The sequence below is a fragment of the Azospirillum canadense genome (assembly GCF_025961225.1).
Classification (GTDB): Bacteria; Pseudomonadota; Alphaproteobacteria; order Azospirillales; family Azospirillaceae; genus Azospirillum; species Azospirillum canadense.
The window spans coordinates 1,514,310-1,571,403 of the sequence record NZ_JAOQNG010000010.1 but is presented as its reverse complement, the minus strand read 5'-3'; the positions used below and the strand labels follow the sequence as shown (position 1 = coordinate 1,571,403).

At 68.1% G+C, this 57,094-nt stretch carries 46 protein-coding genes (2 of these 46 only partly in view); 17 read left to right on the top strand and 29 right to left on the bottom strand.

The genetic code is table 11. The features are described 5' to 3' along the window. The 10 genes from M2351_RS43035 to M2351_RS42990 form a co-directional block, all read right to left on the bottom strand. Positions 1-1,968, bottom strand: the 5' portion of a protein-coding gene (locus M2351_RS43035) for an FAD-dependent oxidoreductase (RefSeq protein ID WP_264662082.1). It extends 114 nt beyond the left edge of the window; 1,968 of the gene's 2,082 nt are visible here — the first part of the coding sequence; it begins with the start codon at positions 1,966-1,968; its stop codon lies off the left edge, out of view. Then, positions 1,961-2,980, bottom strand: a complete 1,020-nt coding sequence (locus M2351_RS43030) for a VOC family protein (protein WP_264662081.1) — start codon at positions 2,978-2,980, stop codon at positions 1,961-1,963. The genes M2351_RS43035 and M2351_RS43030 overlap by 8 nt, the downstream gene beginning before the upstream one ends. Continuing rightward, a complete protein-coding gene (locus tag M2351_RS43025; RefSeq protein ID WP_264662080.1) occupies positions 2,977-4,581 on the bottom strand; it encodes an FAD-dependent oxidoreductase in 1,605 nt (534 codons plus the stop codon). Before M2351_RS43025 ends, M2351_RS43030 begins: the two co-directional genes overlap by 4 nt. Continuing rightward, on the bottom strand, positions 4,547-5,395 hold the full coding sequence (locus M2351_RS43020) for an MIP/aquaporin family protein (RefSeq protein WP_264662079.1): 849 nt from the start codon (positions 5,393-5,395) through the stop codon (positions 4,547-4,549). Before M2351_RS43020 ends, M2351_RS43025 begins: the two co-directional genes overlap by 35 nt. 3 nt (positions 5,396-5,398) lie before the next feature. Then, on the bottom strand, positions 5,399-6,247 hold the full coding sequence (locus M2351_RS43015; protein ID WP_264662078.1) for an SDR family oxidoreductase: 849 nt from the start codon (positions 6,245-6,247) through the stop codon (positions 5,399-5,401). Between the two features lie 372 nt (positions 6,248-6,619). Continuing rightward, positions 6,620-7,969: a 3-carboxy-cis,cis-muconate cycloisomerase gene (pcaB, locus tag M2351_RS43010; RefSeq protein ID WP_264662077.1), complete on the bottom strand. Its 1,350-nt coding sequence runs from the start codon at positions 7,967-7,969 to the stop codon at positions 6,620-6,622. Positions 7,970-8,012: 43 nt separating this feature from the next. Then, positions 8,013-9,194 carry a CaiB/BaiF CoA transferase family protein gene (locus M2351_RS43005; protein ID WP_264662076.1) on the bottom strand — a complete coding sequence of 394 codons (1,182 nt, stop codon included), beginning with the start codon at positions 9,192-9,194 and terminating at the stop codon, positions 8,013-8,015. An 11-nt stretch (positions 9,195-9,205) separates the two neighbouring features. After that, a complete protein-coding gene (locus M2351_RS43000; RefSeq protein WP_264662075.1) occupies positions 9,206-10,069 on the bottom strand; it encodes an FAS1-like dehydratase domain-containing protein in 864 nt (287 codons plus the stop codon). A gap of 36 nt (positions 10,070-10,105) precedes the next feature. Further along, positions 10,106-11,485 carry a C4-dicarboxylate transporter DctA gene (dctA, locus tag M2351_RS42995; RefSeq protein ID WP_264662074.1) on the bottom strand — a complete coding sequence of 460 codons (1,380 nt, stop codon included), beginning with the start codon at positions 11,483-11,485 and terminating at the stop codon, positions 10,106-10,108. A gap of 29 nt (positions 11,486-11,514) precedes the next feature. Then, the gene (locus M2351_RS42990) at positions 11,515-12,633 is read right to left on the bottom strand and encodes a 4-oxalomesaconate tautomerase (protein ID WP_264662073.1); all 1,119 of its coding nucleotides are present in this window, start codon (positions 12,631-12,633) and stop codon (positions 11,515-11,517) included. A 146-nt stretch (positions 12,634-12,779) separates the two neighbouring features. Here M2351_RS42990 and M2351_RS42985 point away from each other — a divergent pair, with 146 nt between their 5' ends. From M2351_RS42985 to M2351_RS42970, 4 genes are all read left to right on the top strand, one after another. Then, positions 12,780-13,670: a LysR family transcriptional regulator gene (locus tag M2351_RS42985; RefSeq protein WP_264662072.1), complete on the top strand. Its 891-nt coding sequence runs from the start codon at positions 12,780-12,782 to the stop codon at positions 13,668-13,670. A 130-nt stretch (positions 13,671-13,800) separates the two neighbouring features. Continuing rightward, a complete protein-coding gene (locus tag M2351_RS42980; RefSeq protein ID WP_264662071.1) occupies positions 13,801-15,423 on the top strand; it encodes an ABC-F family ATP-binding cassette domain-containing protein in 1,623 nt (540 codons plus the stop codon). Positions 15,424-15,463: 40 nt separating this feature from the next. Continuing rightward, on the top strand, positions 15,464-16,138 hold the full coding sequence (locus M2351_RS42975; RefSeq protein WP_264662070.1) for a response regulator transcription factor: 675 nt from the start codon (positions 15,464-15,466) through the stop codon (positions 16,136-16,138). Beyond that, positions 16,128-18,620 (top strand): sensor histidine kinase, encoded by a 2,493-nt coding sequence (locus tag M2351_RS42970; RefSeq protein WP_264662069.1) that lies wholly within the window; start codon positions 16,128-16,130, stop codon positions 18,618-18,620. The genes M2351_RS42975 and M2351_RS42970 overlap by 11 nt, the downstream gene beginning before the upstream one ends. A 254-nt stretch (positions 18,621-18,874) precedes the next feature. Here the strand turns inward: M2351_RS42970 and M2351_RS42965 are convergent, their stop codons facing one another. From M2351_RS42965 to M2351_RS42955, 3 genes are read right to left on the bottom strand one after another with little or no spacing between them, the layout of a single operon-like run. Continuing rightward, positions 18,875-19,909, bottom strand: a complete 1,035-nt coding sequence (locus tag M2351_RS42965) for an ABC transporter substrate-binding protein (RefSeq protein ID WP_264662068.1) — start codon at positions 19,907-19,909, stop codon at positions 18,875-18,877. Between the two features lie 34 nt (positions 19,910-19,943). Next, positions 19,944-20,819, bottom strand: a complete 876-nt coding sequence (locus tag M2351_RS42960) for an ABC transporter permease (protein WP_264662067.1) — start codon at positions 20,817-20,819, stop codon at positions 19,944-19,946. A gap of 9 nt (positions 20,820-20,828) precedes the next feature. Next, positions 20,829-21,653: an ABC transporter ATP-binding protein gene (locus tag M2351_RS42955; RefSeq protein WP_264662066.1), complete on the bottom strand. Its 825-nt coding sequence runs from the start codon at positions 21,651-21,653 to the stop codon at positions 20,829-20,831. A 277-nt stretch (positions 21,654-21,930) separates the two neighbouring features. Here M2351_RS42955 and M2351_RS42950 point away from each other — a divergent pair, with 277 nt between their 5' ends. Further along, a complete protein-coding gene (locus M2351_RS42950) occupies positions 21,931-23,022 on the top strand; it encodes a ParA family protein (RefSeq protein ID WP_264662065.1) in 1,092 nt (363 codons plus the stop codon). Between the two features lie 33 nt (positions 23,023-23,055). On the opposite strand, the gene M2351_RS42945 is transcribed toward M2351_RS42950, so the two are convergent. Continuing rightward, positions 23,056-23,484: an Lrp/AsnC family transcriptional regulator gene (locus M2351_RS42945; RefSeq protein ID WP_264662064.1), complete on the bottom strand. Its 429-nt coding sequence runs from the start codon at positions 23,482-23,484 to the stop codon at positions 23,056-23,058. Between the two features lie 141 nt (positions 23,485-23,625). Between M2351_RS42945 and rocF the strand changes: the two genes are divergently transcribed. The 3 genes from rocF to M2351_RS42930 all read left to right on the top strand — a co-directional run bounded on the left by rocF (position 23,626) and on the right by M2351_RS42930 (position 27,070). Then, positions 23,626-24,606 carry an arginase gene (gene rocF, locus M2351_RS42940; RefSeq protein ID WP_264662063.1) on the top strand — a complete coding sequence of 327 codons (981 nt, stop codon included), beginning with the start codon at positions 23,626-23,628 and terminating at the stop codon, positions 24,604-24,606. 26 nt (positions 24,607-24,632) lie between these two features. Next, positions 24,633-25,847 carry an ornithine--oxo-acid transaminase gene (gene rocD / locus M2351_RS42935; protein ID WP_264662062.1) on the top strand — a complete coding sequence of 405 codons (1,215 nt, stop codon included), beginning with the start codon at positions 24,633-24,635 and terminating at the stop codon, positions 25,845-25,847. 107 nt (positions 25,848-25,954) lie between these two features. Then, positions 25,955-27,070, top strand: coding sequence for a succinylglutamate desuccinylase/aspartoacylase family protein (locus M2351_RS42930; protein ID WP_264662061.1), 1,116 nt, complete (start codon positions 25,955-25,957; stop codon positions 27,068-27,070). Between the two features lie 448 nt (positions 27,071-27,518). Here M2351_RS42930 and M2351_RS42925 read toward each other — a convergent pair whose 3' ends face one another. Beyond that, entirely contained in the window at positions 27,519-30,806 is a 3,288-nt protein-coding gene (locus M2351_RS42925; protein ID WP_264662060.1) for a TrlF family AAA-like ATPase, read from the bottom strand. 258 nt (positions 30,807-31,064) lie between these two features. Further along, on the bottom strand, positions 31,065-31,952 hold the full coding sequence (locus M2351_RS42920) for a LysR family transcriptional regulator (RefSeq protein WP_264662059.1): 888 nt from the start codon (positions 31,950-31,952) through the stop codon (positions 31,065-31,067). A 118-nt stretch (positions 31,953-32,070) separates the two neighbouring features. Between M2351_RS42920 and M2351_RS42915 the strand changes: the two genes are divergently transcribed. Further along, on the top strand, positions 32,071-33,318 hold the full coding sequence (locus tag M2351_RS42915; protein WP_264662058.1) for an MFS transporter: 1,248 nt from the start codon (positions 32,071-32,073) through the stop codon (positions 33,316-33,318). 82 nt (positions 33,319-33,400) lie between these two features. Here M2351_RS42915 and gabT read toward each other — a convergent pair whose 3' ends face one another. Continuing rightward, positions 33,401-34,687, bottom strand: coding sequence for a 4-aminobutyrate--2-oxoglutarate transaminase (gene gabT / locus M2351_RS42910; protein ID WP_264662057.1), 1,287 nt, complete (start codon positions 34,685-34,687; stop codon positions 33,401-33,403). A gap of 53 nt (positions 34,688-34,740) precedes the next feature. Beyond that, positions 34,741-36,201 carry an NAD-dependent succinate-semialdehyde dehydrogenase gene (locus tag M2351_RS42905; protein ID WP_264662056.1) on the bottom strand — a complete coding sequence of 487 codons (1,461 nt, stop codon included), beginning with the start codon at positions 36,199-36,201 and terminating at the stop codon, positions 34,741-34,743. Positions 36,202-36,353: 152 nt separating this feature from the next. On the opposite strand from M2351_RS42905, the gene M2351_RS42900 reads away from it, so the two are divergent. Next, positions 36,354-36,938: a cupin domain-containing protein gene (locus M2351_RS42900; protein ID WP_406567502.1), complete on the top strand. Its 585-nt coding sequence runs from the start codon at positions 36,354-36,356 to the stop codon at positions 36,936-36,938. 123 nt (positions 36,939-37,061) lie between these two features. Further along, on the top strand, positions 37,062-38,063 hold the full coding sequence (locus M2351_RS42895; RefSeq protein ID WP_264662055.1) for a TRAP transporter substrate-binding protein: 1,002 nt from the start codon (positions 37,062-37,064) through the stop codon (positions 38,061-38,063). A 126-nt stretch (positions 38,064-38,189) separates the two neighbouring features. Here M2351_RS42895 and M2351_RS42890 read toward each other — a convergent pair whose 3' ends face one another. From M2351_RS42890 to M2351_RS42870, 5 genes are all read right to left on the bottom strand, one after another. Then, positions 38,190-39,023, bottom strand: a complete 834-nt coding sequence (locus tag M2351_RS42890; RefSeq protein WP_264662054.1) for an ABC transporter permease — start codon at positions 39,021-39,023, stop codon at positions 38,190-38,192. Then, positions 39,020-40,282 (bottom strand): ABC transporter permease, encoded by a 1,263-nt coding sequence (locus M2351_RS42885; RefSeq protein ID WP_264662053.1) that lies wholly within the window; start codon positions 40,280-40,282, stop codon positions 39,020-39,022. Before M2351_RS42885 ends, M2351_RS42890 begins: the two co-directional genes overlap by 4 nt. Positions 40,283-40,445: 163 nt before the next feature. After that, positions 40,446-41,495, bottom strand: a complete 1,050-nt coding sequence (locus tag M2351_RS42880) for an ABC transporter substrate-binding protein (protein WP_264662052.1) — start codon at positions 41,493-41,495, stop codon at positions 40,446-40,448. Positions 41,496-41,580: 85 nt separating this feature from the next. After that, entirely contained in the window at positions 41,581-42,690 is a 1,110-nt protein-coding gene (locus M2351_RS42875) for an ABC transporter ATP-binding protein (protein ID WP_264662445.1), read from the bottom strand. 271 nt (positions 42,691-42,961) lie between these two features. Next, positions 42,962-43,867 carry a LysR substrate-binding domain-containing protein gene (locus M2351_RS42870; protein ID WP_264662051.1) on the bottom strand — a complete coding sequence of 302 codons (906 nt, stop codon included), beginning with the start codon at positions 43,865-43,867 and terminating at the stop codon, positions 42,962-42,964. 123 nt (positions 43,868-43,990) lie between these two features. On the opposite strand from M2351_RS42870, the gene M2351_RS42865 reads away from it, so the two are divergent. The 3 genes from M2351_RS42865 (at position 43,991) to M2351_RS42855 (ending at position 47,696) form a co-directional block, all read left to right on the top strand. Further along, complete coding sequence (locus M2351_RS42865; protein ID WP_264662050.1) at positions 43,991-45,196, top strand: acyl-CoA dehydrogenase; 1,206 nt, start codon at positions 43,991-43,993, stop codon at positions 45,194-45,196. A gap of 251 nt (positions 45,197-45,447) precedes the next feature. Continuing rightward, the gene (locus M2351_RS42860; protein WP_264662049.1) at positions 45,448-46,650 is read left to right on the top strand and encodes a CaiB/BaiF CoA transferase family protein; all 1,203 of its coding nucleotides are present in this window, start codon (positions 45,448-45,450) and stop codon (positions 46,648-46,650) included. A gap of 146 nt (positions 46,651-46,796) precedes the next feature. Beyond that, a complete protein-coding gene (locus tag M2351_RS42855) occupies positions 46,797-47,696 on the top strand; it encodes a DMT family transporter (protein WP_264662048.1) in 900 nt (299 codons plus the stop codon). Between the two features lie 6 nt (positions 47,697-47,702). Here the strand turns inward: M2351_RS42855 and M2351_RS42850 are convergent, their stop codons facing one another. The 4 genes from M2351_RS42850 to M2351_RS42835 form a co-directional block, all read right to left on the bottom strand. Further along, positions 47,703-48,179: a PRC-barrel domain-containing protein gene (locus tag M2351_RS42850; protein ID WP_264662047.1), complete on the bottom strand. Its 477-nt coding sequence runs from the start codon at positions 48,177-48,179 to the stop codon at positions 47,703-47,705. A gap of 82 nt (positions 48,180-48,261) precedes the next feature. Next, positions 48,262-48,630 (bottom strand): hypothetical protein, encoded by a 369-nt coding sequence (locus M2351_RS42845; RefSeq protein WP_264662046.1) that lies wholly within the window; start codon positions 48,628-48,630, stop codon positions 48,262-48,264. A gap of 207 nt (positions 48,631-48,837) precedes the next feature. Beyond that, entirely contained in the window at positions 48,838-50,151 is a 1,314-nt protein-coding gene (locus M2351_RS42840; RefSeq protein ID WP_264662045.1) for a hypothetical protein, read from the bottom strand. Positions 50,152-50,154: 3 nt separating this feature from the next. Continuing rightward, the gene (locus M2351_RS42835) at positions 50,155-51,258 is read right to left on the bottom strand and encodes a hypothetical protein (RefSeq protein ID WP_264662044.1); all 1,104 of its coding nucleotides are present in this window, start codon (positions 51,256-51,258) and stop codon (positions 50,155-50,157) included. Positions 51,259-51,456: 198 nt separating this feature from the next. On the opposite strand from M2351_RS42835, the gene M2351_RS42830 reads away from it, so the two are divergent. Together M2351_RS42830 and M2351_RS42825 are read left to right on the top strand one after the other, a co-directional pair. Continuing rightward, positions 51,457-53,463, top strand: a complete 2,007-nt coding sequence (locus M2351_RS42830; RefSeq protein ID WP_264662043.1) for an AsmA family protein — start codon at positions 51,457-51,459, stop codon at positions 53,461-53,463. Between the two features lie 76 nt (positions 53,464-53,539). Next, a complete protein-coding gene (locus tag M2351_RS42825; protein WP_264662042.1) occupies positions 53,540-55,318 on the top strand; it encodes an SLC13 family permease in 1,779 nt (592 codons plus the stop codon). Between the two features lie 155 nt (positions 55,319-55,473). Here M2351_RS42825 and M2351_RS42820 read toward each other — a convergent pair whose 3' ends face one another. Further along, positions 55,474-55,692 carry a DUF1127 domain-containing protein gene (locus tag M2351_RS42820; RefSeq protein WP_264662041.1) on the bottom strand — a complete coding sequence of 73 codons (219 nt, stop codon included), beginning with the start codon at positions 55,690-55,692 and terminating at the stop codon, positions 55,474-55,476. 145 nt (positions 55,693-55,837) lie between these two features. Here M2351_RS42820 and M2351_RS42815 point away from each other — a divergent pair, with 145 nt between their 5' ends. Next, positions 55,838-56,662: a TrmH family RNA methyltransferase gene (locus M2351_RS42815; RefSeq protein ID WP_264662040.1), complete on the top strand. Its 825-nt coding sequence runs from the start codon at positions 55,838-55,840 to the stop codon at positions 56,660-56,662. Here the strand turns inward: M2351_RS42815 and M2351_RS42810 are convergent. Continuing rightward, on the bottom strand, positions 56,654-57,094 hold the 3' portion of the coding sequence (locus tag M2351_RS42810) for a LysR substrate-binding domain-containing protein (protein ID WP_264662039.1). 474 nt of this gene lie beyond the right edge of the window; the window shows 441 of its 915 coding nt (coding positions 475-915); its start codon lies beyond the right edge, outside the window — the gene reads right to left on this strand; the stop codon is at positions 56,654-56,656. The genes M2351_RS42815 and M2351_RS42810 overlap by 9 nt on opposite strands.

The window sequence follows — 57,094 nt, the reverse complement described above, 5'->3', positions numbered from 1 at the left end:
CCACTCCACGGCCACGCCCAACCGATTGCGCATGCCCGACAGGAACAGGACGTGCACCACGCCCCACAGCCACCAGGCGGCGGCCCCGGTCAGGCGCAGCCGGCCGAAGTCCGCGACCGCCGCCTTGCGCCCGATGGTGGCGAGGCTGCCGGCGTGGCGGTAGCGGAAGGGCGCCGGGGCGGGCCGCCCCTCCAGCCGGGCGCGGATCACGCGGGCGACATGGGCGCCGCCCTGCTTGGCCGCCGGGGCGAGGCCGGGCACCGGTTGGCCGTCCCAGCCGCGGTTGAGCGCCGTGTCGCCGATGGCGAAAACGTTGTCCAAGCCTGGCACCGACAGGTCGGGACCGACCGGCACACGGCCGGCGCGGTCGGCCTCCACCCCCAGCCAACGCGCGGCGGGCGAGGCGACGACCCCGGCCGCCCAGAAGACGGTGCGCGCCGCGATGCGCGTTCCGGACACCGTCACGCCCGACTCGTCAACCGCCTCCACCGCGCTGCCGGTCAGGACGGTGACGCCCAGCGATTCCAGGGACGCGGCGGCTTGCGCCGACAGCGGTTCCGGGAAGGTGGGCAGGATGCGTGGGGCGGACTGCACCAGCAGGACGCGGGCCTCGGCCGGGTCGATGGCGCGGAACTCGCCCTCCAGCCCGTGGCGGGCCAGTTCGGCGATGGCGCCGGCCAGTTCCACGCCCGTAGGGCCGCCGCCGACCACCACGAAGGTCAGGAAGGCGCGGCGGAGCGACGGGTCGTCGCTGTTTTCCGCCTCCTCGAAGGCCAGCAACAGGCGGCGACGGATCTCCGTCGCGTCCTCGACCTTCTTCAGGCCGGGGGCGAAGGGTTCCCACTCCTCGCGGCCGAAATAGCCGTGCCGGGCGCCGGTGGCGAGCACGAGATGGTCGTAGGCGACCGCGCGCCCGTCCTCCAGCCGCACCGCGCGGGTGTCGCTGTCCACGCCGACCACGCGGCCCAGCAGGACGCGGGCGTTTCCCTGGTCGCGCAGCAGGCTGCGGATCGGCGTGGCGATGTCGGCGGGCGACAGGCTGGCGGTCGCCACCTGATAGAGCAGGGGTTGGAACAGGTGGTGGTTGCGCCGGTCGATCAGCGTCACGCGGCAAGGTGCCTGCGCCAGCCCCCGCACCGCCGCCAGCCCGCCGAAGCCACCGCCGACCACGACCACGTGCGGTGCGTCCTCCGGCAGCGGTGGCGTGGTGCCGGCCAGCCGCGGCCAGCGCCGGGCAATGGATTGACGGACGAGATGATCAAGCGACAGCGGCCCCGGCCCGAAGACCGCGACGACGCCGAGCAACAACGGCCAGGAGAGAGCCGCGGAGGCCGGTATCAGCCCGGCCAAGGCCAGCGCCACCAATCGAGAGCCCAAACCGAAGGCCAGCAAAAGGGCTCCGACGGATCCGACCGGGTCGCCGGAGCGCAGGACGATGCCCGCAACCAACAACCGCAACGCCAGTTGCACCGACGGTCCGCCGAGACGCGTGACGGCCTCCAGGACGCGCGCCGCCGGTTTGGCGAAGGGCAGCGCGCTGTCCGGCAGGCCCCGCGCCAGCCGCCGGTCGAGCGACAGCGGCCCCGCGCCCATGACCGCCAGCCACGCCAGCAGCGCCGCCTGCACGAGATGCGCGTCGAGCGGTCGGTAGGCGAACTGCGCGACCAGCACGAGCGCCAGCATGGGCAGCGCCGCAAAGCGCGTGGCAAGCCCCAGGACCAGCAGCGGCGGGCAGAGCAACTCGATGCCTGCGCCGATCCAGGCGGCGGGCAGCGGGTCCAGCCACGACACCGGGTATTCGTATTGGGCGAGGTAGAGCGCTTGGCTCCAGTCGTGCAGCTTGACGATGCCCGACACCCAGAAGGCCTGGGCCAGCCACAGGCGGATGGCGAGGTCCAGCGCCGGCCCGGCGGCCCGCTGCGCGACGTGCAGCGCATCGCGCACGGCGATGGCGAGGCGTTCACTCATGGTTCAACTCCGTTCGCAAGGGCTGCCCAAGGGCGTTGCCGAGGAGGTAGGCGTGCCCGTCCGGGTCGCGCGCCATCACCGCGCGGGCGAGGCCGAGGACCGGGTCCGGCAGGGCGACGGCGGCGGGGCCGGGATCGTCGTCGGTCAGCAGGGTCACCTGCTCGTGCCACAGGTCGTTGGCGCGGGTGTCGGCGGGGGCGGGGCGGCCGTCGCGTGGGGCGAGGTACTCCAGGAATTCGATGCCCGGCCCACTTAGGGCACGCAGCGTCGTGATGCGCAGCCGGGCGCCGAAGACGTTGTTCAGATGCTCTTGCTCCGTCCCATAATTCTCGCTGGTGCCCGCAATGCGCAAGCCGAGGCGGTCACGGTAGAGGGCGAGGCTGGCGTCGGTGTCGGCAACGACGATGGCGGTGTGGTCGATGCCCAGGAACAGGCGGCCCTTGGCTCTCTCATCGGCTTTCTGCCAGCGCGGATCGCCCTTGCCCGGCGGGAATTGCAGGATCTCCAGCGGGTTGCCGTCCGGGTCCTTGAAGTAGAAGGCCCGGATGCCGCCGGCGTTCGGGTTCCAGTCAGGCAGGGTCTGCGGCCCGGTGGAGGCGTGGCGCACCCTGGCCGCGCGCAGCCGGGCGTAGGCCGCGTCCATGTCGCCGGTGATGATGGCGATGTGCTGGAACCAACGGTCGTTGCTGCGGGAATCCGCGGGGATCGGCCGGCCCTCCGGCGCGATGTATTGGATCAGCTCGATGGCCTCCGCACCCAGCCGCAGGCGGACGATGTGGATGCGGGCGCCGAAGACGCCGGTCAGCCGCTCGTAGGCGTCGCCGGAGACCTCCATATCGGACACCGGCTCGAAGGTCAGGACGTCGCGGTAGAAGGCCAAGGCGCGGTCCATGTCGGACACGGTGATGCCCACGGCGTCCACCGCGCGCACCGTCTGCGCCCGGACCGCCGCGGCCGACAGCAGGACGACAAAACCGGCGAGGAAGAGGAGGGGCAGGGGCGAGCGTTTCATGCCGCACCTCCCCGCGCGCCCAGGCGCGCGGTGAGCTTTTGCGCGCCTAGGCGCTCGACCAAGTGGTCGCCGACGCGCAGCGCGTTGGCGATGATGGTCAGCGTCGGGTTCACCGCGGCACTGCTGGGGAAGAAGCTCGCGTCCACGACGTAGAGGTTGTCGAGGTCGTGGGCCTTGCAGTTGACGTCCAGCGCCGACGTCTCCGGGTCGTGGCCGAAGCGGATCGTGCCGTTCTGGTGGCCGGTACCGGCAATGGGGATGCGCTTGCCGAAATAGGCCTCGCGCGGGATCAGCGTGCGCTCACAGTCGATGTGACGCAGAAGCTGCTTCAGCTTCACGGTCAGCCGCTCGTGCGCCTCGACGTTGTTGGGGGTGTAACGCAGGGTGATGCGCCCGTCGCGGCCGACCTCCACGCGGTTGTCGGGGTCGGGCAGATCCTCCGACGTCAGCCAGAAGTCGAGCGCGTGGGAGGCGAAGCGCTCCGCCGCGCCGGTCGGCAGCAGGCCGTGGCTCTCCGCGGAAACCATCGCCGCGTCGGTCTTGCCCAGCATCTGGATGTGGCCGAGCGGGAAGTCCCAGTCGTCGGCGCCGAAGTAGAAATCGTTCAGCCCCAGCGTCTTCTGGAAGCGCGTCGGGTTGGGCCGCCGCGACACGGCGATCAGGGCGGAGTTCAGGTGGCACATGTAATGCCGCCCGACCACGCCCGACCGGTTGGCGAGCCCACCCGGATGCCGGTCGCTGGCGGAGCGCAGCAGCAGGGCCGCGGAGTTGATGGCCCCGCAGGACACCACGACGATGTCCGCCCGGTATGTTTCCTCCACGCCGTCGCGGCGGACGACCACGCCGGTGACCTCCCGCCCCGACGGGCTGGTCTCCAGCCGCTCGACGTAGGAACCGGTCAGCAGCGTGATGTTCGGGTGCTCCAGTGCCGGGGCGACGCAGGTGACGTGCGCGTCCGCCTTGGCCTGGACAAGGCAGGGGAAGCCGTCGCAGGTGGAACAGCGCACGCAGTCGCTGCGGTGCGGCCGGGTCTCGTCCAGGCGGATGCCGACGGGCAGGGCGAACGGGCGCTGGCCGGCGCGCTTCAGGTCGTCGAACAGCGCCTGTATGCGCGGCTCGTGGCTGACCGGCGGGTGTGGGTAGGGGTCGTCGCAGGGCGGCTCGGTCGGGTCGCTGCCGCGCTCCCCATGCACGGAATAGAGCCGTTCCGCCCGCGTGTAATAGGGCGCGAGGTCGGCGTAGGAAATGGGCCAGGGCGGGGAGATGCCGGATTTGTGGTGCAGGGGGCCGAAGTCCCGCTCCCGCAGGCGGAACAGCACGGCGCCGTAGAATTTTGTGTTGCCGCCCACGCAGTAATGGGTGCCGGGGTGGAAGGGGCGGCCGTCCTTGTCGTACCAGGTCTCCGGCGCCTTGTACTTGCCCTCCACCACCACGGCGCGGCTGTCCCAGTTGTCGCGCTCGCGGGGCAGATGCTCGCCGCGCTCCAGCAGCAGGATGCGCTTTCCGGTCGGGGCCAGATGGTAAGCCAGCGTGCCGCCGCCGGCGCCCGAGCCGATGATGATCACGTCATAGCGGCCCATGGACATGGGATCTTTGGACATGGACTCCTCCCTGTTCGACGCTGTGCAGAGGGCTGCGGGCGGGCGCGCCGCAGAAGATGCAGCGGCTGCGCGGGTCGTGGTTCAGCTTGGCGCAACGCACCGGCTGCCGGCCGGGCAGGCGCCTGTACAGTTCCACCGCCAGCAGCATCCCGAGCGGCGGAGCCACCGCGTAGATCCAGGCGCTGGTCCACAGGCCGCTGGGAATCGCGGAGGCCAGTGTGCGGGCCGGGTTGATGCTCATCCCCGACAGCGGGGCAGCCGCGGTGATGAACAGCGCGACCAGAAGGCCCGCGCCGAGGCCGGTGAAGCGCTCCCACCCCGCCCGGTTGGTGGTGACCAGCACCATGCCCATCAGCAGGAACGCCATGGTCAGCTCCGCCGCGAAGGCGGCGGCCGGGCCGGTCGGGCCAGGCACGGTGGCGATGGCGGCGATGGGCGGGGCCGTGAAGCGCTTCCCCAGCAGCGCCGTCACCACCAGCGCACCGGCCAGACCACCCAGGCATTGGAAGGCGACGTAGAAAGCGGCGTCCATGGGGCGGACCTTGCCCAGCCGCAGGAAGGTCAGCGTCACCGCCGGGTTGATGTGCGCGCCGGACCGTCGTCCCCAAGGGGAGTGGATGATAGCAACCGCCGTCAGCCCCATTGCCGCCCCCATCAGCGCCCGCCGCAGCAGGGGCGAGGGCAGGGCGGCGTGCAGGGGCAAGGCGGGATGCTCCAGCAGCGTGGCGCACAGCCCGGCGGACACCATGAACAGGCCGAGCCCGCCGGCTTCCATCAGGTACTCTGGCCAGTGATGGCGAAACAGGGTGGTCATGGCTCAGCCTCCGGCTTCGAACCCGGGGTAGAGCGTCATGCCACCGTCCACGAACAGCGTCGTGCCGGTGATGTAGTCGGCGGCGTCGCTGGCCAGCCAGACCACCGCGTGGGCGATGTCCTCCGGCTCCCCGATGCGCTTGGCGGGGATCAGCTTCAGCAGCTCCGCGTGAGCCTCCGGCGTTTCCCATGCCTCGCGGTTGATGGGGGTGCGGACGGCGCCCGGCGCTACGCCGACGACGCGGATGCGGTCGGCCGCCAACTCCTGCGCCAGCGTCTTCATCATCAGCATCACGCCGCCCTTGCTGGCCGCGTAATTGACGTGCCCGGCCCAGGGGATGACCTCGTGGACGGAGCTGACGCAGACGATCTTGCCGAGCGCCCGCGACACCTCCGGCCGGAAGCGCTGCCGCCTGAAGGCGCGGACGGCGGCGCGGGCGCAGAGGAACTGGCCGGTCAGGTTGACGCCGATCACCGTGTTCCACTGCTCCAGCGTCATCGCTTCCATGGGCGCGTCGCGCTGCAGGCCGGCGTTGTTGACCAGAATATCAAGGCCGCCGAAGGCCTCCACGGTGCGGGCGAACATCGCCTCCACCTGCTCCTCCCGCGACACGTCGGCCCTGACCGATAGGGCGCGCACACCGGTGCACCGGATGCCCTCTGCCACGGCCTCGGCGGCCTCGTCGCCCGACACGTAGTTGATGACGACATCCGCCCCGGCTTCACCCAGCGCCAACGCGATGGCGCGCCCGATGCCCGAATTGCCGCCGGTGACCAGTGCCCGCTGGCCAGTGAGCGGGCGCAGCTTTCCTGTCGCCGGCCCGCTCAGGGCCAGCCCGAAATCACCTTCCATGTCTCGCTCCCTCTTGGGATTAAGTGGCCGTCACAGCAGCCAGGTGGCCGGCGACACCAGCGCCACGAGGACGAAGACCACGGCGGCCTTTCGCTCCACCGTCGACCAGCGTGCCCAATCGCGGGCGAAACTGCGCAGGATGCTCATGACGCCCTCCCTCAGCGGCCCTGTCACCGTGCCGTCAGGGTAGGCCGGGAGCGGCGCTCCTGTGAAATTGCCTTGGTCGATTGGTTCGATGCAGGGCGGCTATGATTGTGCCCGGTGCATCCGGAAGCGCTCTTTGAAACCGTGATGCAGAAAAAGGTGAAGGCCCCCGTCTGTCCGCCGTCGGGCGCAGAGGGGGCCTTGCAGTCTTATGGTGCTCGGCGTCGATCAGCCTTTCAGGCGGGCCAGCACACGGTCGACCATGACGCCCGACTGGCCCAGGTAATTGGCCGGGTCGCACAGCTTGGCCAGTTCGGCGCGGCTGAGGCAGGCGCTGATTTCCGGCGTCTCGGCCAGGAGGTCGAGCAGCGGCCGGTTCTGCCGCACCGCCTCGCGGCAGAGGTCGTAGACGAGGTCGTGTGCGTACTCGCGGCCGATGTGGCGGCCGAGCCCCATCATCACCGCCTCGGACGCCACCAGCCCGTTGGTCATGTCCAGGTTGGCGCGCATCCGCGCGGCGTCCACCTCCAGCCCGCTCACCACGAAGCGCGCCTGCTTCAGGGCGCCGGCCAGCAGGCAGAACGCCTCCGGCAGGACGATCCACTCGATTTCCCACGGGCCCGTCGAGCGCTCGTGGTCGGCGACCATGGCGTCGAGCAGGGCGGCGGTGTGCTGGCGCACCACGGAGATCGCCGCGTGGATGTAGCAGCTGGAGATCGGGTTGCGCTTCTGCGGCATGGTGCTGCTCGACCCGCGGCCGTGCGCGTAGGGCTCGTAGACCTCGCCGACCTCGGTCTGCATCATCAGCTTGACGTCCATCGACAGCTTGCCGAGCGTGCCGCCGACCAGGCCCAGGAAGCAGCCGACCTCGGCGATGGTGTCGCGGATGGTGTGCCAGGCGATCGCCGGCTGGGCAAGGCCCAATTCCTCCATCAGCCCGGCCTGGGTTTCCATGGCGCCGTGCTCCAGCGAGGCCAGCGTGCCGGCCGCCCCGGCGAACTCACCCATCAGCACGCGCGGGCGGAGCTGCTCCAGCCGTTCCCGGTGGCGTTCGACCGCCGACAGCAGACCGGCCATCTTGTAGCCGAAGGTCACCGGCACCGCCTGCTGGAGGTTGCTGCGGCCGATCATCGGCGTGTCCCGGTGGCGCTTGGCCAGATCCGCCAGGGCCGCCGACAGGCCCGCCAGGTCCTCGTCCACGATGGCCAGCGCCTCGCGCATCTGCAGGACCGTCGCGGTGTCGGTGATGTCCTGCGTGGTGGCGCCCCAGTGGCAGAATTCGCCGAGCCGGTCGCGGCACAGCGCGTTGAGCTGCGAGACGACGCCCAGCACGGGGTAGCCGATGCGCTCCGTCTGCGCCTTCAGCTTTGCCATGTCGATCTTGTCGAGGGAGCAGTTGGCGACGATTTCGTCGGCCGCCTCCTGCGGGATGATGCCAAGCCGGCCCTGGACGCGGGCGAGTGCTGCCTCGATGTCCAGGTACTTGCGGGTGCGGTTCTCGTCCGACCAGACCGCGCGCATGGCCTGGGTGCTGAAGATGTCGCCGAAGATGGCGGAGTCGATGATCGTGGACGGCATGGTTCGTGTCCTCCCTAAGATGGCTTTCCGTTCGGGGCGCGGTTCAGATCGCTTTCGCGTCGCGCAGCCGGGCGATGTCGCCGGGCGCGTAGCCCAGTTCGGCCAGGATGCGATCCGTGTGCTGGCCGAGCGCCGGCACCGGGTCCATCCGCGCTTCCCCGTCGCTGGATAGGCCCGGCGGCAGCAGGGCCGGCACCGGCCCGTTCTGCGTCTCCACCGTGCGCCAGCGGTTGCGGGCCGCCAGTTGCGGGTGGTTCCAGACGTCCTGCATGCTGTTGGCCTGGGCGTTGGCGATGGACGCCTTCTCCAGCCGGGCGACCACCTTCTCGGCGGTCAGGTCGGCGAAAGCCGCCACGATGATGCCGCGCAGCTCGTCGCGCGCCGCATTGCGGCGGGAGTTGCTGGAAAACCGTTCCTCCCGCGCCAGCTCCGGACGTTTCAACACCGTGTCGCAGAAGGCCACCCATTCGCGCTCGTTCTGCAGGCCGAGCAGCACGGTCTTGCCGTCGCCGGCCGGGAACGGGCCGTAGGGGTAGATGGTGGCGTGGCTGGCGCCGGTGCGGGCCGGCGGCGCCGCGCCGTCGAAGGCGTAGTAGAGTGGGTAGCTCATCCACTCCACCAGCGATTCCAGCATGGAGACGTCGATGCGGCAGCCGCGTCCGGTTTGCCCGCGTTGCAGCAGGGCGGCGAGGATGTTGGTGTAGGCGTACATGCCGGCGGAGATGTCGGCGATGGACGGGCCGGCCTTGGAGGGCGTCTCCGGCGTGCCGGTCACCGACAGGAAGCCGGACTCGCCCTGGATCAGCAGATCGTAGGCCTTCTTGTCGCGGTACGGGCCGTCGCTGCCGTAGCCGGAGATGTCGCAGACGATGATGTCCGGCTTCTCGGCCGACAGCGCCTCGTAGGACAGGCCGAGGCGGGCGGCCGCACCGGGGGCCAGGTTCTGCACCACCACGTCGGCCTGCTCGCGGATCAGGCGCTTGAGGATCGCCTGCGCCTCCGGGTGCTTGACGTCGAGCGTCAGGCTTTCCTTGGAGCGGTTGGTCCACACGAAGTGCGAGGCGACGCCGCGCACCCGCTCGTCGTAGCCGCGGGCGAAGTCGCCGACGCCGGGCCGTTCCACCTTGATGACGCGAGCGCCGAGGTCAGCAAGCTGGCGCGTCGCGAAGGGGGCGGCGATGGCGTGTTCCAGGGTGACGACGGTGATGCCGTTCAGGGGTTTCATCGAACTTGTCCTCACTTCAGGACCGCGGTGGCGTCCATGGTCAGCCAGCCCTCATGGTCCTTGGCCCAGAGGTGGACGGTCTTGCCGTCCGCCAGCGGAGTCCCGCACACCGAGAAGGGGTTGATGTCGAAGGTCGGCCGCACCGCCTTGAAGCGGTAGGAGGCGACCTCGGCCTCCGGCCGCTGGTGGCGCAGCAGGTCGAGCAGCAGGGTGGCGATCAGCGGGCCGTGCACGATCAGCCCCGGATACCCCTCCACCCCCGTCACGTAGCGGCGGTCGTAGTGGATGCGGTGGCCGTTGAAGGTCAGGGCGGAGTAGCGGAACAGCAGCACGTCGTCGGGGACCCAGCGCGTCTCCCAGGCTGCGTCCGCCGGCGCCGGCCGGGGCTCCGGCTGTGCATCGTCGGGCGTGGGGGCCTCGCGGTAGACGATGTCGTGGAACTCGGTCAGCGCCACCTGGCTTTCGCCGGCGCGGCGGATTTCGTGGCGGACCTTGACGAAGACCAGCGGGCCGGTGCGCCCGGATTTCTCGGTCACGTCATGGATGGTCGAGGTCCGGATCAGCGTGTCGCCGACGCGCAGGGGGCTGTGGAACTCGAACTGGCTGCCGGCCCACATCCGGCGGGGCAGGGGCACCGGGGGCAGGAAGCCGCCGCGCTTGGCGTGGCCGTCCGGCCCGATTTCCGACTGGCGGTGCAGCGGCAGGAAGTACAGCCAGTGCCACAACGGCGGGAGCGGGGTGCCGACCGCGGGACGCTCGGCGGGCCGGTCCAGCGTGGCCGACAGCGCGGCGTAGGGGGTGGGGGTGACGGTGTCGGACACGGTCTCGGTCCGGCCGATCCAATCCTTAGTGTTCAGGGCGGGGGCATTCATCATAGTAAGTCCTCGATGCGCGGGAGCGTCTTTGGGCGATCAATGCGACGGCTGGGCGGGCGTCCGGGCGTTCAGCGGCAGGACCGCGATGTCGCCCTTTTCCTCCAGGCAGCGCTCGGTGCGGGCGTAGCTCTGGTTCAGTTCCCGCTGCAGGACCTCGCGGTCGCAGGCGTTCTCCCAGATCGAGACGACGATGCTGGCGACGCAGTTGCTGATGATGCTGGTCAGGGCGCGGGCCTCGGACATGAAGCGGTCGATGCCGACGAGCAGCGCGACGCCCGCCACGGGAAGGTCCGGCATCACCGTCAGCGTGGCGACCAGGGCGACGAAGCCGCTGCCGGTGACGCCCGCGGCACCCTTCGAGGTCAGCAGCATGACGCCGAGCATGGCGACGATCTGGCCGGCCGACAGGTGGATGTCGCAGGCCTGGGCGATGAACAGGGAGGCCAGCGTCAGGTAGATCGCCGTGCCGTCCAGGTTGAAGGAGTAGCCCATGGGCAGCACCAGGCCGGAGACGCCCTTCTTGCAGCCCAGCGCCTCCAGTTTCTGCAGCACGCGCGGCAGGACCGGTTCGGAGGAGGAGGTGCCGAGCACGATCAGCAGCTCCTCGCGGAAGTAGCGCAGCACCTTCCACAGGCTGAAGCCGTGCAGCCGCGCCAGCGTGCCGATGACGACCACCAGGAAGGCGCCGCAGGCCACGTAGAAGGTCAGGATCAGCAGGCCGAGTGAGCCGATGCTGTCGATGCCGTACTTGCCGACGGTGAAGGCCATCGCGCCGAAGGCGCCGATCGGGGCCAGCTTCATGATGAAGCCGAAGGCGGCGAACAGCACGTGGGAGAAGGACTCGATGCCCTGGACCACCGGCTCGCCGGCCTTGCCGACCCGCGTCAGGCCGAAGCCGACCAGGACGGAGATGAGCAGCACCGGCAGCACCTCGCCCTCGGCGAAGGCGCCGAAGAAGGAGTGCGGGATGATGTGCAGCAGGAAGTCGGAAAACCCGACCGGAGCCGCCTGCTTGGCGTAGCGCGCCGCCACCCCGGGATCGAGCGACGCTGGCGACACGTGCATGCCGACGCCGGGTTCGATGATCAGGACCGCCGCCAGCCCGATGAGGAGTGCCGCCGCCGTCAGCGCGTAGAACAGCGCCATCGACTTCACCAGCGTCTTGCCGATCTCGCGGGTGTCGTTGAGGCTGGTGATGCCGCTGACGATGGTGCAGAAGACCACCGGCGCGATCATCATCTTGACCAGCTTGACGAACCCGTCGCCCAGCGGCTTCAGGGAAGCCCCGAAGTCCGGCCAGAGATGGCCGGCCAGGATGCCCAGGGCCAGGCCGACGACGACCTGGAAATACAGGGCCTTGTAGAAGGCCTTGGGCTTGGTCGGCGCCGGGGTTTGGCTTCCCGTTTGTAGGCGCATGGCGTTTCCTCCTCTCTTGTGCTGTGGCGTCAGGCCGCCAAGGCGGCCCGCGGCGGGGGCAAGGCCCGTGCGAATGGCCGTGCGAACACGGTTCCCTCGAACAGGCGCCGCGCGGTGCGCAGGATGCTGGCGATGGGAGCGGCTTGGCCGGCCCCCGGTTCGAGATGGACGGTCAGGCGTCCGGCCGGATGCTCGAAGGTGACGTCGCCGGGCATGGACAACCGGCCGGCCAGGGCGGCGGCCACGGTTCCCGGGATGGTGCAGGCGGTCGCGGTGGCGACGGCGCCGGTGATGGCCATCGCGCGGTGGCAGTCGTGCGGCATGAAATAGCGCACGGCCAGGGTGCCGCCGCGCGTGGGCGGCGCCAGCAGGACGGGCTTGGGGATCACCATGCCCGCGGCGTTGGGGAAGCCCATGCGGCGGCCGGCCTCCACGCGCAACGCTTCCAGGCAGCCCAGGAACTCCCGGTCGTGCCGGTAGCTGTCCGTCGGCTCGTACCCCGTCTTGCCGAGGTCGGCGGCGCGGACCAGCATCACCGGGATGGCGGCGTCGATGCAGGACACCTCGATCCCGCCGATGCGGTCGATCGGCGCCCCGGTGGGCAGCAGCCGGCCGGTGTTGGCGCCCGCCGCGTCGAGGAAGGCCAGATGGATGGGCGCCGCGGTGCCGGGCACGCCGTCGATGGCATCATCGCCGTCGTAGGTCACCTGGCCGGCGGGGGTCTGGACGCGCGCCTCAATCAGCTTGCCGGTGTTGACGTTGTGGATGCGCACCACCGTCACGCCGTCCGCGGCCGGGACGAGCCCGGCCTCGATGGCGAAGGGGCCGACCGCGGCGAGCATGTTGCCGCAGTTGGGCGAGGTGTCGACCACCCCCTCCTGCACCCGCACCTGGGCGAACAGGTAATCCACATCGGCACCGGCCATGGTGGCGGGACCGACGATGGCGACCTTGCTGGTCAGCGGGTTGCCGCCGCCGATGCCGTCGATGCCCAGGTCGTTCCCCGCCCCCATGACGGAGAGCAGAAGGGCGTTACGCTCCGCCGGTTCGGCCGGAAGGTCGGACGCCAGGAAGAAGGGCCCGCGGGAGGTGCCGCCGCGCATCATCACGCAGGGAATGCCGATCTGGCGGCTGGTCAGGTGGTTCATGGCGCTTGGTGTCTCTTGGTTTCGCCGTGCCGGCGAAGAAAGCCGATGACCCAATATTCCGATCGCCAACGGTATTTGTGAAATGCAATGATTTGCGATATTATTCCGTTTCACGCATTAATGGGCGCCGTCGTGCGGAGCCGGGCATGAACTTTGAACTGGTCGATCTGAAGGCGTTCGTGGCGGTGGCCGAGCTGGGCAGTTTCAACCGTGCTGCCGAGCTGCTGAACCTGTCGCAGCCGGCGCTCAGCCGCCGCATCCAGAAGCTGGAGGACACGCTGGGCGTGGCGCTGTTCGAGCGCTCGACCCGCCATGTCGCCCTGACCATGGTGGGGCGCGATTTCATCCCGAAGGTCCGGCGCTTCCTGGACGAGTTCGAGACCTCGCTGCTGGGGATCAGCGACCTGGGGGCGCGGAGCGGCGGGCAAGTCACCATCGCGTCGGTCCCGACGGCGGTGTTCTATTTCCTGCCGAACGCCATCAGCCGCTTCAGCATCGCGTTCCCGCGCATCCGCATCCGCATCCTGGACCTCGGCGCCAACGAGGGGCTGGAGGCGGTGGCCCGCGGGGAGGCGGATTTCGGCATCAACTTCATCGGCACGTCACACCCGGACATCGAGTTCACGCCGCTGGCCGAGGACCCGTTCGTCGTCGCCTGCCGGCACGACCATCCGCTGGCCTCCCAAGGGGCCGTGACGTGGGAGGAGCTGACCGCCCACCGGGTCATCACCGTGGGCCGGACCAGCGGCAACCGGGCACTGATCGACAACGCCCTGGCGCAGCATGGCCTGAAGCTCAGCTGGTCCTACGAGATCACGCACCTCGCGAGTTCGCTGGGGCTGGTGGAGGCGGGGCTGGGCGTCGCGGTTCTTCCCAAGCTCGCCACCCCGGCCGCCGGCCACCCCATCATCCGGACGATCCCGCTGAGCCACCCGAAGATTTCCCGGACGATCGGCGTCGTCCGACGGCACGGCGCCATCCTCTCGCCGATGGCGGCGCGCTTCCTGGAGGTGCTGCTCGGCTCCTGGAAGGCCTGACGGTCTTGTGATGGCCCGTCCGGGGGCTTCGTCACGTGACGCGAATCCTTCGGCGCCTCGATCTGGACTCTGGCGCGCCGCGCCGGCTGTGGCATAAGGGGCCGACCAAGCCACGGGAACCCAGCCGGACATGATTCGCTTCGACAGCATCAGCAAGCAGAACAGCCACCGTATCCTTTTCCTGGAAGCCTCCGCAGCGCTGAACCGGGGCGAAAAGATCGGCCTCGTCGGCCCGAACGGGGCCGGCAAAACGACGCTGTTCCGGATGATCACGGGCGAGGAGCTGCCGGACACCGGGCAGGTGGCCATCGAGAAGCAGGTCTCCATCGGCTATTTCAACCAGGACGTCGGCGAGATGTCGGGCCGCAGCGCGGTCGCGGAGGTGATGGACGGGGCCGGGCCGGTCAGCGCCGTCGCGGCGGAGCTGGCGAGCCTCGAAGCGGCCATGGCCGATCCCGACCGCGCCGACGAGATGGACGCGATCATCGAGCGCTACGGCGAGGTGCAGGCGCGCTTCGACGAGCTGGGTGGCTATGAGCTGGAGGGGCGGGCGCGGGAAGTGCTGGCCGGGCTCAGCTTCAGCCAGGAGATGATGGACGGGGACGTCGGCGCCCTGTCAGGCGGCTGGAAGATGCGCGTGGCGCTTGCCCGCATCCTGCTGATGCGCCCCGACGCCATGCTCCTCGACGAGCCGAGCAACCACTTGGACATCGAAAGCCTGATCTGGCTGGAAGGCTTCCTGAAGGGTTACGAAGGCGCGCTTCTGATGACCTCGCACGACCGCGAGTTCATGAACCGCATCGTCACGAAGATCATCGAGATCGACGGCGGGTCGCTGAACAGCTACTCCGGCGACTACGGCTTCTACGAGCAGCAGCGGGCGCTGAACGAACGGCAGCAGCAGGCGCAGTTCGAACGGCAGCAGGCCATGCTGGCGAAGGAGCTGAAGTTCATCGAGCGCTTCAAAGCCCGCGCCTCCCACGCCAGCCAGGTGCAGAGCCGGGTGAAGAAGCTGGAGAAGATCGAGCGCTTCGAACCGCCCAAGCGCCGCCAGACCGTGGTGTTCGATTTCCCGCCGGCCCCGCGCTCGGGCGAGGACGTCGCGGTCCTGAAGAACGTGCACAAGGGCTATGGCAGCCGGACCATCTACGAGGGGCTGGACCTCACCATCCGCCGCAAGGAGCGCTGGTGCGTCATGGGCGTCAACGGCGCCGGCAAGTCGACGCTGCTGAAGCTGATCGCCGGCGTGACCGAGCCGGACACCGGGACCGTCACCGTCGGCGGCAGCGTGAAGATGGGCTATTTCTCCCAGCACGCCATGGAACTGCTCGACGGCGACCAGACGATCTTCGAGACTCTGGAAACCACCTTCCCGCAGGCGGGGCAGGGGGCGCTCCGCGCGCTGGCCGGCTGCTTCGGCTTCTCCGGCGACGACGTGGAGAAGAAGTGCCGCGTCCTGTCCGGCGGCGAGAAGGCCCGCCTCGTGATGGCGATCATGCTGTTCAATCCGCCGAATTTCCTGGTGCTCGACGAGCCGACGAACCATCTCGATCTGGACACCAAGCAGATGCTGGTCACGGCGCTGGCCAACTACGAGGGCACCATGCTGTTCGTGTCGCACGACCGGCATTTCCTGGCGCGGCTGTCCAACCGGGTGCTGGAGCTGACGCCGGAAGGCATCCACCAGTACGGCGGCGGCTACACGGAGTATGTGGCGAGCACCGGCCAGGAAGCGCCGGGGATTCACAGCTGATCCGGCGCCGGGCATCGGATCGGCCCGCGAGGGAACGTCGATGCGGATACTGGTGATCGAGGACGCCGAGGATCTGGCCGACGCCGTCATCGACAGCCTGCGCAGCCTTGGGCACGCCGTCGACTGGGCGCCCGACGGCCATCAGGCCGACGAGCTTCTGCGGACGGAGACGTACCAGCTCATCATCCTCGACGTGATGCTGCCGGGACCGGACGGCCAGACCCTGCTGCGCCAGCTGCGCCGCCGCGGGGACCGGACGCCGGTGCTGGTCACCACGGCGCGCTCGCAGATCGACACGAAGATCCACCTGCTCGACCTCGGCGCCGACGACTACATCGTGAAGCCATTCGACCTGCGCGAGCTGGAGGCGCGATGCCGCGCCTTGCTGCGCCGGTCGCACGGGATGGCCTCGTCGGAGGCGACCTTCGGGAACCTCGTGTTCGACGCGGCGGCGCGGACCGTCTCGGTCGGCGGCCAGCCGCTCGACCTCAGCGCGCGGGAGTTCCGGCTGCTGGAGCTGTTCCTGGGCAACCTGGGGCGCGTGCTGACCAAAAACGCGCTGATCGAGCAGCTGTTCGACCTGGAACAGGCGGTCACCCCGAACGCGGTGGAGATGTCCGTCTCCCGCCTAAGGCGCAAGCTGGAGGGCGCCTCGGTGGTGATCCGCACCGTGCACGGCGTCGGCTATGTCGGTGAAAAACAACATGCCGAATGAAGGTCAGGCCGGTGAAGGAGGCTCGCTGCGGCGGCGCCTGCTGAGCCGGATGTTCCTCGTGCTCGGCGTCGTGACCCTGATCCTGTTCCTGTTCGTCCGCTCGTACGCGCGCGACGCGGCCGACAGCGCCTACGACCAGCTTCTGTCGGCGTCCGCCCTGTCCATCGCGGACGCCATACGGGTGGAAAACGGCGCCATCACGGTGGACCTGCCCTATTCCTCGCTGAGCGTCCTGGGCACGGCCCGGCACGACCGGGTCTTCTACAAGGTGCTGGCGCCGGGCGGCCTCCTCGTCACCGGCTATGAGGATTTGCCCGGCGGCGCGGTGCACGACGACACGCCGGTGTTCCAGAACGCAGTCTACAGCGACGCACCGGTCCGGGTCGCGGTGACGGGACGCTTCATCAGCGGGGTGCCGCGGTCGGGATGGGCGACCGTGGTCGTCGCCCAGACGCGCGAGGCGCGCGACATGCTGGCATCACGGCTCGTCGCCAACGCCTTCGCGCCCATCGCCTTCGCGGTGGTGGTCGGGGCGCTGCTGCTCTGGCTCGGCGTCCGGCAGGCGCTCGCCCCGCTGGGCTTCCTGGAGGCGCTGATCCGGGCGCGGCGCCCGCAGGACTTCACCCCGATCGACGCGCCCGTGCCGACCGAAGTCGGGCAGCTGCTGGGCGCCATCAACCAGCTGATGGTCCGCTTCAAAGCGAACCTGGACTCCACCCAGTCCTTCCTGGCCGACGCCGCGCACCAGATCCGCACGCCGCTGGCCGCGTTGCGCTCGCAGGCCGAGCTGGCGCGCCGCGAGGCCGACGTCGAACGCCTGCGCAACCGGGTCGAGCGCATCCACCGCAACGCCGTGGAGGCGAGCGAGCTGACGACCCAGCTGCTGAACCACGCGACCGTGGTCCACCGCGCGGAAGCGGTGCAGCCGCAGGAGGTGGACCTCGACGCGCTGCTCGGCCAGATCGTCCAGCAGGCGGCCGGTCGGCCGGAGGCTCCGCCCATCCATCTGACGCGGGAGCCGGCCGGCGGGGGCGCGCTGCTGCACGGGGACCCCGTGACCCTGCGGGAAGCCCTGTCCAACCTGCTGGACAACGCGGTCAAGTACGGCGGCCCGGGCCCCATCGACGTGCGCGTGCGGTCGGGAAGCGGCGGCTATGGCCCCCTGGTGGAGATTGCCGACCGCGGCCCCGGCGTTCCGGACGAGGAAAAGCCGGCGGTGCTCGAACGCTTCGGCCGGGGGCAGTCGGCCAAGGGAACCGCCGGCAGCGGGCTCGGGCTCTCCATCGCCGTGGCGGTGGCGGAGGCGCACCAGGCCGTCCTCTCCCTGCTCGACCGTCCGGGCGGCGGCCTGATCGTCCGGCTGGAGTTTCCGGGGGAAGAGCGGTCGGGCAAGGAAGCCCCCGGCCCAATGCCGGGCGGGCGCGTGTTGCCCCTGCTGCTGCTCGGCCTGCTGCTGGCCGCCGCCCGGCCGGCCCTGGCCCTGGAGCCCGTCCTGTATCCCGCCCCAGGCGCGGGAATGGAACATCTGCGCATCGACGCGGCCACCGACCGGCCGGCGATCGAGCCGCTGATCCGCGATTTTCAGACGATGAACCCGACGGTCACCGTCGAGTACCGGGAGATGAACACCGGGGAGCTGTACGACTCCGTGGTCAAACGCGGGGCCGGCGACGTGCCGGACCTCGTCATCAGCTCCGCCGCCGGCTTGCAGGTGAAGCTGGTCAACGACGGGCACGCGCGCCGCCACAGCTCCCCGGCGACCGACGCGCTTCCGGACTGGGCCAAGTGGCGCAGCGCCGCCTTCGGCTTCACGCAGGAACCGGCGGTCATCGTCTTCAACCGCGACCTCGTCCCGGAGGACGAGGTGCCGCACTCCCGCGAAGAGCTGATCCACCTGCTGCGCGACCGGAAGGAACGCTACCGGGGCCGCGTGGTGACCTACAACGTCGAGGACAGCGGCATCGGCTATCTGTTCGCGACGCAGGATTCCGTCCTGACCAGCCAATTCTGGCAGCTTGCCGACGCGCTCGGCGAGAACCAGGCCCGGCAGCTGTGCTGCACGGCCGACATGGTGGCCGCCATCGAGCGGGGCGACAGCCTGATCGGCTACAACCTGCTGGGCTCCTACGCGCGGGAACGGCAGCTGCACGGCGCCCACATCGGGATCGTCCTGCCGTCCGACTACGCGCTGGTCATGACCCGCGTCGCCCTGATCCCCCGCCGGGCGAGCGCCCCGGAGCTGGCCGGGCGCTTCATCGACTACCTGCTGTCGGAGCGTGGGCAGGCGGTGATCGCCGCCAACACCGCCTTCTACTCCATCCTGCCGACCGTCGGCGGCCCGATGTCGGCGACGCACTTGCAGGAGGCGATGCGCGGTCCCACGCAGCGGATCGGTCTTGGCCCCGCGCTGCTGGTCTACATGGATCACCTGAAGCGCGACCGCTTCCTCCAGCAGTGGAAGGCCTTCCTGCACCAGCCCTAAAGCGAACTTCCGTTCGCTTTAGGGTCAAATGGCCTCACATGCCGGCTCGTAGCGGATGCCTGTGGCATCCGCTTGCCGCCAGCGGGAACGAAGTTCCCGCGAGAGGCCGGGCTTCGGCCGCCAATCTCTGAACAGAAAGCTGGCGGCCGAGCCCGCCGTCGCGGTCCAAAGCGGATCGCCATCCGCTTTAAAAGAAGATGGCCCGGGAATGACCCGGGCCAGTTCGTTGGGGACGTGCTGTTCGAAAAACGCGATCAGCTTCCAGGCAGGGAATGGACGTTGGCGATGAACAGGTCCTGCCACGTCGCCGGCTTGTTCTTGATCGTGCCGACACGGCCCATGAAGTTGGCGAACTGCATGACACCGTTGGGGGTGGTGGAGAACTTGGTGTCCGGGTCCTTGATCATCCGCTCCACCTCGTCCGGCGACAGCTTGGCCTTGGACGACTGGACGTAGATGGCGGCGGCGCGTCCCGGCTCTTCGGAAATCAGCTTGTCGGCCTCGTCGAGCGCCGCGACGAAGGCCGCGGTCAGCTTCGGGTTGGCGTCGATGAAGCGCTTGGGCGCGTAGACGAGGTCGAGCGAGATGTTGCCGAGCACGTCCACCGAGTTCATCACCCGGTGCACCTGCGGGTTTTCCAGCTCCATGAAGGAGTAGGGCGGGGAGCCGAGATGGCTGTTCACCTCCGTCTTGCCGGAGACGAGCGCCGTGTAGGCCTCCGGGTGCGGCAGGCCGACGGTCATCGGGTCGAGCTTGGCGTAGTTGTCGTCGCCGAACTCCTTGGCGACGGCCATCTGGAGAACGACGGCGGACAGCGAGGTCTTGATGCCCGGCAGGGCGATCTTGTCCTTTGCGCCGAAGTCCTTCAGCGACTTGATGGCCGGGTTGTTGGTGTTGAGGTACAGCGAGGTGGCGCTGAGCCCGGCCAGCGCCGAAACCTCCAGCTTCGCGTTGCCCTTCACCTTCGACCACAGCGTCAGGAAGCCGGGCACGCCGATGGCCGCGATGTCCAGGTTGCCGGAGATCATGGCGTCGTTGATAACATTGCCGCCGTCCAGCTCCAGCCAGCCGACCTTGACGTCGCCGAGGCCGGCCGCCTTGGCCTGCTTCTCCAGGAGCTTCTCGTGCTCCATGACGATCATCGGCAGGTACAGGATGCCGTAGCCCTTGGAGATGTGCACTTCGGCGGTTTCGGCACGCAGGGGGCCGGTCGCCAGAGCCCCGGAAACCAGAGCGACAAGCGCCGTCGCCAGCACGCCGACCCGGCGCAGGGTCGCGAAAGCGGTCATGATGGGTCCTCCCGTAAAGATTCTTATCGATGGATCAGTGCTGCATGCCCCAGCGGCGGATGGTGCGCCGCTCGATGGTGGCGAAGACGCCGTTCTCGACGACGAGGCCGATCAGGATCACCGTGAACAGGCCCGCGAAGACGTTCGCCGTCTCCAGCTGGTTCCGGTTCTCGAAGATGTACCAGCCGAGCCCGCCGGAGCCGGAGCTGACGCCGAACACCAGCTCCGCCGCGATCAGCGTGCGCCAAGCGAAGGCCCAGCCCACCTTCAGGCCGGTCAGGATCGACGGGAAGGCCGCGGGGATGAGGATGTGGCGGACGAGCCCCAGGCCGCTCAGCCCATAATTCCGGCCAACCATGCGCAGCGTGTTCGAGACGGAGCGGAAGCCGGCGTGCGTGTTCAGCGCAATCGCCCACAGCACGGAATGGACGAGCACGAAGATCACGCTGCCCGACCCGAGCCCGAACCAGATCAGCGCCAGCGGCAGCAGGGCGATGGCCGGCAGCGGGTTCAGCATGGAGGTCATCGTCTCCAGCAGGTCGGTGCCGATCTGCGAGCCGATGGCGATGGTGGTCAGCAGGGCCGCCAGGATGATGCCCATCGCATAGCCGATCACCAGCGTCTGGAGCGAGACGAGCGTGCGCGCCGGAATGATGCCGTTGCCGAGGTCGGTGGCGAAGGCGTCGAGCATCGCCGAGAAGGGCGGGAACAGCAGCGGGTTGTCGAGCCAGCGGCCGTACGCCTCCCAGATCACCGCCAGCACGAGCAGGATCAGCCCCTTGCGGAGCAACGGGACGCGGTACAGGCGTTCCCACACGCCGAGCGGCTTCTCGATCTCAGCGGTGACGGTGGAGTGGGACACGTCCCGGATGATTTCCGGGCGGTCGACGAGGACGGATTGCGCGGTCATGGCGGGGCCTCAGTGGACGAACAGCATGTCGTTGATGCGGGCTTCCAGCTCGGCTTGCGCGGCTGTGCCCAGCTGCTCCGGCGGGATGCTGTTGAGTTCGGCCTTCACCTGGCCCGGGTGCGGCGACAGCAGCAGGATGCGGGTGCCGACGCGGATCGCCTCTTCGATGGAGTGGGTCACGAACAGGACGGTGAACTTCGTGTCGTCCCACAGGCGCAGCAGTTCGTCCTGCATGCGGCGGCGCGTCAGGGCGTCGAGCGCGGCGTAGGGCTCGTCCATCAGCAGGACGTCCGGCTCCATCGCCATGCCGCGAGCGATGGCCACGCGCTGCTTCATGCCGCCTGACAGGGTGTGGGGGAAGCTGTGCGCGAACTTCGCCAGGCCGACCTTGTTGATGTAGTAGTCCGTGCGCTCGGCGGCCTCCGCCCCCTTGGCGCGGCCGCTGGTGGTCAGCGCGAACATCACGTTCTCGCGCACGCTCTTCCAGGGCAGAAGCTGGTCGAACTCCTGGAACACCATCATGCGGTCGGGGCCGGGCCGGGTCACCTCATGCCCGTTCAGGCGTATGGCGCCCTCCACCGGCTCCAGATAGCCGCCGATGGCCTTCAGCAGGGTGGATTTCCCGCAACCGGAGGGGCCGAGCAGGACGTAGCGGTCCGACTTGAAGACCTGGAAGTCGACCCGGTAGGTGGCCGTCACCAGATGATCCGCCGTCTTGTACTGCAAGGTGACGCCGGAGACCTCCAGCAGCGGGCTGGCCTGAACGGCGGCGGCCGTCGGATCGGGGGGCGCGCCCGCATACGCGGCGCGGACGTTGGGCGACGTCCTGTTCATCGATTCCTCCACGGAAACTTTTTGGTTGCGAGGGCTTATGGGTTGCTCAGACCGCGAATTGCGGGACTTGCGGACAGTATGCGTGGCAAGTCTGACAGTTTCCTGACGGCCGAATCCGGCACGGCCACCAGTCGCGTTTGTGGGCCCCGTTCGGAGGGGGGATGAACGTCTGGGGAGACTCGGGCCAAGCCGATGCTTATAGTGCGCGCTCGCTTCGGGGCCGGGAACCTTTGCCCCGGGGATGGGTATTGCCGCAGAACGACGAAGCGGAACGGATATGACCAGCCACGAAGACGTCTTCGACACGCCGGAGGCGCGGCAGCCGACCATCCTGTCGGTGTACAATCAGAAAGGCGGCGTCGGAAAGACGACCACCTCGGTGAACCTCGCGCTCGCGCTCGCCGCGCTGGGCAAGAGCGTCGTCCTGATCGATTTCGACCCGCAGAGCAGCGCCACCAGCAACTTCCTGCTGCGCGAGAGGGCGAAGGTCGGCATCAACGACCTGCTGAGCCAGGAGACCTTCGTCGAGGACGCCATCTCCCCGACCGCGTTCGACGGGCTGTCGATGATCGTCGGCGCCCGCAAGCTCTACTCATTGGAGCACGCGCTGGATTCCCGCGGCGGATCGCAGCGCGGTTTGCGCAAGGCGCTGCACTTCTCCCGCAACCCGCCGGACTATGTCGTGATCGACTGCCCGCCGGCGCTCGGCCACCTCGCGGCCGGTGCGCTGGCCGCGTCCGACCGGCTGGTGGTGCCGGTGTTCCCCGGCCGCTACGCGCTGGACGGGCTGAAGCGCACCCTGTCGGTGGTGGAGCACATCCAGAAGGGCATGAACCCGAACCTGTCGGTCGCCGGCATCCTGATGCTGTCGATCACCAACGACGAGGTCGGGCGGGAATCGCTGACCCTGCTGCGGTCCGAATTTCCGGATCTGATGTTCCGCACCGCAGTCCCCTACGACGTCGACGTGGTGAAGGCCACCTACCGCCGGATGCCGGCCTCCATCTTCAGCCCGGAGGGGCGGACGACCGCCCGCTTCGTGACGCTGGGCTGGGAGATCATCCACGGCCGCGGGACCACCCCGACGGATGAGGAGCTGAAGCCCGCGCTGGACCGCATCCGGTCCTGGCAGGAGGCCACCGACGCCTCCTACAGCGCCCGCCGGGCCGCCACCGCGTCGGACGAGGGGGAGGAGTCGTCCGGCGGCGGAAACGGCGCCCGCCCGGCGGACCGCGCCCGGCCGCGCTCCGGCCGGGCGCTCGTCGCGGCGCTGGTCGGGCTGGTCATTGGGCTGATCGCTGGCTTCGCGCTCGGCGCGGTGCTTGGGCAGCCGATCCTCGGCAAGGTGCTGACGAGCCTGGGTGGCTGATGCTGCCTTTCGTCAGTCGCAGAGTTTGAAACGCTACAGCACCGCCTTCCGCGCGGACAGCAGGATGCTGGTCTCCGTGGAGGCGATGCCGGCGATCTGGCGGATGCGGCGCAGCGTGTCGTCGAAGGCCTCCAGCGAGTCCGTTTCGACTTCGGCGACGACATCCCAGCGGCCATTGGTGGTGTAGACGGTCCGCACCTCTGGAAAGCCGTGCAGCCGCGCGATGACCGTCTCGGCGGCGCGGCCTTCCACCTCAATCATGGTGATGGCCCGCACGGTCGCGGGCCGCAGGTCCTTGCGCAGCAGCAGAGTGAAGCCGGCGATCACCCCGCTGTCGACCATCCGGTCGATGCGGGCGCGCACGGTGGCGCGCGACACGTCCAGCTCGGCGGCGAGGCTGGCGACGGGCCGGCGCGCGTCCGCGCGCAGCAGGGCCAGCAGGCGGTAATCCAGGTCGTCCATGCCACTTTGATAACCGGGACTGAGCAAACTGTCAAAACAGCCGCCGTTTGTTGCCACTTCTCCGTCTTTCTGCCGCCTGCGCCGATCCCGATACTGAAGGGAAAGCGCAAACGGCGCGGCTGAGGCAGGGAGAGACAGGGCATGACGTCGCAAGCGACGGCTCAAGACAATTCGGCTCAAGACCGAGGGCAGCGGTTCGTCGAGATTCTGGGGGTGCCGATTGAGGCGGGGGCCGGCCATCCCGGCGCCCTGATGGGGCCGGCGGCCCTGCGCACGGCGGGACTGGTGCGGGCTCTGCGGGACCTCGGGCATGAGGTGCGCGATCTGGGAGATATGACGCCGGCCGCCGGTGGCGAACCGGCGGATCGGCTGGCGGAGATCACCGCTTGGTCGCGGGCGCTGGCCGACCGGTCCTACGACATGATGCGGGCGGGCGGCGTGCCGGTGTTCCTGGGCGGTGACCACAGCCTGTCCATGGGCTCCGTCACCGGGGTGGCGCGCCATTGCCGGGAGACGGGCGTGCCGCTGTTCGTGCTGTGGCTGGACGCGCATGGCGACTTCAACACGCCGACCACCTCGCCGTCCGGGAACATGCACGGGATGCCAGTGGCGCTGCTGTGCGGGGAGGACGGCTTCGACGGCGTCTTCCCGCCGGAGCAGCGGGCGACGGTCGACCCGGCGCACGTCCACCTGTTCGGCATCCGCTCCCTCGATCCCGGCGAGCGGAGGCTTCTGCGCGCCCGCGGCGTGGACGTGGTGGACATGCGGCTGATCGACGAGCACGGGGTCGGGGTCCACATGCGCCGGATCATCGAGCGGGTGAAGGAGGCGGGCGGGCACCTGCACGTCAGCCTGGACGTGGACTTCCTCGACCCCTCCATCGCGCCGGCGGTGGGCACGGCGGTGCTGGGCGGGGCCACCTACCGCGAGGCGCACCTGATCATGGAGATGCTGCACGACGCGGGCGTCGTCGGCTCGCTGGACGTGGTGGAGCTGAACCCCTTCCTCGACGAGCGGGGCAAGAGCGCCCTGCTGCTGGTCGACCTGGTGGCGAGCCTGTTCGGCCGCCGCATCATCGACCCCGCGGTCACCCAATCGCAGATCGGCGGGCAAGCCGTCTGAACCCTTGATAAGGAGGAGACAAAGCCATGACGCAGCAGGCCGCCGACCTGATCGGAACCGAATCCCGCCTGGGCGCCCACAATTACAAGCCGCTGGACGTGGTCCTGGCGCGGGGCGAGGGGGTATATGTCTGGGATGTGGAGGGCAACCGGTACCTGGACTGCCTGTCCGCCTACTCCGCGGTCAACCAGGGGCACTGCCACCCGAAGATCCTGGAGGCGATGGTCGCCCAGGCCTCCAAGCTGACGCTGACCTCCCGCGCCTTCCGCAACGACCAGCTGGCGCCCTTCTACGAGGAACTGGCGGCGCTGACCGGGTCCCACAAGATCCTCCCCATGAACAGCGGGGCGGAGGCGGTGGAGTCGGCCATCAAGACCGTCCGCAAGTGGGGGTACGAGGTGCGCGGCGTGCCGGAGAACCAGGCGGAGATCATCGTCTGTTCCGACAACTTCCACGGCCGGACCATCAGCGTGGTCAGCTTCTCCACCGACCCGGACGCCCGCGGCGGCTTCGGCCCCTTCACGCCGGGCTTCCGCACGGTGCCCTTCGGCGACGCGGCGGCGATGGAGGCGGCCATCACCCCCAACACGGTGGCCGTCCTGCTGGAGCCGATCCAGGGCGAGGCCGGGGTGGTCATCCCGCCGCCGGGCTACCTGCGCCGGGTGCGGGAGCTGTGCACGGAGCGCGGCATCGTCATGATCCTGGACGAGATCCAGACCGGCCTGGGCCGCACCGGCAAGCTGCTCGCCGAGGAGCATGAGGGGGTGGAGGCCGACGTCACCCTGATCGGCAAGGCCCTGTCCGGCGGCTTCTACCCGGTGTCGGCGGTGCTGTCGAACTCGGAGGTGCTGGGCGTGCTGAAGCCCGGCCAGCACGGCAGCACCTTCGGCGGCAACCCGCTGGCCTGCGCCGTGGCCCGCGCCGCCATGCGCGTGCTGGTGGAGGAGGGCATGATCGACAACGCCGCCGCCCAGGGCGCGTATTTCCTGGAGCAGCTGGCCGGCATCCGCAGCAACCTGGTCCGCGAGGTCCGCGGCCGCGGCCTGATGCTGGCGGTGGAGCTGCACCCGGAGGCCGGCGGCGCCCGCCGGTACTGCGAGCAGCTGCGGGCGCGCGGCATCCTCGCCAAGGACACCCACGACCACACCATCCGCATCGCCCCGCCGCTGGTGATCACGCGGGAGCAGGTGGACTGGGCGCTGGAGCGCTTCGACGCCGTGCTGACCGGCGCGCAGGCATAACCGGTCGCACCAGCCCTTACCATCCGGCACTTGCGGCCCACCGGCGCCTCGGGCACGGTGGGCCGTTCGGTTTCCCCTTGCGTCAACGGCTCTGTCAACGGTCGATCATGAACAGCGACACCATCGCCCTCCCGCCCGCCACGCCCGGCACCCGGCGGACCCTGACGGTCCAGCGCTTCGGCACGCCCGGCGCGCGCCCGCAGGTCTATCTCCAGGCCTCCCTGCACGCCGACGAGATCCCGGCCCTGCTGGTCGCCGACAAGCTGCGCCGGATCCTCCAGGCGGAAGAGGCGGCGGGGCGCATCCGCGGCGAGGTCGTGCTGGTCCCGGTCGCCAACCCCATCGGGCTCGGCCAGTCGCTGATGGGCCACCATGTCGGCCGGTTCGACATGGAGGACGGGAAGAACTTCAACCGCGACTACCCCTACCTGACCGACGCGGCGGCGGAGCGCCTCGCCGGCCGGCTGACCGACGACGCCGACGCCAACAAGGCCGCCGTCCGCGCGGCTCTGGCCGAGGCGCTGGCGGAGCACAGCCCGCGCACCGAGGCTGAGCACCTGAAGCACCGGCTGCTCGCCCTGGCGATCCAGGCCGACTATGTGCTGGACCTGCATTGCGACCTGGAGGCCGTGATGCACCTCTACACCCTGACACCCTCGGCCGAGGCCTTCGCGCCGCTCCAGCGCCTGCTGGGCGCGCAGGCGGTGTTCCTGGCCGAGGAGTCCGGCGGCGACCCCTTCGACGAGGCGGTCAGCCGCCCCTGGAACGAGCTGGCCAAGCGCTGGCCCGACAGGCCGATCCCCATGGGGTGCCATTCCGTGACCGTGGAACTGCGCGGCCAGGCCGACGTGGAGCACGCCCAGGCCGACGCCGACGCCCACGCCATCGCCGGCTTCCTGACCCACGTCGGCGTCCTGTCCGGCGAGCCCCCGGCCCTGCCGGAGCCGCTGTGCGCCCCGACCCCCCTGGAATCCTCCGAACCGCTGGTCGCACCGGTGGGCGGAGTCGTGGTGTTCCACCACAAGCCCGGCGACCGCGTTGAGGCCGGCGCCGTCGTCGCCGACATCCTGGACCCGCTGGACGGCACTCTCACCCCGGTGCGCAGCAGCTCCGCTGGCGTCCTCTACGCCCACAACGCGACCCGCTTCACCCAGGCCGGCAAGCGAATCGCCAAGATCGCCGGCACCACCGTGCGCCGGACGGGACCGCTGCTGAGCGCCTGAGCGGGGCCGGCCCCAATGCGACGTTTGAAACGCTATGAAACATGAACTGCGGTGATGTTTCATAGCGTGGGGTTCCGGACAAGACAAAGGACTTTAATCCTATTGCGACGACACCGGCTTGGCAAGCGTCGTGACGTCGGATGGCTGCTCCCTCACTATCGGCGCCGAATCCCCTCTCCCGCCCCGGGAGAGGGTGGCCCGAAGGGCCGGGTGAGGGTAGGACCGAGAATAAGACCCTGATCCTCGTCGGTACCCTCACCCTTCCCACGCTTCGCGTGGGCCCCTTCCCTCTCCCGGGGCGGGAGAGGGGATGTTGCGCTATACTGGCGCGGGAAACAGAGCGACCGGCACGGCCATGGACATTCCGGGCCTGGGGGACATCACCTTCACGGCTCTGCCGCGATGCGCGGAGTCGCTGGACTACACATTCCAGGCCAAGCGCGCCCCATCACTGGTATTTTTGGCTTCGGTTTTCAAATGCCGGCTTGGTTCCTTCGAGAACGTTAATCACAGCGGTATTGATTTTTGCATCCTCGATTGATCCAGATAGATACTTGATGCTGCACAATGCCTTGCGGTCGAATTCCGCAAATATAATCTGCTCGGCATCACATACAACTGCCAGATTAGGATTGTGCGTGACCATTATAATTTGCCGATTGTCCTTAGCAGCGTTAAGGACCGGTACTAGAAGGCTGACGATGGTTTCGTTGTCGAGGTTCTCCTCTGGTTGATCTAGAATGATTGGATTGCGTTTTTTATCTACAAGCAGATAGAAAATGAGGAGCAATGCGCCGCGTTGACCCGGCGATAGCTGCTCAATCTGTGTGCCCTGGAAAAGCAGCGTATATTTCGGCTCGAGATACTCAAAGCCGTAAATCAGGTCATAGACCTCACTGGGCGTCCGATCTTTGCGCATCAACACGGCAAGATCTGCTTGGCCAGGCGACCGCTGGCGCGCAGAATCATGCAGCAGTTTGTGGAGATTATATGTAAAGGCCAGCGCTCCGACCTTGGTGTTCAGGTCGTGGTTCTCGATCCGTGCCTTGATCGCCGCCCGGCTTTCTTCCTCACCGCGAAGTTCACCAATGCTCTGCTTAATGAGTGAAAACAGCTTTTCTGAGACAGCATCATCATAAGCAGTAAGGCTAGTCTTAAATTGGAGACGATATTCGTCCCTAATTAATGCGTTTTCCTCGATAAGTTTCTGAAGCGGCCTAAATAGTGTCGATCTCTGGTTCCTCTGTACCACTAAGATATCAAATATACTGGCTGCTAGCTCATGGCGTTGCTTCCTCCGTTCCTTTAGGGTTGCAGGCAACTCGTCGAGCTGGGTTCGACGCGCCTCTAGGCCCCGCATGGTGTCAGGTAGATCGGCCGTGCCTTTGATGGCGTCTATGGCAGCCTGCCAATTCTTCAAAGCGCTGATATAGTTCTGGTATGCGCGCTGCGGACCGTCCAACGCTTCCGTAGCTGAAGAGATCTGTTCGGCATGGGTTTGCTTGAGAGCCTTTATTTCTTGAAGGCGTGAGGCGAACTTCGCGGATTCCTCATCGGCTTGCCTATCAATCTCTGCAAGCTTTTCTCGCTTGATTTCGAAAAGCAGCACATCAGCCGGCTCTAATCCCAAACTCTTCAAGTCTTCCGCGATTCCATTTGTTGCATCAGCGAATTGAGATTGAAGAAGCGTGATGCGTTCCCAAATGTTTTGGCTCGACTTTCGCTTCCTAGAGATGACGGCGAGTTCAACGCCAATGGACTTTTCCTCGATGCCCAGATTTTCATTGGTGGCGACAAGAGATTCCAATGTCGCCGCAGCGGCCTCTTGCTCAACGGTAAGCGTGTCAGTTGGTGCCGGTACGGCACTCGGCCTGCTGAGTTCTAATTCCGCGAGTTGAACCTCCTTCAGCCTTATCTGCTCCTCGATGTTCTTGCGAATATCTGGGTGGAGCTGATCTTCAATACCCGCAATAATGCGGTTAAGTGTAGACAGGTTTTTACGCGCTTCATCCAGCCGCGCGCGCAGCATACCCTCTTGGGCGTCGATCAACTGATCAAAATCGAGCGCCCTCAGCCTATCCTCAGATGGGATATGAGAGAAGATAACTGAGCGAAGTTCACGCTCAAAATTTTCCGAGCGACCGGTAACGTGCTCATTGCACAACACCTCGAACCGGCCTTGTGGCACATAGCGGACAAGTTCGACTCGATCAGCCGCCGGATTATCAGCAAGATTTGCGCGCATTGGACTTCCAGCCAACCAATGCAACTCGCCTTCGAAATGGCGAGCGGGCTCGCCGGCCTTTCCGCGGAAGCGATCAGCTCTCAGGAATGAGAAATGAGAGTGCTGCTGAGAATTGCCGAGTAGAGCGAGCACGTCCGCCAAGGCGCTTTTGCCGCTTCCCTTATTGCCGATAATTGCGACCAAGTCTGTGTTCAAAGGAATAGCGCATCCATCGAACCAAGAATCAGTTGCTTCACTCCCTTCGACCTTGGCGACGGAAACCGTATCAATGTAAAAAGTCTTATTCGCCAGTACCCGTTGGAGTTTAGGTGGAATCAGGCCTATGTGGCATCGCTTTTGAGGCTCTTTGATTGCTTGTTGGAGGCCACGCCAAGTTGGATCAGCTTTAATCCAAGTTATTTTCTGCGATGGGAAATCTCCATAGCCGCGGGAGTTATTGTCACCAGGTATCCCGCGAAACTGATGTGCGTCGCTCCCGGAGACCGGAAGCCGCGGGGTGTAGCGGATTGACTCCTGGAATGCATCAAAATACTTACTGTTCTCTGGCGTCTTTCGACCGACGAAGGCATTCCAAAATCCGTCGTTCCTGGTCTCAAAAATTGGTGAGTTGTCTAACAATCCGATAGCGTAGCCATAGTGTTCGAGATGTTTGACTGATTCGATGCCGTCATTGGTGTCAAATGCCATGAAGCCAGCCGCCATCCCATTTGGCGCTCCTCGCACTGCCGACTTGTAGCTTTCGACGGTGATTTCTGCGGTGACGTAGCCCGCATTGAGCGCTACTTGGTCGTCAGCCATGACCTGTAATTTATCAAATCCATGGCGCTTCAACTTGTCTGTATTTACGTCGCGTGCATAGTTGATCAATGCATGGTTCGAAACAGGCTCTCCGGTAATTTCAAGCTTAAGCGCGGATAAAAAGTTCAGAAGCAACTGGTCGGGGATTTGGTCGGAGAAGATGGCATGCGCATTCAGGCGGCCCTTCATCGGTGCCGCGATTCGGAGTTCGATTCCTGGGAAGACAGTCTTTTCGAGCACCGGCGCACCGGCTTCCGCAAGCCGTCGCTTGAGAGCGAACCAACCATCGAAATTCCAGTAATCTTGAATCGCATATACAGCGGGCTCAGCTTCATTCAGCGCACCGATCATCTCGTCGATCAGTTCTTTGTCTTTCGCGCTCGAGCCAGCATGGGTGAACCGGTCACCCTTCCAATGAAAAGAGGCTGGGCTGTGAATATGGAGATCCCATTGCCGCCATTCTGATCCGCGCGGATATCGCTTATGCACGTTGCTATTATCCCCTTTAGCTACTTTATCGTCGTAAATCTCAAGCGGACACGCCGGGCCAACGTGATGTTCCTGCATCAACTCGACGATCCGACCACTCACCCACTGCGTGGACGTAGTTGAATAGATGGTATCACAAAAGAAGCGCATTTCTAAGTGCAGCGTAGCCCGCAGATTGAAAAAATCCCAGCGCTGCGCTACCAACCACAGCTGTGGATGCGATGCCTTTGTTCGTGTTTGATTGCAGCTTTCGCTTCTGGGGTCACCTTTGGCGCAGTGCGACCGTATGCGACGGCCCGCATCGGGTCACTAAGGTGACTCAGTTCAGAATCAGAGTTAGAACGCGGATCAAAACCTTTTCCCGTCGCGCTGGTACCGTTGTGTCGCTTCAGCTCGGAATAGGCTTTGATCGGCGCTCTTAAACCACCTGCCCGCACTCCAGCCCACGCCGCCCCACTCCCCCTACCGCCCCACCTCCCGCGCCAACGCCAGGAACCCCGCAATGTAGTCCACCGCTTCCTCGCCGCGGCGGGTGCCGAGGTGGATGCTTTTGGGGAGGCCGGTGGGGCCGAGGCGGACGGGGTGGAGGGGGAGGTCGGCGCCGTCCTCCTGGACCAGCCAGTCGGGAAGGACGGTGACTCCGCGGCCCGCGGCGACGAGGTGCAGCATCAGGTCGGTCGTCTCGGCGGTGCGGTGGCGGCGGGGGCGGCAGTGGGCGGGGATGAGGAAGCGGGTGTAGATGTCCAGGCGCTCCAGGCTGACCGGGACGGTGATCAGCTCCTCGTCCAGAAGGTCCTGCGGCTGGGCCTCGCCACGGGCGGCCAGGGGGTGGGCAGTGGGGACCACCAGGACGAGGTCGTAGTCGAAGACCGGTGTGAACAGGATCTCGGGCGCGTCGACCGGGTCGGGGGTGATCAGCAGGTCGATCTCGTTGTCCAGAAGGGCGGCGACTCCGTCGAAGCGGAAGGCGGTGCGGACCTCGAACTCCACGTCCGGCCAGCGCGCGAGGTAGGCGCCGGTCAGCCGCATCAGCCAGCGCTGGCAGGGGTGGCATTCCATCCCCACCCGCAGGGCGCCGCGGCGGCCGGAGGCGAAGTCGGCCAGGACGCGCTCGGCGTGCTCGAACTGCGGCAGGACGCGCTGGGCCAGCGCCAGAAGATGCTCCCCGGCCTGGGTGAAGCGCAGGCTGCGGCCCTTCTTCATCCAGATCGCGACTCCGTGGCGCTCCTCGAACTTGCGGACGGTGTGGCTCAGCGCCGACTGGCTGAGGTTCAGGCGGGCGGCGGCGGCGGTGACGCTGCCCAGGCGGTCGACCTCGCGCAGGATCGCGAGAAGGGGGCGGTCAAGCATCGTGGGCCATCATTTATGACATCTGTTCATGCAATCATGAGAACAAACCATTTCCGTTCATAATGCGGGGGCGTTACTCCTGGATCAATCGCCTTTGCCGCACCGATCGGGACCCTTCATGCCGCACGCCGACGCCAGCACCGAGACCACACGCGCCGCCGCGACGCCCTATGCGCATGAGCTGGGCAACGTCCTGCGGCTGTCCGTCGCGCAGGCTCTGGCCGGGGCGAACTCGGTGGTCGTCTACGCCACGGGCGCCATTGTCGGCAACACGCTGGCGCCCAGCCCGGCGCTGGCGACGCTGCCGATCTCCATCTTCGTGGTGGGGATGGCGCTGTGCACCCTGCCGGCCGGCTCCATCGCGCGGCGGCACGGCCGGCGCGCCGCCTTCCTGGCGGGCACGGGCTGCGGCGTGCTGGTCGGGCTGCTGTGCGCCCTGGCGGTCGTGCTGGGGTCGTTCGGGCTGTTCTGCGCGGCGATGGTGCCGGGCGGGGCCTACGCCGCCGTGGTGCTGTCCTTCCGCTTCGCCGCCGCCGACTGCGCCCCGCCGGAACGGCGGGCGCGGGCCATGTCCGCGGTGATGGCGGGCGGGGTGTTCGCCGGGGTGATCGGGCCGCAGCTGGTCACCCACACCATGGACCTGTGGGCGCCGCACCTGTTCGCGGCGACCTACCTGGCGCAGGCGGCGGTGGCCGGGGTGTCGGCGCTCGTCCTGCTCGGCGTGCGGCTGCCCAAGCCGACTGCGGCTGAGAGGGCGGCGGAGATGGCCGGCGGGCGGCCGATCGGCGCCATCGCGGTGCAGCCGCGCTTCGTCACCGCGGTGGTCTGCGGGCTGGTGTCCTACCTGCTGATGAACTTCATCATGACCGCCGCGCCGCTGGCGATGCGGCTGTGCGGCCTGTCGCAGGAGGCGTCGAACCTGGGCCTGCAATGGCACGTGATCGCCATGTACGCCCCCAGCTTCGTCACCGGGCGGCTGATCGCGCGCTACGGCGCCCCGCGTCTGGTGATGGCCGGGCTGGCGCTGATCGGCGCCGCCGCCGCGGTCGGGCTGGCCGGGGTCGATGTGGGGCATTTCTGGGCGAGCCTGATCCTGCTCGGCCTCGGCTGGAACTTCGGCTTCCTGGGTGCCTCGGCGCTGGTGCTGGAATGCCACCGGCCGGAGGAGCGGACGCGGGTGCAGTCGCTGAACGACTTCATCGTGTTCGGGACGATGGCGCTGGGCTCCTTCGCGTCGGGCGGGCTGCTGACGGCCTATGGCTGGGACACGGTGCTGTGGGTGTCCTTCGTGCCGCTGGCGGTGGCGGTCGCGGCGCTGGGATACACGGCGTGGATGCGGGCCGCGGTGGGTAAGGCGGCGGCGTAGGGGCGGCGTAAGGGCGGGCAAAAGAAAGCCCTCCTTCCCCGTGGGGAAGGAGGGCTGTTCAAGTCTGGGGACGTGCTGTGCTTTAGGCGGAAACCAGCTCTTCCAGCGAGCGCTCGATGATGTCCAGGCCCTCGTCCACCAGCGCGTCGGACGCGGTCAGCGGGACCAGGATGCGGATCACGTTGCCGTAGGTGCCGCAGGACAGCAGGACGAGGCCCTTTTCCGCCGCCTTGGCGACCAGCGCCTTGGTCAGCTCCGGCGCCGGCTCCTTGGTGCCGCGGTCCTTCACCAGCTCCATGGCGATCATGGCGCCCAGGTTGCGCACGTCGCCGATCACCGACAGCGTGTTGCGCTGGGCCATCGTGCGGAAGCGGCCGGCGATGCGCTCGCCCAGCTGCTGGGACCGCTCGATCAGCTTCTCCTCCTCGATGACGTCCAGCACGGCGAGCGCCGCGGTGGTCGCCAGCGGGTTGCCGGCATAGGTGCCACCGATACCGCCGGGGATCGGGGCGTCCATGATCTCCGCCTTGCCGGTGACGGCCGACAGCGGGAAGCCGCCGGCGAGGCTCTTCGCCATGGTCATCAGGTCGGGCTCGACGCCGGAATGCTCGATGGCGAACATCTTGCCGGTGCGGGCGAAGCCGGTCTGGATCTCGTCGATGATCAGCAGGATGCCGTTCTGGTCGCAGATCGAGCGCAGCGCCTGCAGGAACTCCGGCGGGGCGATGTTGAAGCCGCCCTCACCCTGCACCGGCTCCACGATGATCGCGGCGACGCGGGTGGCGTCCACGTCCGACTTGAACAGCGTCTCCAGCGCCTTCAGGCTGTCCTGGACGCTGATGCCGCGGTAGGCGTTGGGGAAGGGCGCGTGGTAGACCTCGGCCGGGAAGGGGCCGAAGCCGACCTTGTAGGGAACGACCTTGCCGGTCAGCGCCATCGCCAGGAGCGTGCGGCCGTGGAAGGCGCCGGTGAAGGCGATCACGCCCGGACGGCCGGTGTGGGCGCGGGCGATCTTGACGGCGTTCTCAACCGCCTCGGCACCCGTGGTGAAGAAGGCGGTCTTCTTCGGCGTGGAGCCCGGGACCAGCGCGTTCAGACGCTCCGCCAGAGCCACGAAGGACTCGTACGGCGTGACCATCGCGCAGGTGTGGGTGAAGCGGTCGAGCTGCGCCTTCACGGCCTCGACGATCTTCGGGTGGCGGTGGCCGGTATTCAGAACGGCGATGCCGCCCGCGAAGTCGATGAAGCGGTTGCCCTCGACGTCCCACATCTCGGCGTTTTCGGCGCGGTCCACATAGACCGGCATGGCGTTGGCGAGGCCGCGCGGAACGGCGGCGTTGCGGCGATCCTGGAAGGACTGGTTGCTCATGTCTACTACCCCCGATTCTAACGTCTGCTTAGCGTCTGCTTCAGGCGATCGCGTCAGGCGCCCAGGCCGACGCACAGGTACTTGATCTCCAGGAAGTCATCCATGCCGTACTTGGAGCCTTCGCGGCCGATGCCCGACTGCTTGATGCCGCCGAACGGCGCCACCTCGGTCGACAGGATGCCCTCGTTGATGGCGACCATGCCATATTCCAGCTGCTCCGCCACGCGCCAGACGCGGCCGATGTCGCGGCTGTAGAAGTAGGCGGCAAGGCCGAATTCGGTGTCGTTCGCCATGCGGACGGCGTCGGCCTCCGTCTCGAACTTGAAAAGCGGGGCGACCGGGCCGAAGATCTCCTCGCGGGCCACGCGCATCTCGGTGGTGACGCCGGTCAGGATGGTCGGCTCGAAGAAGGTGCCGCCGAGCGCGTGGCGGTTGCCGCCCAGCGCCACCTTGGCCCCCTTGGCGACCGCGTCGCCCATCAGCTCCTCCACCTTGTCGACGGCCTGGGTGTTGATCATCGGGCCCTGGGCGACGCCGGCCTCCATGCCGTTGCCGACGCGGATCTGCTTCACCGCCTCGACCAGCTTGGCGGCGAAGGCGTCGTAGACGCCGGCCTGGACCAGCAGGCGGTTGGCGCAGACGCAGGTCTGGCCGGAGTTGCGGTACTTGGACGCCAGGGCACCCTTGACGGCCTCGTCCAGGTCGGCGTCGTCGAAGACGATGAAGGGCGCGTTGCCGCCGAGTTCGAGCGAGACCTTCTTCACCGTGTCGGCCGACTGGCGCATCAGGATGCGGCCGACCTCGGTGGAGCCGGTGAAGCTCAGCTTGCGGACGATCGGGCTGGCGGTCAGTTCGCCGCCGATGGCGACCGGGTCGGAGCCGGTGACGATATTAAACACACCGGCGGGGACGCCCGCACGCTCCGCGAGCACGGCCAGCGCCAGCGCCGACAGCGGGGTGTCCTCCGCCGGCTTCACCACGACCGTGCAGCCGGCGGCGAGCGCCGGGGCCACCTTGCGGGTGATCATGGCGTTGGGGAAGTTCCACGGCGTGATCGCCGCGACGACGCCGATCGGCTCCTTCAGCACGACGATGCGCTTGTTGCCGGCGAAGGTCGGGATGACGTCGCCGTAGACGCGCTTGCCTTCCTCGGCGAACCACTCGATGAAGTTGGCGCCGTAGACCACCTCGCCGCGCGCCTCGGCCAGCGGCTTGCCCTGTTCCGCCGTCATCAGGACGGCAAGATCCTCCTGCGCGGCCAGGATCAGCTCGTACCAGCGGCGCAGGATGACCGCGCGCTCCTTGGCGGTCTTGGCGCGCCAGGCGGGCAGAGCGGCGTCGGCGGCGTTGATCGCCTGCCGCGTCTCCTCCGCGCCGACGTCGGCGACTTGGGCCAGCTCCTCCCCCGTCGCCGGGTTGGTCACCGGAAAAGTCTTGCCGGAGAACGCGTTGCGCCACGTGCCGTTCACGTAGGCCTGGGTCTGGAGAAGGCTCTTGTCGGTCAGCGACAGCATAGGGGTCTGCCTCGGTTTGGCCCTGGGGTTGGACAATGAAAAGGAGCGTACCATGTTTAAAAAGTTAAACAACCCTATTCGGGTGTTGAGTTTTTGATGACGCACCCACGCGAATCCGGTATGCCTTTTGTTCAGGAAACAGGGACCGACCCATGGACGTGGACGCAGTGGATTTCGACGTCGGCGCGCGCCTGAAGCAGGTCCGCGAATCCAACGGCCTGTCCCAGCGCCAGCTCGCCCAGCGTGCCGGCGTGACCAACGGCACCATCTCGCTGATCGAGCAGAACCGTTGCAGCCCGTCGGTCTCCTCGCTGCGCAAGGTGCTCCAGGGCATTCCGATGTCGCTGGCGGAGTTCTTCTCCCCCGGCGACCTGCCGCCGCGCGAGCAGATCTTCTTCAGGAAGCGCGATCTGGTCGAGTTGACGGGGCTGGTCAAAAGCAAGGTCGGCACGATCTCCTACCGGCAGGTCGGCGACCTGCGCGGGCGCAACCTCCAGGTCCTGCACGAGAAATACGCGCCGGGCGCCGACACCGGCGGGCGCACCATGCTCCAGCACGAATCGGAGGAGGGCGGCATCGTCATCCGCGGCCGGATCGAGCTGACGGTCGGCGACCGCAAGGAGATCCTGGAGCCCGGCGACGCCTACCTGTTCGACAGCCGCATCCCGCACCGCTTCCGCAACGTCGGCGAAGAGGAATGCGAGATCATCAGCGCCTGCACGCCGCCGTATTTGTGATGTTCCCGCCCTGTTGGTGAGCAACCCGCGGGTGTTGGCCTTGCGAGGCGGCGCGCGATAGGGTTTTCTTTCCTCGACACGCGCGCACGCGAAGGTCGTGCCGCTCCGGTTCGAGGATACAGCATGCGAACAGCACTCCGCTTCACCGGCGCCCTCCTGGTCGCCTTCACCGCAGCCTTGCCGGCAACCCCCAGGACAGCCCTTGCCGATGCCCTGACGCTGCGCATGGGCAACGAGTACCCGGCCACCTCCATCACCGCGGAAGGCGACGCCTTCTTCGCGGAGAAGGTCAAGGAGCTGACCGGTGGGGCCGTGGTGATCGACCCCCAATTCGACGCCAAGCTCGGCAAGTCGGCGGACCTGTTCGCGGCGGTCGGCCGCGGCGAGGTCGATCTGGCCGATCCCCTCGCCGGCTCGCTCGACAAGGCGGACCCGCTGTTCCTGCTGTCCTCGCTGCCCTTCGTGGCGGTGACGCCGGCGCAGTCCAAGGTGCTGCTGGAGGCCGCGCGGCCGGAATACGAGCGGGCGCTGGCCGCCCACAACCAGAAGCTTCTCTACGTCACGCCCTGGCCGCCGTCGGGCATCTGGGCGAAGAAGCCGGTGGATTCGGCCGGCGCGCTGAAGGGCCTGCGCATCCGCACCTACGACAAGACCGGCGAGGACGTCTTTGCCCGCCTGGGCGCCGTGCCGGCCAGCATCAGCTTTGCCGACGCGCAGGCCAAGCTGGCGAGCGGCGAGATGGACGCGGCGCTGACCTCCGGTGACGGCGGGGCCGGGCGCAAGCTGTGGGATGTTCTGACGAATTTCACGGAGCTGAACTACGCCGCGCCGCTGAGCTTCGCGACGATCGGGACCGCGGCCTGGGAGAAGTTGACCGACAACCAGCGCAAAGCCCTGCTGGAGGCCGCGGCCGCGACGGAGCAGCGCCAGTGGGCGCTGGTGCAGGACCGGGTTGCCAAGAACTACGAGGCGATGCGGGGTCATGGCATGACCATCACGACGGGTTTGAGCGAAAGCTTTGTGGCGGCCCTGCGTGCGGCGGCGAAGCCGGCGGTGGAGGCCTGGGCCGCGCGGACCGGGGAGCGCGGCGGGCGGATTTTGGAGGCGTATGAGGGGCGGAAGTGATCGTTCGGCAACCGGTGCCCTCTCCCTAACCCTCCCCCTCTTCGAGGGAGAGGGGACTGCCGCTGCCCTTTTCCCAAGCCCCCTCCACCGCGAAGCGGGGGAGGGTTGGGGAGGGGCAGAGGTCGATCACCCCGGCAGGTTGCCCTTCAGACGTTCGTTGCGCCGGCGCAGGCCTTCCATGGTGGCGAGCAGGATGACCGACACGGTGGTCAGGATCACCGCCGCCGCTGTGATGGTCGGGCTGATGTTCTCGCGGATGCCGCTGAACATTTCACGCGGCAGGGTGCGCTGCTCCGGGCCGGCCATGAACAGGACGACCACCACCTCGTCGAAGCTGGTCGCAAAGGCGAACAGCGCGCCGGACGCCAGGCCCGGCAGGATCAGCGGCAGGATCACCCGGCGGAAGGCGACGAGCGGCGAGGCGCCGAGCGAGGCCGCGGCGCGGGCAAGGTTCATGTCGAAGCTTTGCAGCGTCGCGCTGACCGTGATCACCACGAAGGGGGTCGCCAGCGCGGTGTGCGCCAGGATCAGGCCGGCGTAGCTGCCGGTCAGCCCGATGGGGGCGAAGAAGAAGTACAGGCCGACCGCGGTGATGACGCCCGGCACGACGACCGGCGACAGCACGATCGCGAGCACCAGCGGCTTGAACTTGCTCTTCCACTGCGCCAGCCCCAGCGAGGCCATGGTGCCGAGCACCATGGACAGGATGGTCGAGGCAACGCCGATGATCATGCTGTTCTTCAGCGACAGCATCCAGCGTGGCGAGTTCAGGAAATCCTGGTACCAGCGCAGGCTGAAGCCCGGCAGCGGGTAGGTCAGGTAGGCGCCGGAGCTGAAGGACAGCGGCATGATCGCAAGGATCGGTGCCATCAGGAAGATGAAGATCAGCGTGGACGCGACGACGGTGGTGATCCATGCCGCGCGCTGGCTGGTCGTGCGGGGGGAGTGGTTCGCGCTCAATTCTTCATCCCTCCCGTGACCTGCTGGCCGTGGACCAGCTTTCCATAGACGACGGCGAGCAGCAGCGTGGCGAGCAGCAGGACCGCGCCCAACGCCGAGGCCAGACCCCAATTGACCGTTTCGGTGGTGTAGAAGGCGATGAAGTAGCTGATCATCTGGTCGGCCGCACCACCCACCAGGGCCGGCGTGATGTAGTAGCCGATGGCCAGGATGAAGACGAGCAGGCTGCCCGCACCCACGCCCGGCAGGGTCTGCGGCAGGTAGATGCGGCGGAAGGCGGTGACCGGCGAGGCGCCGAGCGAGGCGGCGGCGCGCATGTAGGCCGGGGAGATCGCCTTCATGGTGCTGTAGAGCGGCAGGATCATGAAGGGCAGCAGCACGTGGGTCATCGCCACATAGACGCCGAAGCGGTTGTAGATCAGCCGCAGTGGCTCGTCGATCACGCCCAGCCAGCGCAAGCCGTCGTTGACCACGCCTTCGCTCTGCAACAGCACGATCCAGGCGCAGGTGCGCACCAGAAGCGAGGTCCAGAAGGGCAGCAGCACGAAGATCATCAGCAGGTTCGACCGGCCGGCGGGCAGGTTCGCCAGCAGGTAGGCGACCGGGAAGCCGAGGATCAGGCAGAGCACGGTGACGCCGAAGCCGATGGTGAAGGTGCGGGCGAAGACGTCGCGGTAGATGGCCTGTTCCGCCGGGGCGGCGACGATGGCGCCGTCCAAATTGCGCGTCAGGTCCAGGGCGCCCAGCAGGTAGAAGCTGGTCAGCGGGCCGCTGGCGCCCTTGATCGCCGCCCAGGTGGCGCGGTCGCCCCAGGCCGGGTTGATGGCGATCAGCGTGTCCTTGGCCGTGCCGGGCTCCGGCACCGTCTTCAGGTTGCGTGCGGTGCTGGCGAGCGTGCTGCGGAAGCCGTTGACGACGTAGTTCAGCCGCTTCGACGGGATGGCGACGGTGCCGGCCGCGCGGGCGGCCTGGAGATCGCCGGCCAGCGCCGCGAAGGCCTTCTCGTCCGGCAGATCCTTGCCGTTCCAGTCGGACAGGGCCGCGACGGTGTGGGGCAGGGTCTTCGGAACCTCCCAGTCGTCCACCGAATGCCAGAGCATGCCGGCGATGGGGCCGAGGAAGGTGAAGAGCAGGAACAGGAGAAGCGGCAGGACCAGGGCCAGCGCCTTGAACTGGCGGGCCCGTTCCGCCCGCTTCAGGCGGCGCTTGAGCGGCACCTCGGTCGGCGCGTCGGCGCCGGCGACGAACGCGGCTGTCATGGGCGGCCTACAATAATAGAAGTGCAGAGAGTTTTTTTGGAGGTGCTGGCGCTGGGCCCCCACCCTAACCCTCCCCCACCTTCGGCGGGGGAGGGGATGTCTCCTCCCCCCGTCGAAGATGGGGGGAGGTTGGGTAGGGGCCCGGCTCAGGGACCTCAGAGGCTTACTTCGCCGCCCACTTGTTGAAGCGCTCGGTCAGGCGGTCGATGTTCTCAAGCCAGAAGGGGACGCTGATCTCGACCGCGTTCTTCATGTTCTCCGGCGCGGTCGGCAGGTCCTTCAGGACGGCCGGGGCGATCTTCGACGGGGCGTCCTTGTTCGACGTGCCGTAGGCGATGTTCTCCGACAGCTTGGCCTGGTTCTCCGGCTTGCCGACGAAGTCCAGGAACTTGTAGGCGACGTCCTTGTTCGGGCTGCCCTTCAGGATGACCCAGCTGTCGATGGTGAACAGCGCGCCGTTCCACACCATGCCGAAGTTCTTCTTCTCGGCCTTGTTGGCGGCGTCGATGCGACCGTTGTAGACCGAGGTCATCGCCACTTCGCCCGAGGCGAGCAGCTGCGGCGGCTGGGCGCCGGCCTTCCACCAGACGATGTCGTTCTTGATGGTGTCCAGCTTCTTGAAGGCGCGGTCGATGCCTTCCTCGGTGCCGAGCACCTTGTAGACGTCCTTCGGCGCGACGCCGTCGGCCATCAGGGCGATTTCCAGCGTGGTCTTGGCGCCCTGGCGCAGGCCGCGCTTGCCCGGGAACTTCTTGGTGTCGAAGAAGTCCGCCCAGCTCTTCGGCGCGTCCTTGATCTTGTCCTTGTCGTAGCCGAGCACGAAGTCGTACACGATCGCACCGACGCCGCACGGGTCGACCGTCGGCGGCAGGTAAGCGGCCTCGCCGCCGATCTTCGAGAAGTCGATGTGCTCGAACAGGCCTTCCTCGCAGCCGACGGCCAGCTCTTCGCTCTCGACCTGGACGACGTCCCAGGTGGCCGCACCGCCCTGCACCTTGGCGCGCAGGACGCCGATGCCGCCGTCCCACGACTCGTCGTTCATCGGCACGCCGGCGGCCTTCTTGAACGGCTCGAAATAGACCTTCTTCTGGGCGTCCTGGTACGCACCGCCCCACGACACGACGGTCAGGTCACGCGCCTGGGCGGCCGTGGCCAGCGCAATGCCGGCGGTCAGCGTCGCAACAAAACCCAAAGCCACCTTCATTTTCGACATCGTCCCCGTTCCTTCGTTTCTATGGTTGCGTCCTGGAGGTGATGCGTCCCGGCCCGAACCCGTGGGCGCCGCCGGACGGGCTCGATCACACGGGATCGAGCGCCCGGCAGTCTTCGGGGCGGAAGGCGATGGACACGGCCTGGCCGTGGCCGAGGCCCGCATGGGCGCCCGGCGGCAGCTTGACCATGAACTCCCCGTTTCCGGCGACCTTGAGCACGGCCAGCGCGTGGTCGCCGAGATAGATGGTGTCCTGCACCGTGGCGGGCAGGCGGTTGGCAAGGTCGGTCGAGGCGCCGTCGGGCACGATCACGATGCGCTCCGGCCGGACGGACAGCGCGGTGGCCGCCCCCGGCCCCTGCACGTTGACCGCCTGGGCCACGACCGAGCCGCCCGACGCCAGCGCCACGCGGCAGAAGCCCTGTTCAATATTCTCGACGGTGCCGGACAGCACGTTGTTCTCGCCGATGAAGTTGGCAACGAAGCTGTTCACCGGCTGCTCGTACAGCGCGTCGGGCTTGTCGATCTGCTGGACGATGCCGTCGTTGAACACCGCGATGCGGTCCGACATGGTCAGCGCCTCCCCCTGGTCGTGGGTGACGTAGACTACAGTGATGCCCATCTGCTCGTGCAACTGCTTGATTTCCAGCTGCATGTGCTCGCGCAGGCGCTTGTCAAGCGCGCCCAGCGGCTCGTCCATCAGAACCAGCTGCGGGTTGAAGACCAGGGCGCGGGCGAGCGCCACGCGCTGCTGCTGGCCGCCCGACAGCTGGCCGGGGCGGCGGTGCGCCAGGTTCTCCAGCTTGATCATGCGCAGCGCGTTGCGCACGCGCTCCGTCACCTCCGCCTTCGCGGTGCCGCGGACCGTCAGCGGGAAGGCGACGTTCTCCTCGATGGTAAGGTGCGGGAACAGGGCGTAGTTCTGAAAGACCATGCCGATGTCGCGCTTGTGCGGCGGCATGTTCTTGATCGGCCGGTCGGCGATGAAGATCTCGCCGTGCGTCGGCACCTCGAACCCCGCCAGCATCATCAGCGTCGTCGTCTTGCCCGAGCCCGAAGGGCCGAGCAGGGTTACGAACTCACCCTTGCGGATGTCGAGGTCGAGGTTCTTCACCACAAGGTGTTCCCCGTCGTAGGTCTTTTGCACCCCGACGAATCGCACCAACGCCTGCGTCGTCCCGACCATGCCGCCGTCCATCATCTTCCCCCGTCCTCCGAGGCATCCGCGGTTCCGGGTTGCGTTTCCGGAACACGTCCTATGCGTTGGGACAGACGGTATACGCGTTTAATAAATTCGACAAGCCTGTTGCTCGCGTCATGATCAATTGAACAGGCTGGTCAAATTTTGTGCAGGTGCGAAGGGTTTGACCGCGCTTTGAACGCAAGTGTGCTCTTTCCGTAATCGGATGAGAAGCCCGACTTTGGGCGGTTGCCGGTGTGGACGGGGGACTGCGCGGCGCCGCGTCCCGTCAATTGCCGGCTCGTGGCGCGATTCGCGCGACGATGTCGGTGAAGTTTCCCACCAAAGGCGAGCGCTCGCCGCTGCGCTGGGCCAATTGCAGCATCGTGAAGGCGTCGGCGCTGTCCAGGGGGCGGTAGACTACCCCCTCCAGCGCCACCTGTCGTAGCTGACCGGGAAGAATCGACACGCCCAGCCCGGCGGCGATCAGCCCGATGATGGTGAAGGCCTCGCGCGCGTCCTGCGCGACGTTGGGGCGGAAGCCGGCAGCGGCGCACAGCGCGAAGACCTGCTCGTGCGTGCTGGTGCCGAAGTCGGCGGGGTAGAAGACGAAGGGCTCGTCGCGCAGCGCGGCGAGCGGCACCACCTCGCGCGCGGCCAGCGGGTGGTCGGCGCGCATCACCGCCAGCAGCGGCTCGCGCACCACATCATGGAATCGGAAGGCGGCCGGGTCGGGGACGAATCGCGGCTCCCGGATGAAGCCGACATCCAGACGGTGGTCGGCGAGCGCCGTCAACTGCTGCTTGGACGGAAGCTCCACGAGGGTGAGGTGCACGTCGGCGTGGGCACGGCGGTAGGCGTCGATGATTCGCGGCACCACCGGCAGGAAGGGGGCGGCCGCCGTAAAGCCGACGCGCAGCTCCCCCACCTCGCCCTTCGCGGCCCGCCGGGTCAGCACCGCCGCGCGCTCCGCCCGCGCCAGGATCTCGCGCGCCTCATGAAGAAGGAGCTGGCCGGGCTCCGTCAGCTCGACGCGGCGCTTGGTGCGCTCGAACAGGCGGGCGCCCAGTTCCGCCTCCAGCGCCTGGATCGATTGGCTGAGCGGCGGCTGCCCAATGCCCAGCCGCACCGCGGCGCGGCTGAAATGCAGCTCCTCGGCGACGGCGACGAAGTGGCGGAGGTGGCGGAGATCCATGGCGTCTTCTTATAGGAAAAATCGATGAATATCGCCAGACAAATGTATTTGATCCATGAGAAGGACTGCGCCACCTTGCACGCAAGATCAACGGATGCCCAAAGTTTCTGGGGAGAATCACGAATGGCCGCCAAGACCGGTATCGCTTCCGCCAAGCTCGCCTCCTTCAACTGGGAGGATCCGCTGCTGCTCGACGAGCAGCTGACCGAGGACGAACGGATGATCCGCGACGCCGCGCGCTCCTACTGCCAGGACAAGCTGCTGCCGCGCGTGACCGAGGCGAACCGGCACGAGATCTTCCACCGCGAGATCATGAACGAGATGGGCGAGCTGGGCTTCCTCGGCTCGACCATCGACGGCTACGGCTGCGCCGGCGTGAACTACGTCTCCTACGGGCTGGTCGCCCGCGAGGTGGAGCGGATCGACAGCGGCTACCGCTCGGCCATGTCGGTGCAGTCCTCGCTGGTCATGCACCCGATCTACGCCTACGGCAGCGAGGCCCAGCGCGAGAAGTACCTGCCGAAGCTCGCCACCGGCGAGTGGGTCGGCTGCTTCGGCCTGACGGAGCCGGACGCCGGCTCCGACCCCGCGGGCATGAAGACGCGCGCCAAGAAGGTCGCGGACGGCTATATCCTGACCGGATCCAAGATGTGGATCACCAATTCGCCCATCGCCGACGTGTTCGTCGTGTGGGCGAAGATGGAAAGCGGCAAGATCAACGGGTTTGTCCTGGAAAAGGGCATGAAGGGCCTGTCCGCGCCGAAGATCGAGGGCAAGTTCTCGCTCCGCGCCTCGACCACCGGCGAAATCGTCATGGACGAGGTCTTCGTGCCGGAGGAGAACCGCCTGCCGAACATCGAGGGCATCGCCGGCCCGTTCGGCTGCCTGAACCGCGCCCGCTACGGCATCGCCTGGGGCGCCATGGGTGCGGCTGAGTTCTGCTTCCACGCCGCCCGCCAGTACCAGCTGGACCGCAAGCAGTTCGGCCGCCCGCTGGCCGCCAACCAGATCCCGCAGCTGAAGTTCGCCAACATGCAGACGGAGATCGCGCTCGGCCTGCAGGCCGCGCTTCAGGTCGGACGCCTGCTGGACGAGGGCAAGGCGGCGCCGGAGATGATCTCCCTGATCAAGCGCAACAACTGCGGCAAGGCCCTGGACATCGCCCGCGTCGCCCGCGACATGCACGGCGGCAACGGCATCGCCGACGAGTTCCACGTCATCCGCCACGTGATGAACCTGGAGGCCGTCAACACCTACGAAGGCACCCACGACATCCACGCCCTGGTGCTGGGCCGCGCGATCACCGGGATCCAGGCCTTCAGCGCGTGAGGTGGTAGAAGCCTTCTCCCCCCTGGGGAGAAGGTTGGATGAGGGGGCGGCCGAAGGCCGGAAACGCTGCAAATTGCAGTGCTTGGACGCCCTTGCCGGGCGCCCCCTCACCCTGACCCGGTCGCTCGCAAGTCTCGCGACCCCTCTCCGCCTTTGATCGCCTTCGGCGCTCAACCGGCCTTCGGCCGTCGGCTCCGAGCTCCAAAGAGGCGAGGGGATCTAAGCGCATTCCCTAAAAGGAAATTTTTGCCATGCCCGGCCCTCTTTCGCACGTTCGTGTCCTGGAACTGTCCCGTGTGCTCGCCGGGCCGTGGGCGGCGCAGACGCTGGCCGACCTTGGGGCCGACGTCATCAAGGTGGAGCGGCCGGGGGCCGGCGATGACACCCGCGCCTGGGGTCCGCCCTGGGCCGGGGAGCAGTCGGCCTATTTCCTGTCGACCAACCGCGGCAAGCGGTCGATCACCATCGACTTCGAGCAGCCGGAAGGGCAGGCGCTCGTGCGCAAGCTGGCGGCCGAGGTCGATGTGGTCATCGAGAATTTCAAGGTCGGCGGGCTGGTCAAGTACGGGCTCGACTACGAGAGCCTGAAGGCGATCAACCCGGGGCTGGTCTATTGCTCCATCACCGGGTTCGGGCAGGACGGCCCCTACGCCAAGCGCGCCGGCTACGACTTCATGATCCAGGGCATGGGCGGGCTGATGAGCATCACTGGCCAGCCGGACCAGGAGGCGGGCGGCGGGCCGGTCAAGGTCGGCGTCGCGGTGACGGACGTCTTCACCGGGCTCTACGCCACCGTCGGCGTGCTGGGCGCGCTCGCCCACCGCGACCGGACGGGGGAGGGGCAGTGGGTGAACCTCGCCCTGCTCGACGTGCAGGTGGCGGTGCTGGCCAACCAGGCGATGAACTATCTGGTCGGCGGCAAGGCGCCGCAGCGGCTGGGCAACGCGCACCCGAACATCGTGCCGTACCAAGCCTTCGCGACGCTGGACGGCCACATCATCCTGGCGGTCGGCAACGACGGCCAGTTCGCCAAGTTCTGCCAGGTCGCCGGCCGGCCGGAGTTGGCGCAGGACGAGCGTTACGCCACCAACCCGGCCCGCGTCGCCCACCGCAAGGAGCTGGTGGCGATCCTGGAGATGCTGCTGGAGCAGCGCACCAGCCGCGACTGGCTGGGCGCGCTGGAGGAGGTGGGCGTCCCCTGCGGGCCGATCAACGACATCGCGCAGGTCTTCGCCGACCCGCATGTCCAGGCCCGCAACATCCACCAGGACCTGCCGCACCCGGAGGCCGGGACCGTGCCGACGGTGGCGAGCCCGATCCGCTACTCCGCGACGCCGATCGAGCACACGGTCGCCCCGCCGACGCTCGGCCAGCACACCGACGCGGTGCTGGGCGAGGCGCTGGGCCTATGCGCCGCGGACATCGCCGCCCTGCGGGATAAGGGCGTGATCTGAGGGGCCGCGTAACGTCACTCTCCGGCCCCCACCCTAACCCTCCCCCCGCTCTCGGCGGACCGAAGGTCCGCCTGCCGCGTCAGCGCAAACCTTCGGTTTGCGCGAGAGCTGGGCGGGGGAGGGGATTTAGTTTTTTGTGAAGGTCCATGACCGCCATCGCCGCTGCCTCCGCTTCCGCCGTGCCCGACAACCGGATGGGCATCCTGATGATGCTGCTGGGCATGTCGCTGTTCACCGTCAACGACGCGCTGGGCAAGTGGCTGGTCAGCGAATACCCGGTCGGCATGCTGCTGGCCATCCGCAGCCTGTTCGGCGCGGTGCTGCTGGCCCCGATGATCCTGCGGGAGGGCGTGCGCGCCGTCTTCGCGGTGGAGCGGCTGCCGTTGCATCTTCTGCGCGTCGGCTGCGTGACGACGGAGGTCGCCTGCTTCTACTGGGCGGTGCGCTGGCTGCCGCTCGCCAACGTCATGACGATCTACATGGCCGCCCCGCTGCTGGTCACCGCCCTGTCGGTGCCGATCCTGGGGGAGAAGGTGGGCTGGCGCCGCTGGGCCGCCGTGCTGGTGGGCTTCGCGGGCGTGGTCGTGGTGCTGAACCCGACGGGCGCCTTCGACCCGCTGCCCTCGCTGGTGGCGCTGACCGGGACGACCATCTTCGCGACGGGCATGATCACCACCCGCCTGCTGCGCGACGCCCGCAACCTGTCGCTGGTCAGCTATCAGACCTTCGGCACCGGCCTGATGGGCGCGGCGACGCTGCCCGTCGTGTGGGTGGCGCCGCCGGGGGTGGATTTCCTGCTGCTGGGCGCGCTCGGCGTCACGGCGCTGGCCGGGCACGCGGCGATGAACCGGTCGTTGCAGCTGAGCCCTGCGGCGGTCGTCGTGCCGTTCCAGTACGTGTCGATCGTCTGGGCGGTGGTGCTCGACCTGCTGGTCTGGGGTACGCCGCCGACGCTGCGCATTGCGGCCGGCGCGCTGCTGATCATCGGCAGCGGCCTGTTCGTCTTCCACCGCGAGCAGGCACTGAAGCGCAACGCTGGCGGCTGAGGCCTATTAGCGGAACGGCTTGATGTCCGGGTCGATGCCGGCGGCGGCCGGCACGGCCGGGTCGTATTTCGGCTGCTCCTTCAGCTGGTCGCGCGTGGCGTTGACGGTCACCCGCTTGCCGTCAGGCGACAGCTCCACCTCGTTCCACGGAACAGCCACCTGATTGCCGCGAAGCCCGGCCAGCGTGCCCCATTCCACCACAAGGGCGGCGACCTTACCGTCGGGGCGGACCAGCAGGTTCTCCACGTCGCCGACGTCGTTGCCCTGCGGGTCCTTCACCTTCTGCCCGATCAGATGCTCCACCTGCCGGGCCATGGCGTTCTCCGCGTAGTTCTTGCGGGCCGCACCCGGATCGCGCTTGGTGGTGAGGGTGGGGGCTTCGTGGATCTTGTTGGTCATGGAACCCTGCGCGGCTGCATCCGTCGTCATCAGGGCGGGAATGCCGACGGCCAGCGCCGCCGCGACGGTCAGAACGATCCGCATCGCACTGTCCTCCATCTGCCTTTGTCAACTGCCTTGGTCTTCGCCAGAAACCGGCGAGGGCGGGGGAGGGTTCCGGGCTCGCCTATCGGGGGAAGTAGCGCGGTTCCAGCCGGACGGGCACCGGCGGCACCGGAGTCCAGCCGCGGGCGCGGAGGACGTCGTTCGACTCCACCGGCTTGCGGCCGGGGCCGAGCGACCAGGTGACGTGGTAGGTCGAGCCGTCCAGGCGCCGCGTGGTCCCGCCGATGGAGACGACCAGCGCCTGCACGCCGGCGCCGTCGTCGGCGATCCCGGTGATGATGCCGTTTGTTTCCGTGGGAAGGGGCGCCCGCGGGCCGACGCCGAATGCCAGCGTGACGTGGTGCGCCACGGTGGTGGCGTAGGCGGGCGGGAACAGCGCCAGCAGGCGGGCGCGCTCGCCGTCGGGGAGTTTCCAGCCAGTGTAGGGCATGGTGGTCCGTGGGGTTGTCGCGTTGGGCCCCCCTCCCAGCCTCCACCCACCTTCGGCGGGGGGAGGAGTTGAGCGTCGGAGCGGCGGAGTTCCCTCCCCCGCTCTCGGCGGACCGAAGGTCCGCCTGCCGCGTCAGCGCAAGCTTCGCTTGCGCGGGAGCGAAGATGGGGGAGGGTTAGGGTGGGGCCCAACTTCCGGCGCTTTCCGCTACCGCCGCCCCGTGCGCAGGATCTGGTCCATGACCTGGTTGGCTTCGGCGGGGCCGGAGATCAGTTCGATCATGCGGATGGCGGTGTAGCCGGTGCGGGCGTCGCCGTTGCCGTCCACCAGCACCTGGCGCGCGGTGTCGGTCAGGGAGGCGGTCGCCTTTTGCGTCACGCTCTTCAACTCGCCGCGCAGGCCGAGCGTGTCGGCGATGGTCGAGCATTTGCGGAGCGCGCGGGCCTGGTTTTCCGCCATCACCATCTTGCCGGTGTCGGTGCCGCCGTCGTTGGTCAGGGTGGCGACGGCGGTCAGGATCTCGCCGTCGGCACCGTCCAGCACCTGGGTGCGGACCATGTCGTGCACCGATTCCCGGACCGCCTTCAGCCGCTGGTCGAACTCCTTGTTGCGGCTGTATTCCATGGCGGATCGGGTGGCCTCCAGGCTGGCCATCAGGTCGACGGCGAGGTCGGCCGCGGCCATGCGGTCGGTCGTGCCGCCGGGCGTGGCCGCGGCGCCGCCGCGCGACCGCTCCTCGATGCGGGCGACCACCGTGCCGCTGAGTTCCAGGAACAGCGCGGCGCGTTCGCTGGCCTTCTGCCCGAAGTCCATGTCCCACAGGCCGCCCAGCAGGATCGACGGGTCGGACAGGCGCGCCGCCGCCAGGAGGATGAACAGCTTCAGCGTCTCCGGCCGGCCGCGCGCCACCGAGCGCCCGGCCGCCTGGACGCCGTCCAGGTGGTCCTTGTGCAGCTTCTGCACCGGCTTCGGGGCCAGGACGGCCTTCATCTCGTCCACGGCCGGCGCGATCGCCAGGATCTGCGCAATGTCCTGGATGGTGCGCAGGCGGTCCGGGTTGACGCGCAGGCCCAGCTCGTCCACGTAGCGCCCCAGCTCCAGCTGCGCCAGGATGTCGGCCACCGCCCCGGCGCTCATCGCCCAGAAGGCGGCGGCCGGCTCCGCGCGGGCGGCGCCGTCGCGCAACGCGCCGGTCACGCCGCGCAGGCGGTCCTTGCCGATGGTCGTCTCGACCAGCGGCCACAGGCTGTTGACCACGGCGCGGTCGATCCGGTTCAGCGGCGCCGGCTGGTTGCCGTTCGGCACCTCGAACAGATCCTCGAACGGTTCGCAGAACAGGCGCTTGAAGGTCGGCCGCCGTTTGGGCCGCACCTCCGCCAAGCGCGGGCGGATCAGGGAAAAGGTCTTCTGCACCTCCGGATGATCGCCGATCTGCTCCAGGAGGCCGACGACCTGGCGGAAGCGTTCCTCGTCGATGTCGAGGAGCTTGGAGCCAAGCCCGAGAATCGCCTTCGGGTCCATCGCTCAGGCCGCCTTTCCCTTGATCGCCTCAATCCGCATTACAAGGTCCATGTCGAGTTGACCACTGCGCCAATCAACATAGGCCCTGACGGTCCGGCGGTTCGCCGCCAGCACGCGGTCGGCCTGCAGGGCGTGGTCCGCGCGCTCCTCGTCCTTGGGCAGCAAGGGAAGGACGCGGAACAGCTCGTGCACGGTCATGTCCTGCTCGTGCCGGCTCTTCTCCTGGGCGGCCGTCCAGGTGTTGACGATGAAGTCCCAGCCGTCCAGCAGCCAGGACAGCCGCGTCGTCGACCGGCGGACGGCCGTGCGCTTGGTGTCCCACTGCCGCAGCAGGGTTTCGAAGGACGCCACGGACTGGTCGAGCTGCGTCACGACGTTGCGGACGTGGTTCAGCGTGTGCTCCGCCACCTCCGCGCAGAAGGTGCCGATCGGGGCGGATTCGGACACGTTGTCGACCGACCATTCCGTCATGCTGTCGCGGAACTGCAGCAGGTCGCGCATCAGGCGGCGCAGCCGCGCCGGCTTGGGCGAAGTGCCGATGCCCACCGGCTCCATGAAGACGGCCAGTTCGGCGACGCGGGCGTACAGCTCCGTCGGCTCAATGGCGAAGCTTTGCGCGGCCTTGGCCATGTAGGAGCGGGTCAGCTTCTGCCCCGCCTCCGACCCCAGGCCGGCGCGCAGGATCTCCGTCGATTCCAGGCCGGCGGCCTTCAGCACCTCCACGATCAATTGGAAGTTGATGAGCAGCCGCTGCTCGTCGTCGTCGCGCAGCGCCGCCTCCGCCGCCTCCACCGCCAGGGGACCGGCCAGCCCGCAGCGCGCCGCCTCCAGCACCGCCTTGCGTATGTCGTCCGGGGAGCAGCCTTCGCCCCTGTGAATGAGTTCCTGTAACATGCGGTCGTGCACCGTCATCGGAAAGGCCAGCGGCAGGCCCTTCCACGGAACGACATAGACCCCGCGCCCTTCCGACAGGTTCGGGATCAGCACTTCCAGCTGTTCCCGGTCGTCCTTTCGCACCCGGGTCTGCGCCAGCACCGGCGTGGTGAAACCCACGGCCGCGCCACGCTCTTCAAAGGTCGAGGGGGCGAAATTGGTGAGTGAGCGCATGGTCCTGGACCGGCTGTCGGGACGGGGTTGATCAGGGTTTGTACGAAAACATCATTGAATCAATTTTTCGTTAAATCCAGTGGGACCGCTTCGGTCCGGCGGCACCCCCGATCGGGACTGTGGTCCTTTGGAGGTAACGTGCCACACCCGTGCCCTGTTGCCCGTTATGGGATCATTCAAGGACGGGAGGCGCGGTAGATGGCCGTGTTGAAATGGATCGGCCTCGGCCTGCTGGGGCTTGTGGTCGTGATCGCGGCGGGGGTGGGGATCGCGCTCGCCGTGTTCGACTGGAACGACGCCCGCGGCTTCATCGCGCGGCAGGCGACCAAGGCCCTGAACCGCGAGGTCGCCATCGACGGCGATTTCAAGGTGAAGCTGGGCGACCCCATCCGCATCCACGTCGAGGGCGTGCGCGTCGCCAACGCGGACTGGAGCGACGAGAAGACCATGGCCGCGCTGAAGGTGCTGGACGCCCAGCTGCGCCTGTGGCCGCTGCTGCGCGGCAACTACGAGTTTCCGGAAATCCGCCTGTCGGCGCCCAAGCTGGTGCTGGAGAAGAACAAGGACGGTGAGCCGAACTGGAACTTCGGCGGGCCCGACCCGCGCAAGGAGGTCGCCAAGGAGTCGGTGAAGCCCGACAAGCGCGGCGACATCCCCATCATCGAGGCGCTGGCGATCGAGGACGGCCGTGTCCGCTACCGCGACCCGACCAGCAAGATCGACATCGACAGCGGCATCAACACCGCCACCGGCGGCAACGGCGACGCGGAGGTCCATCTGGACGGCAACGGCAACTTCGCCGGCAAGCCCTTCACGCTGCTGGTCGAAGGCGGCTCGCTGCAATACCTGCGCGACAACCCGAAGCCCTACCCGATCAAGGTCGAGACCGCGGTCGGCAAGACCAAGGGGAAGATCGAGGGCTCCATCGCCGAACCGGTGAAGCTGGAGGGCGTGGACCTGTCCGTGGCGCTGAGCGGCGACGACCTGTCCGACGTCTTCCCCATCCTGGGCATCCCGACGCCGAAGACCCGCCCCTACAGCCTGACCGGCCACCTGGGGCGGGACGGCACCGTCTGGCGCTTCGACGGCATGAAGGGCAAGGTCGGGGAGAGCGACCTGTCCGGCGTTGTGGCCGTGGACACCGGCGGCGAGCGGCCGAAGATCACCGGCGACCTGACGTCGAAGAAGCTGGCCGCCATCGACATGGCGGGCTTCATCGGCGCCTCCCCCGAAGGCAAGGGCGACTACCCGACCAAGAAGGCGGACCGCATCATTCCCGCCACCAAGGTGCCGGTGGAGAAGCTGCGCAACGCCGACATGGACGTGAAATTCCGCGGCGAGCATGTGGAGGCGCCCTTCTCCCCGCTGGACGACCTGACCGCCCACATCGTGCTGGCCAACGGCAAGATGACCATCGACCCGATGTCGCTGGGCATGGGCGGCGGCAAGATCGCTGGGACGACCGTGCTGGACGGCAGCCAGAAGGTGCCGGCGCTGCGTTCCAACCTGGAGGTGCGGCAGGTCAGGCTCGCCCAGCTGTTCCGCGAGACCCGCTTCGCCCAGGAGATGGGCGGCACGGCGAGCGGCCGCATCCAGCTGACCGGGCGTGGTGCCACGGTGGCCGACATCCTGGGCTCATCAGACGGCAAGCTCGGCGTGGCGGTTGACGGCGGGAAGATCACCAGCTACGCCATCAAGGGGCTGAAGACCAACATCCTGGAAACGCTGGGGATCGTGCTGTCGGGCGACAAGCCGCTGCCCTTCAATTGCCTGGTCGCCAACCTGTCGGTGGACAAGGGCGTGGTGAAGAGCGAGGCCTTGGTGCTGGACACGCCGGAAACGCTGGTTACCGCCGACGGCACGATCAACCTGCGCAACGAGGCGCTGGACCTGAACGTGCTGGGCCGGGCCAAGAAGCCGCAGGTCTTCGCCACGCATGTGCCCGTCCATGTCCGCGGCACGCTGGGCGATCCCGACATCGGCGTCAACGCGACGGAGTCAACCGCCCGCGGGGCCGCTGCGGTGGCGCTGGGGGTGCTGCTGACCCCGCTGGCCAGCGTGCTGCCCTTCCTCGACCCCGGCAGCAACGAGCAGCCGCAGTGCGGCCAGCTGATCCGCGACGCGCGGTCGCCGTCGAAGACGAACAACAGCTCCGGCTCGGCCGGGGCGGCGACACCGCGCGGCGAGTCCGGAAAATCCCAATAACGCTGATCCCCCAATAACGAAAACGCTCCCCAATAACGAAAACGCCCCCCAATAACGAAAACGATCGAAAGGCCGCATGACCCTCGACCAAGCCTACGCTTTCGGCATCATCGGCGCGGTGATCGCGCTGCTGATCTGGGACAGACTGCGTTACGACCTCGTCGCCATGCTGGCTTTGCTGGTGGCCGTGGGCGTCGGCATCGTGAAACCGGACGAGGCCTTCCGCGGCTTTTCCGACGACATCGTGATCATCGTCGCCTCGGCCCTGGTGGTCAGCGCGGCGGTCGGCCGGTCGGGCATCGTGGAGGAGGCGATGCGGCCGCTGAGCGGGCGCATGAAGACCGTCCCGGCGCAGATCATCGTGCTGACCGGCGCCGTCACGCTGCTGTCGGCGGTGGTCAAGAACATCGGGGCGCTGGCCATCTTCATGCCCATCGCCATGCAGGTGGCGCGGCGCAACAACAGCTCGGCGTCCAGCCTGCTGATGCCCATGGCCTTCGGCTCGCTGCTCGGCGGGCTGATGACGCTGGTCGGCACCTCGCCCAACATCATCGTCAGCCGGCTGCGGACCGAGATGGTGGGCGAGCCCTTCTCCATGTTCGACTTCACGCCCGTGGGGCTGGTCATCGCGGTGGCGGGTGTGGCCTTCCTGACGGTCGGCCACCGGCTGCTGCCGAAGGGGCGGAAGGCGGCGTCGGGTGCGGCCGGCTTCTCCATCGACGACTACACGGCGGAGGTGCGGCTGCCGGAGACCTCGCCCTTCGTCAACAAGACCGTCGCCGACCTGGAGGCCTTCGGCGAGGGCGACGTGACCGTCGCCGCAGTCATCCGGGAGCGGCACCGGCGCTATGTCCCCTCCGGCCACTGGGTGCTGTTCGCCGGCGACGTGCTGGTGCTGGAGGCCGACACCCAGGCGCTGGCCGACATCGTCAAGTACGCCGGCCTGGAGCTGATGCACGAAAAGGATCTGGAGGGGGTGGAGAGCGACGAGGACCTCGCGGTGATCGAGGCGGTGGTGGAGCCGCGCTCCCCGCTGGTCGGCACGACGGTGGAGGACGTGAGCCTGCGCGAGCGCTTCGGGGTCAACCTGCTGGCGCTGAGCCGGCGCGGCCGGCCGATCCGCCAGAGGCTGCGCCGGGTGCGCTTCCAGCTGGGCGACCTCGTGGTGCTCCAGGCGCGGGCGAGCGGCCTGTCGGAGACGCTGTCGGCGCTGGGCTGCCTGCCGCTGGCGGAGCGCGACCTCGCCATCGGCCGCGTGCGCAAGCGGTGGGTGGCGCTGTCGGTGATGGTCGTCACCATCGCCCTGGTGGCGACCGGAACAGTGCCGGTGGTGGTGGCCTTCTTCGGTGCGGCGGTCGCCATGACGGCGCTGCGCGTCGTGACGCTGAAGGAGGCTTACGATGCCATCGAGTGGCCGATCCTGGTGCTGCTCGCCGCCCTGATCCCGGTGAGCGAGGCGCTGCGCACCACCGGCGGGACGGAGCTGATCGCCGGCTGGCTCTCGGTGGCGGCGCAGGGCCTGCCGCCGATCGGCGCGCTGGCCTTGATGCTGGTGGCGGCCATGGCGGTGACGCCCTTCCTGAACAACGCGGCGACGGTGCTGGTGATGGCGCCGATCGGCGCCAGCTTGGCCAACCACCTGGGGCTGCGGCCGGACGCCTTCCTGATGGCGGTGGCGGTCGGGGCGGGCTGCGACTTCCTCACCCCGATCGGCCACCAGTGCAACACGCTGGTGATGGGACCGGGCGGCTACCGCTTCGGCGACTACTGGCGGCTGGGCCTGCCGCTGTCGATCATCGTGGTGGTGCTGGGCACCGCCGCCATCGCGCTGTTCTGGCCGCTGCGGGCGGCGTGATGGGGAGTTGGGTGGGGGTTTGGACGTGGTTGCGTTGTGCCCCCACCCAACCCTCCCCCACCTTCGGCGAGGGAGGGCTTTTAGGGTCGGGCGGCGGCAGTCCCCTCCCTCGCCGAAGGTGGGGGAGGGTTAGGGTGGGGGCCCAACACGACCACTCAATCCATGCGGTCGCTCATCCGCGACCGCCCCAAGCGGCTGGCGGACATCAGGTCGGCGCGGCTGACGCCGATGTCGCGCAGGAGGCGGTCGTCGAACCGGTGCGGGTCGGCGGCGCGGGGGCGGCGGCGTGGCGTGACCGCGCGGCAGACGGCCAGAACCGTCAGGGCGAGGGAGCGCGGCAGGGCGGCGCCAGGAATTCGCATGGTGGTTCGCATGGTCGTCTCCTCCGGTTTTTTTGGGGCAGCGGGTCTGGTTGATGCAGGGATAGACCTCCGCAGCCGATGCCGAAGTGAGCCGCTTCACAAACCGCAGGAGCTTTCCGGCTTTCGGCCGGACGGCCGGGGCGCTACACAGGGCGCCATGCCGGCCATCATCCCCATCGACGATCCCCTTGATCCCCGCATCGCCCCCTACCGCGACGTGCGCGAGCGCGATCTTGTGGGGCGTGAGGGGCTGTTCATCGCCGAAGGCGCGGTGGTGCTGCGCAGCCTGCTGACCGCGTCGCGCCACGAGGCCCTGTCGCTGCTGATCGCGGAGAAGCGGGTCGAGGCGCTGATGCCGATGCTGGAGCACGTGCCGGAGGGGGTTCCCGTCTACGCGGCCGGGCAGGCGGTGCTGGACGCGGTCGCGGGGTTTCCGCTGCACCGGGGCATCCTGGCGCTCGGCCGGCGCGCGGCGGAGCCGGAACCGGGCGCGCTGCTGGCCAATCTGGGACCGCGCGCGGTGGTGCTGGCGCTGTGCGGCATCGGCAACCACGACAACGTCGGCGGCATCTTCCGCAACGCCGCGGCCTTCGGGGTCGACACGGTGCTGCTCGATTCCGGCTGCTGCGACCCGCTCTACCGCAAGGCCATCCGCGTGTCGGTCGGGGCGACGCTGATGGTGCCCTTCGTCCGGCTGGCGGCCGGAACGGATCTGGTGGGGCTGCTGGAGCGGCACGGCTTCGCCACCCTGTCGCTGAGCCCGGCGGGGTCGGTCACGCTGGCGGGCTTGAGCCGGCCGGAGCGGGCGGCCCTGCTGCTGGGCTCCGAAGGGCCGGGGCTGCCGGCCGCGGTGCTGGCGCGGACCCGCACGGTGCGCATCCCCATGGCGGGCAGCTTCGATTCCCTCAACGTCGCGACGACGAGCGGCATCGTGCTGCACCACCTGTCCTTCGTGGCGCCGCCGGACAGCGTCTCAGAGTAGGCGCACGCCCAGCGGGGCGGCGGCGCGCAAGCGGTCGGCCAGGGCGCGGAAGCCCGGGGCGCGCGGGTCGCCGGCCCGCCACACCAGCCCGATCACCCGGCCGGGCGGGTCGTCCCCGTGGAAGGGCCGGTAGGCGACGAGCCCGCCCACGGTCGCTCCGTCGCCGGTCGCCAGCAGGGGCATCAGCGTGGTGCCGGCCCCGGCGGCGACCATGTGGCGCAGGGTCTCCAGCCCGGTCGCGTGGCGCAAGCCGCGGGCGGTCGCGCCGCAGACGGCCAGCGCCTGGTCGCGCAGGCAGTGCCCCTCCTCCAGCAGCACCAGCTCCCCGGGGTCGAGGTCGGCCAGCGCGAGGGTGGGCAGACCCTCCAGTCGGTGGCCGGCGGGGTGGGCCAGCACGAAGGGCTCGAAGAACAGGGACGCGCAGGTCAGCCC

Excerpts from the sequence above, each read along its gene's own strand:
- M2351_RS42905 (WP_264662056.1), bottom strand. The coding sequence starts at position 36,201 with ATGCTGTCGCTGACCGACAAGAGCCTTCTCCAGACCCAGGCCTACGTG.
- M2351_RS42990 (WP_264662073.1), bottom strand. The coding sequence starts at position 12,633 with ATGAACCACCTGACCAGCCGCCAGATCGGCATTCCCTGCGTGATGATG.
- M2351_RS42870 (WP_264662051.1), bottom strand. The coding sequence starts at position 43,867 with ATGGATCTCCGCCACCTCCGCCACTTCGTCGCCGTCGCCGAGGAGCTG.
- M2351_RS42860 (WP_264662049.1), top strand. The coding sequence starts at position 45,448 with ATGCCCGGCCCTCTTTCGCACGTTCGTGTCCTGGAACTGTCCCGTGTG.
- M2351_RS42980 (WP_264662071.1), top strand. The coding sequence starts at position 13,801 with ATGATTCGCTTCGACAGCATCAGCAAGCAGAACAGCCACCGTATCCTT.
- M2351_RS42840 (WP_264662045.1), bottom strand. The coding sequence starts at position 50,151 with ATGGACCCGAAGGCGATTCTCGGGCTTGGCTCCAAGCTCCTCGACATC.
- M2351_RS42955 (WP_264662066.1), bottom strand. The coding sequence starts at position 21,653 with ATGAACAGGACGTCGCCCAACGTCCGCGCCGCGTATGCGGGCGCGCCC.
- M2351_RS42865 (WP_264662050.1), top strand. The coding sequence starts at position 43,991 with ATGGCCGCCAAGACCGGTATCGCTTCCGCCAAGCTCGCCTCCTTCAAC.
- M2351_RS42885 (WP_264662053.1), bottom strand. The coding sequence starts at position 40,282 with ATGACAGCCGCGTTCGTCGCCGGCGCCGACGCGCCGACCGAGGTGCCG.
- M2351_RS42845 (WP_264662046.1), bottom strand. The coding sequence starts at position 48,630 with ATGCCCTACACTGGCTGGAAACTCCCCGACGGCGAGCGCGCCCGCCTG.
- M2351_RS42945 (WP_264662064.1), bottom strand. The coding sequence starts at position 23,484 with ATGGACGACCTGGATTACCGCCTGCTGGCCCTGCTGCGCGCGGACGCG.
- pcaB (WP_264662077.1), bottom strand. The coding sequence starts at position 7,969 with ATGCCGTCCACGATCATCGACTCCGCCATCTTCGGCGACATCTTCAGC.
- M2351_RS42970 (WP_264662069.1), top strand. The coding sequence starts at position 16,128 with ATGCCGAATGAAGGTCAGGCCGGTGAAGGAGGCTCGCTGCGGCGGCGC.
- dctA (WP_264662074.1), bottom strand. The coding sequence starts at position 11,485 with ATGCGCCTACAAACGGGAAGCCAAACCCCGGCGCCGACCAAGCCCAAG.
- M2351_RS43025 (WP_264662080.1), bottom strand. The coding sequence starts at position 4,581 with ATGTCCAAAGATCCCATGTCCATGGGCCGCTATGACGTGATCATCATC.
- rocF (WP_264662063.1), top strand. The coding sequence starts at position 23,626 with ATGACGTCGCAAGCGACGGCTCAAGACAATTCGGCTCAAGACCGAGGG.
- gabT (WP_264662057.1), bottom strand. The coding sequence starts at position 34,687 with ATGAGCAACCAGTCCTTCCAGGATCGCCGCAACGCCGCCGTTCCGCGC.
- M2351_RS42835 (WP_264662044.1), bottom strand. The coding sequence starts at position 51,258 with ATGCGCTCACTCACCAATTTCGCCCCCTCGACCTTTGAAGAGCGTGGC.
- M2351_RS43020 (WP_264662079.1), bottom strand. The coding sequence starts at position 5,395 with ATGACCACCCTGTTTCGCCATCACTGGCCAGAGTACCTGATGGAAGCC.
- M2351_RS42875 (WP_264662445.1), bottom strand. The coding sequence starts at position 42,690 with ATGGACGGCGGCATGGTCGGGACGACGCAGGCGTTGGTGCGATTCGTC.
- rocD (WP_264662062.1), top strand. The coding sequence starts at position 24,633 with ATGACGCAGCAGGCCGCCGACCTGATCGGAACCGAATCCCGCCTGGGC.
- M2351_RS42975 (WP_264662070.1), top strand. The coding sequence starts at position 15,464 with ATGCGGATACTGGTGATCGAGGACGCCGAGGATCTGGCCGACGCCGTC.
- M2351_RS42950 (WP_264662065.1), top strand. The coding sequence starts at position 21,931 with ATGACCAGCCACGAAGACGTCTTCGACACGCCGGAGGCGCGGCAGCCG.
- M2351_RS42920 (WP_264662059.1), bottom strand. The coding sequence starts at position 31,952 with ATGCTTGACCGCCCCCTTCTCGCGATCCTGCGCGAGGTCGACCGCCTG.
- M2351_RS43015 (WP_264662078.1), bottom strand. The coding sequence starts at position 6,247 with ATGGAAGGTGATTTCGGGCTGGCCCTGAGCGGGCCGGCGACAGGAAAG.
- M2351_RS42830 (WP_264662043.1), top strand. The coding sequence starts at position 51,457 with ATGGCCGTGTTGAAATGGATCGGCCTCGGCCTGCTGGGGCTTGTGGTC.
- M2351_RS43030 (WP_264662081.1), bottom strand. The coding sequence starts at position 2,980 with ATGAAACGCTCGCCCCTGCCCCTCCTCTTCCTCGCCGGTTTTGTCGTC.
- M2351_RS42900 (WP_406567502.1), top strand. The coding sequence starts at position 36,354 with ATGGACGTGGACGCAGTGGATTTCGACGTCGGCGCGCGCCTGAAGCAG.
- M2351_RS42880 (WP_264662052.1), bottom strand. The coding sequence starts at position 41,495 with ATGTCGAAAATGAAGGTGGCTTTGGGTTTTGTTGCGACGCTGACCGCC.
- M2351_RS42855 (WP_264662048.1), top strand. The coding sequence starts at position 46,797 with ATGACCGCCATCGCCGCTGCCTCCGCTTCCGCCGTGCCCGACAACCGG.
- M2351_RS43000 (WP_264662075.1), bottom strand. The coding sequence starts at position 10,069 with ATGATGAATGCCCCCGCCCTGAACACTAAGGATTGGATCGGCCGGACC.
- M2351_RS42825 (WP_264662042.1), top strand. The coding sequence starts at position 53,540 with ATGACCCTCGACCAAGCCTACGCTTTCGGCATCATCGGCGCGGTGATC.
- M2351_RS42965 (WP_264662068.1), bottom strand. The coding sequence starts at position 19,909 with ATGACCGCTTTCGCGACCCTGCGCCGGGTCGGCGTGCTGGCGACGGCG.
- M2351_RS42895 (WP_264662055.1), top strand. The coding sequence starts at position 37,062 with ATGCGAACAGCACTCCGCTTCACCGGCGCCCTCCTGGTCGCCTTCACC.
- M2351_RS42960 (WP_264662067.1), bottom strand. The coding sequence starts at position 20,819 with ATGACCGCGCAATCCGTCCTCGTCGACCGCCCGGAAATCATCCGGGAC.
- M2351_RS42930 (WP_264662061.1), top strand. The coding sequence starts at position 25,955 with ATGAACAGCGACACCATCGCCCTCCCGCCCGCCACGCCCGGCACCCGG.
- M2351_RS42915 (WP_264662058.1), top strand. The coding sequence starts at position 32,071 with ATGCCGCACGCCGACGCCAGCACCGAGACCACACGCGCCGCCGCGACG.
- M2351_RS42815 (WP_264662040.1), top strand. The coding sequence starts at position 55,838 with ATGCCGGCCATCATCCCCATCGACGATCCCCTTGATCCCCGCATCGCC.
- M2351_RS42820 (WP_264662041.1), bottom strand. The coding sequence starts at position 55,692 with ATGCGAACCACCATGCGAATTCCTGGCGCCGCCCTGCCGCGCTCCCTC.
- M2351_RS42985 (WP_264662072.1), top strand. The coding sequence starts at position 12,780 with ATGAACTTTGAACTGGTCGATCTGAAGGCGTTCGTGGCGGTGGCCGAG.
- M2351_RS43005 (WP_264662076.1), bottom strand. The coding sequence starts at position 9,194 with ATGAAACCCCTGAACGGCATCACCGTCGTCACCCTGGAACACGCCATC.
- M2351_RS42850 (WP_264662047.1), bottom strand. The coding sequence starts at position 48,179 with ATGCGGATCGTTCTGACCGTCGCGGCGGCGCTGGCCGTCGGCATTCCC.